General features: G+C 57.6%; 54 protein-coding genes (1 of these 54 running past the window's edge). 20 read left to right on the top strand and 34 right to left on the bottom strand.

All coding sequences use genetic code 11. From position 1 onward, the window contains the following. The 6 genes from ntrC to glnA form a co-directional block, all read right to left on the bottom strand. On the bottom strand, positions 1–586 hold the start of the coding sequence (ntrC, locus tag AUC61_RS03350; protein WP_027902131.1) for a nitrogen regulation protein NR(I). 851 nt of this gene lie to the left of the window's left edge; the window shows 586 of its 1,437 coding nt (coding positions 1–586); the start codon lies at positions 584–586; its stop codon lies beyond the left edge, outside the window. After that, positions 583–1,668: a nitrogen regulation protein NR(II) gene (gene glnL, locus AUC61_RS03345; RefSeq protein WP_027902132.1), complete on the bottom strand. Its 1,086-nt coding sequence runs from the start codon at positions 1,666–1,668 to the stop codon at positions 583–585. The genes ntrC and glnL overlap by 4 nt, the downstream gene beginning before the upstream one ends. Positions 1,669–1,992: 324 nt before the next feature. Then, positions 1,993–2,640, bottom strand: coding sequence for a DUF4124 domain-containing protein (locus AUC61_RS03340; protein WP_243244449.1), 648 nt, complete (start codon positions 2,638–2,640; stop codon positions 1,993–1,995). Then, positions 2,624–3,148, bottom strand: coding sequence for a DUF4124 domain-containing protein (locus tag AUC61_RS03335; RefSeq protein ID WP_243244448.1), 525 nt, complete (start codon positions 3,146–3,148; stop codon positions 2,624–2,626). The genes AUC61_RS03340 and AUC61_RS03335 overlap by 17 nt, the downstream gene beginning before the upstream one ends. A 77-nt stretch (positions 3,149–3,225) precedes the next feature. After that, positions 3,226–3,792, bottom strand: a complete 567-nt coding sequence (locus AUC61_RS03330; protein WP_243244447.1) for a chorismate mutase — start codon at positions 3,790–3,792, stop codon at positions 3,226–3,228. Positions 3,793–4,115: 323 nt separating this feature from the next. Continuing rightward, positions 4,116–5,522, bottom strand: a complete 1,407-nt coding sequence (gene glnA, locus AUC61_RS03325; protein ID WP_122663928.1) for a glutamate--ammonia ligase — start codon at positions 5,520–5,522, stop codon at positions 4,116–4,118. A 334-nt stretch (positions 5,523–5,856) separates the two neighbouring features. Here glnA and thiI point away from each other — a divergent pair, with 334 nt between their 5' ends. Beyond that, positions 5,857–7,311: a tRNA uracil 4-sulfurtransferase ThiI gene (gene thiI, locus AUC61_RS03320; RefSeq protein WP_243244446.1), complete on the top strand. Its 1,455-nt coding sequence runs from the start codon at positions 5,857–5,859 to the stop codon at positions 7,309–7,311. Between the two features lie 144 nt (positions 7,312–7,455). Beyond that, positions 7,456–9,276: a translational GTPase TypA gene (typA, locus tag AUC61_RS03315; protein ID WP_095100978.1), complete on the top strand. Its 1,821-nt coding sequence runs from the start codon at positions 7,456–7,458 to the stop codon at positions 9,274–9,276. 252 nt (positions 9,277–9,528) lie between these two features. Here typA and AUC61_RS03310 read toward each other — a convergent pair whose 3' ends face one another. The 3 genes from AUC61_RS03310 to AUC61_RS03300 form a co-directional block, all read right to left on the bottom strand. After that, positions 9,529–9,984 carry a YkgJ family cysteine cluster protein gene (locus AUC61_RS03310; protein ID WP_243244445.1) on the bottom strand — a complete coding sequence of 152 codons (456 nt, stop codon included), beginning with the start codon at positions 9,982–9,984 and terminating at the stop codon, positions 9,529–9,531. Positions 9,985–10,247: 263 nt separating this feature from the next. After that, positions 10,248–11,636 carry a GTPase/DUF3482 domain-containing protein gene (locus AUC61_RS03305; RefSeq protein WP_243244444.1) on the bottom strand — a complete coding sequence of 463 codons (1,389 nt, stop codon included), beginning with the start codon at positions 11,634–11,636 and terminating at the stop codon, positions 10,248–10,250. Further along, positions 11,629–13,008 carry a DUF2868 domain-containing protein gene (locus tag AUC61_RS03300; RefSeq protein WP_243244443.1) on the bottom strand — a complete coding sequence of 460 codons (1,380 nt, stop codon included), beginning with the start codon at positions 13,006–13,008 and terminating at the stop codon, positions 11,629–11,631. Before AUC61_RS03300 ends, AUC61_RS03305 begins: the two co-directional genes overlap by 8 nt. 107 nt (positions 13,009–13,115) lie before the next feature. On the opposite strand from AUC61_RS03300, the gene AUC61_RS03295 reads away from it, so the two are divergent. Then, on the top strand, positions 13,116–13,628 hold the full coding sequence (locus AUC61_RS03295) for a dihydrofolate reductase (RefSeq protein ID WP_243244442.1): 513 nt from the start codon (positions 13,116–13,118) through the stop codon (positions 13,626–13,628). Between the two features lie 230 nt (positions 13,629–13,858). Then, positions 13,859–14,917, top strand: coding sequence for an HAD family hydrolase (locus AUC61_RS03290; RefSeq protein WP_243244441.1), 1,059 nt, complete (start codon positions 13,859–13,861; stop codon positions 14,915–14,917). 196 nt (positions 14,918–15,113) lie between these two features. Here AUC61_RS03290 and ilvD read toward each other — a convergent pair whose 3' ends face one another. Then, a complete protein-coding gene (ilvD, locus tag AUC61_RS03285) occupies positions 15,114–16,961 on the bottom strand; it encodes a dihydroxy-acid dehydratase (RefSeq protein ID WP_243244440.1) in 1,848 nt (615 codons plus the stop codon). A 314-nt stretch (positions 16,962–17,275) separates the two neighbouring features. Here ilvD and AUC61_RS03280 point away from each other — a divergent pair, with 314 nt between their 5' ends. After that, positions 17,276–17,734, top strand: coding sequence for an REP-associated tyrosine transposase (locus AUC61_RS03280; protein WP_243244439.1), 459 nt, complete (start codon positions 17,276–17,278; stop codon positions 17,732–17,734). A gap of 222 nt (positions 17,735–17,956) precedes the next feature. Here the strand turns inward: AUC61_RS03280 and AUC61_RS03275 are convergent, their stop codons facing one another. Next, entirely contained in the window at positions 17,957–18,616 is a 660-nt protein-coding gene (locus AUC61_RS03275) for a TIGR04211 family SH3 domain-containing protein (protein WP_243244780.1), read from the bottom strand. Positions 18,617–19,165: 549 nt separating this feature from the next. Beyond that, a complete protein-coding gene (locus AUC61_RS03270) occupies positions 19,166–20,362 on the bottom strand; it encodes a class I SAM-dependent rRNA methyltransferase (protein ID WP_243244438.1) in 1,197 nt (398 codons plus the stop codon). Between the two features lie 376 nt (positions 20,363–20,738). Between AUC61_RS03270 and AUC61_RS03265 the strand changes: the two genes are divergently transcribed. The 3 genes from AUC61_RS03265 (at position 20,739) to AUC61_RS03255 (ending at position 23,053) form a co-directional block, all read left to right on the top strand. Next, positions 20,739–21,551 (top strand): HDOD domain-containing protein, encoded by an 813-nt coding sequence (locus AUC61_RS03265; RefSeq protein WP_243244779.1) that lies wholly within the window; start codon positions 20,739–20,741, stop codon positions 21,549–21,551. 43 nt (positions 21,552–21,594) lie between these two features. After that, positions 21,595–22,407, top strand: a complete 813-nt coding sequence (gene mutM, locus AUC61_RS03260; protein ID WP_243244437.1) for a bifunctional DNA-formamidopyrimidine glycosylase/DNA-(apurinic or apyrimidinic site) lyase — start codon at positions 21,595–21,597, stop codon at positions 22,405–22,407. Positions 22,408–22,711: 304 nt separating this feature from the next. Further along, positions 22,712–23,053, top strand: coding sequence for a multidrug transporter (locus tag AUC61_RS03255; protein WP_243244436.1), 342 nt, complete (start codon positions 22,712–22,714; stop codon positions 23,051–23,053). A 20-nt stretch (positions 23,054–23,073) separates the two neighbouring features. Here AUC61_RS03255 and ggt read toward each other — a convergent pair whose 3' ends face one another. From ggt to AUC61_RS03215, 8 genes are all read right to left on the bottom strand, one after another. After that, positions 23,074–24,804 carry a gamma-glutamyltransferase gene (gene ggt / locus AUC61_RS03250; protein ID WP_243244435.1) on the bottom strand — a complete coding sequence of 577 codons (1,731 nt, stop codon included), beginning with the start codon at positions 24,802–24,804 and terminating at the stop codon, positions 23,074–23,076. A 51-nt stretch (positions 24,805–24,855) separates the two neighbouring features. Next, positions 24,856–25,107 (bottom strand): YfhL family 4Fe-4S dicluster ferredoxin, encoded by a 252-nt coding sequence (locus tag AUC61_RS03245; RefSeq protein WP_087268466.1) that lies wholly within the window; start codon positions 25,105–25,107, stop codon positions 24,856–24,858. Between the two features lie 100 nt (positions 25,108–25,207). After that, positions 25,208–25,687, bottom strand: a complete 480-nt coding sequence (coaD, locus tag AUC61_RS03240; protein WP_087268469.1) for a pantetheine-phosphate adenylyltransferase — start codon at positions 25,685–25,687, stop codon at positions 25,208–25,210. Positions 25,688–25,915: 228 nt separating this feature from the next. Beyond that, the gene (locus tag AUC61_RS03235) at positions 25,916–27,520 is read right to left on the bottom strand and encodes a GMC family oxidoreductase (protein WP_243244434.1); all 1,605 of its coding nucleotides are present in this window, start codon (positions 27,518–27,520) and stop codon (positions 25,916–25,918) included. Between the two features lie 38 nt (positions 27,521–27,558). Next, positions 27,559–28,092, bottom strand: a complete 534-nt coding sequence (locus tag AUC61_RS03230; protein ID WP_243244433.1) for a twin-arginine translocation pathway signal protein — start codon at positions 28,090–28,092, stop codon at positions 27,559–27,561. 117 nt (positions 28,093–28,209) lie between these two features. Continuing rightward, on the bottom strand, positions 28,210–29,640 hold the full coding sequence (locus AUC61_RS03225; RefSeq protein ID WP_243244432.1) for a coniferyl aldehyde dehydrogenase: 1,431 nt from the start codon (positions 29,638–29,640) through the stop codon (positions 28,210–28,212). 114 nt (positions 29,641–29,754) lie between these two features. Next, positions 29,755–30,342: a mobile mystery protein B gene (locus AUC61_RS03220; RefSeq protein ID WP_243244431.1), complete on the bottom strand. Its 588-nt coding sequence runs from the start codon at positions 30,340–30,342 to the stop codon at positions 29,755–29,757. Continuing rightward, positions 30,333–30,797 (bottom strand): helix-turn-helix domain-containing protein, encoded by a 465-nt coding sequence (locus AUC61_RS03215; RefSeq protein WP_243244430.1) that lies wholly within the window; start codon positions 30,795–30,797, stop codon positions 30,333–30,335. Before AUC61_RS03215 ends, AUC61_RS03220 begins: the two co-directional genes overlap by 10 nt. A gap of 297 nt (positions 30,798–31,094) precedes the next feature. Between AUC61_RS03215 and AUC61_RS03210 the strand changes: the two genes are divergently transcribed. The 4 genes from AUC61_RS03210 to AUC61_RS03195 all read left to right on the top strand — a co-directional run bounded on the left by AUC61_RS03210 (position 31,095) and on the right by AUC61_RS03195 (position 35,183). Then, positions 31,095–32,147 (top strand): LacI family DNA-binding transcriptional regulator, encoded by a 1,053-nt coding sequence (locus AUC61_RS03210; RefSeq protein ID WP_243244429.1) that lies wholly within the window; start codon positions 31,095–31,097, stop codon positions 32,145–32,147. A 193-nt stretch (positions 32,148–32,340) separates the two neighbouring features. Further along, entirely contained in the window at positions 32,341–33,501 is a 1,161-nt protein-coding gene (locus tag AUC61_RS03205; RefSeq protein WP_243244428.1) for an L-talarate/galactarate dehydratase, read from the top strand. Positions 33,502–33,592: 91 nt separating this feature from the next. Continuing rightward, positions 33,593–34,264 (top strand): TetR/AcrR family transcriptional regulator, encoded by a 672-nt coding sequence (locus AUC61_RS03200; protein ID WP_243244427.1) that lies wholly within the window; start codon positions 33,593–33,595, stop codon positions 34,262–34,264. A gap of 64 nt (positions 34,265–34,328) precedes the next feature. Beyond that, positions 34,329–35,183, top strand: a complete 855-nt coding sequence (locus AUC61_RS03195) for a sulfurtransferase (RefSeq protein WP_243244426.1) — start codon at positions 34,329–34,331, stop codon at positions 35,181–35,183. A 151-nt stretch (positions 35,184–35,334) separates the two neighbouring features. Here the strand turns inward: AUC61_RS03195 and AUC61_RS03190 are convergent, their stop codons facing one another. The 4 genes from AUC61_RS03190 to AUC61_RS03175 all read right to left on the bottom strand — a co-directional run bounded on the left by AUC61_RS03190 (position 35,335) and on the right by AUC61_RS03175 (position 39,980). Continuing rightward, entirely contained in the window at positions 35,335–36,357 is a 1,023-nt protein-coding gene (locus AUC61_RS03190) for a hydrolase (protein WP_243244425.1), read from the bottom strand. Positions 36,358–36,568: 211 nt separating this feature from the next. Next, positions 36,569–37,153, bottom strand: coding sequence for a 16S rRNA (guanine(966)-N(2))-methyltransferase RsmD (gene rsmD / locus AUC61_RS03185; protein WP_243244424.1), 585 nt, complete (start codon positions 37,151–37,153; stop codon positions 36,569–36,571). Continuing rightward, positions 37,153–38,631, bottom strand: a complete 1,479-nt coding sequence (locus tag AUC61_RS03180; protein WP_243244423.1) for a M16 family metallopeptidase — start codon at positions 38,629–38,631, stop codon at positions 37,153–37,155. Before AUC61_RS03180 ends, rsmD begins: the two co-directional genes overlap by 1 nt. Then, positions 38,628–39,980: a M16 family metallopeptidase gene (locus AUC61_RS03175; RefSeq protein ID WP_122663953.1), complete on the bottom strand. Its 1,353-nt coding sequence runs from the start codon at positions 39,978–39,980 to the stop codon at positions 38,628–38,630. Before AUC61_RS03175 ends, AUC61_RS03180 begins: the two co-directional genes overlap by 4 nt. 386 nt (positions 39,981–40,366) lie before the next feature. On the opposite strand from AUC61_RS03175, the gene ftsY reads away from it, so the two are divergent. From ftsY to rpoH, 4 genes are all read left to right on the top strand, one after another. Continuing rightward, positions 40,367–41,911 (top strand): signal recognition particle-docking protein FtsY, encoded by a 1,545-nt coding sequence (ftsY, locus tag AUC61_RS03170; protein ID WP_243244422.1) that lies wholly within the window; start codon positions 40,367–40,369, stop codon positions 41,909–41,911. Next, positions 41,908–42,579: a cell division ATP-binding protein FtsE gene (ftsE, locus tag AUC61_RS03165; RefSeq protein ID WP_122663955.1), complete on the top strand. Its 672-nt coding sequence runs from the start codon at positions 41,908–41,910 to the stop codon at positions 42,577–42,579. The genes ftsY and ftsE overlap by 4 nt, the downstream gene beginning before the upstream one ends. After that, positions 42,576–43,601 carry a permease-like cell division protein FtsX gene (gene ftsX / locus AUC61_RS03160; RefSeq protein ID WP_243244421.1) on the top strand — a complete coding sequence of 342 codons (1,026 nt, stop codon included), beginning with the start codon at positions 42,576–42,578 and terminating at the stop codon, positions 43,599–43,601. The genes ftsE and ftsX overlap by 4 nt, the downstream gene beginning before the upstream one ends. Before the next feature lie 110 nt (positions 43,602–43,711). After that, positions 43,712–44,566: an RNA polymerase sigma factor RpoH gene (rpoH, locus tag AUC61_RS03155; RefSeq protein ID WP_027899700.1), complete on the top strand. Its 855-nt coding sequence runs from the start codon at positions 43,712–43,714 to the stop codon at positions 44,564–44,566. A gap of 290 nt (positions 44,567–44,856) precedes the next feature. Here the strand turns inward: rpoH and mtgA are convergent, their stop codons facing one another. Next, positions 44,857–45,567 carry a monofunctional biosynthetic peptidoglycan transglycosylase gene (gene mtgA, locus AUC61_RS03150; protein ID WP_243244420.1) on the bottom strand — a complete coding sequence of 237 codons (711 nt, stop codon included), beginning with the start codon at positions 45,565–45,567 and terminating at the stop codon, positions 44,857–44,859. 80 nt (positions 45,568–45,647) lie between these two features. Here mtgA and AUC61_RS03145 point away from each other — a divergent pair, with 80 nt between their 5' ends. The 4 genes from AUC61_RS03145 (at position 45,648) to trmB (ending at position 48,176) form a co-directional block, all read left to right on the top strand. Further along, positions 45,648–46,025, top strand: coding sequence for a DUF423 domain-containing protein (locus AUC61_RS03145; RefSeq protein WP_243244419.1), 378 nt, complete (start codon positions 45,648–45,650; stop codon positions 46,023–46,025). Positions 46,026–46,233: 208 nt separating this feature from the next. Continuing rightward, positions 46,234–46,434, top strand: coding sequence for a sulfur carrier protein ThiS (thiS, locus tag AUC61_RS03140; protein WP_087268510.1), 201 nt, complete (start codon positions 46,234–46,236; stop codon positions 46,432–46,434). 54 nt (positions 46,435–46,488) lie between these two features. Then, on the top strand, positions 46,489–47,283 hold the full coding sequence (locus tag AUC61_RS03135) for a thiazole synthase (protein WP_243244418.1): 795 nt from the start codon (positions 46,489–46,491) through the stop codon (positions 47,281–47,283). 245 nt (positions 47,284–47,528) lie between these two features. After that, positions 47,529–48,176 (top strand): tRNA (guanosine(46)-N7)-methyltransferase TrmB, encoded by a 648-nt coding sequence (trmB, locus tag AUC61_RS03130; protein WP_240350658.1) that lies wholly within the window; start codon positions 47,529–47,531, stop codon positions 48,174–48,176. 131 nt (positions 48,177–48,307) lie between these two features. Here the strand turns inward: trmB and AUC61_RS03125 are convergent, their stop codons facing one another. From AUC61_RS03125 to AUC61_RS03085, 9 genes are all read right to left on the bottom strand, one after another. Then, positions 48,308–48,631, bottom strand: a complete 324-nt coding sequence (locus tag AUC61_RS03125) for a DUF3392 family protein (protein ID WP_027899507.1) — start codon at positions 48,629–48,631, stop codon at positions 48,308–48,310. 9 nt (positions 48,632–48,640) lie between these two features. After that, positions 48,641–49,855: a radical SAM family heme chaperone HemW gene (hemW, locus tag AUC61_RS03120; RefSeq protein WP_243244417.1), complete on the bottom strand. Its 1,215-nt coding sequence runs from the start codon at positions 49,853–49,855 to the stop codon at positions 48,641–48,643. Then, positions 49,852–50,454, bottom strand: coding sequence for an RdgB/HAM1 family non-canonical purine NTP pyrophosphatase (gene rdgB, locus AUC61_RS03115; RefSeq protein ID WP_243244416.1), 603 nt, complete (start codon positions 50,452–50,454; stop codon positions 49,852–49,854). Before rdgB ends, hemW begins: the two co-directional genes overlap by 4 nt. Further along, a complete protein-coding gene (locus AUC61_RS03110; RefSeq protein WP_243244415.1) occupies positions 50,451–50,885 on the bottom strand; it encodes a DUF4426 domain-containing protein in 435 nt (144 codons plus the stop codon). Before AUC61_RS03110 ends, rdgB begins: the two co-directional genes overlap by 4 nt. Positions 50,886–51,029: 144 nt before the next feature. Next, on the bottom strand, positions 51,030–51,650 hold the full coding sequence (gene metW, locus AUC61_RS03105) for a methionine biosynthesis protein MetW (RefSeq protein WP_243244414.1): 621 nt from the start codon (positions 51,648–51,650) through the stop codon (positions 51,030–51,032). Positions 51,651–51,657: 7 nt separating this feature from the next. Next, a complete protein-coding gene (gene metX / locus AUC61_RS03100) occupies positions 51,658–52,797 on the bottom strand; it encodes a homoserine O-succinyltransferase MetX (protein ID WP_243244413.1) in 1,140 nt (379 codons plus the stop codon). 234 nt (positions 52,798–53,031) lie between these two features. Then, the gene (locus AUC61_RS03095) at positions 53,032–53,550 is read right to left on the bottom strand and encodes a Dps family protein (RefSeq protein ID WP_243244412.1); all 519 of its coding nucleotides are present in this window, start codon (positions 53,548–53,550) and stop codon (positions 53,032–53,034) included. 321 nt (positions 53,551–53,871) lie between these two features. Further along, positions 53,872–55,089 (bottom strand): methyltransferase, encoded by a 1,218-nt coding sequence (locus tag AUC61_RS03090; RefSeq protein ID WP_243244411.1) that lies wholly within the window; start codon positions 55,087–55,089, stop codon positions 53,872–53,874. Between the two features lie 145 nt (positions 55,090–55,234). Next, the gene (locus tag AUC61_RS03085) at positions 55,235–55,999 is read right to left on the bottom strand and encodes a transporter substrate-binding domain-containing protein (protein WP_243244410.1); all 765 of its coding nucleotides are present in this window, start codon (positions 55,997–55,999) and stop codon (positions 55,235–55,237) included. Positions 56,000–56,160: the final 161 nt, after the last annotated feature.

Below are 56,160 nucleotides of genomic sequence, written 5' to 3'. Positions count from 1 at the left end.
GTGCAATGAATGGCGAGGCCGAACGAGGGCTGTGACGATGCAGGGCGTGAGCAACCAGTTCTTTACCGGTGCCCGACTCGCCGTTGATCAACACGGTGATATTGGAGTGGCTGAGACGACCGATGGCACGAAACACTTCCTGCATCGCTGGCGCTTCGCCAATGATTTCAGGGGTGCGGGTCAGTGTCGGCGCAACGTCCATGCCTTGCTGTTCCTGAGCGTGCAGGTTGGCACGCTTGACCAGAGAAACGGCTTCATCGACGTCGAACGGTTTTGGCAGGTATTCGAAAGCGCCGCCCTGATAAGAGGCAACGGCGCTGTCGAGGTCTGAATGGGCGGTCATGATGATGACCGGCAGGCGCGGGTGTTGTTCGCGGATTCGCGCCAACAGGTCCAGGCCACTGGCACCCGGCATGCGGATGTCAGAGATAATCACGTCCGGTTGCTGACGAGCCAGGCGGCTCATCACGCCATCGGCGCTGTCGAAGCTTTGTGTGGTCATGCCTTCTTGCTGCAAGGCTTTTTCCAGAACCCAACGAATGGAACGATCGTCATCTACGATCCAGACAGTTTCACTACGGCTCATGTCGAAGCTGCTCCTTGTTCCAGCGGCAGGAAGATCGAGAAGGTGGTATGGCCAGGATGGCTGTCACACTCGATCAGCCCCTGGTGCTGACTAATGATGTTCTGCGTGATCGCAAGACCGAGTCCAGTGCCGTCGGGGCGGCCACTGACCATCGGGTAGAAAATGGTTTCCTGAAGCTCGGCCGGAATTCCCGGGCCGTTGTCGATGATTTCGATTTTGCTGACCAGCCGGTGACGCACATGGCCGATCGTGAACTGACGCATCGCACGAGTACGCAGGCTAATTCGGCCCAGGCGAAGCTCGTTCTGGCTGCTGATGGCTTGCATCGCATTACGCACGATATTGAGCACGGCCTGAATCATCTGTTCACGGTCGATCAATACATCGGGAATACTTGGATCATAGTCGCGCACCAGAGTGATGCACCCTTGGCTTTCCGCTTCGACCAGACTGCAGACACGCTCAAGCACTTCGTGCACGTTAGTCATGGCCAGCGATGGCAGCTTGTTTGATCCGAGCATGCGGTCCACCAGATTTCTCAGGCGGTCGGCTTCCTCAATGATGACGTTGGTGTAGTCCTTCAAACTTTCTTCGGGCAGCTCCCGCGCCAGCAGTTGCGCTGCGCCGCGAATCCCGCCAAGTGGGTTCTTTATTTCGTGAGCCAGGCCACGCACCAACATCTTGGTGGTTTCCTGCTTGGACAACTGGGCTTCTTCCTTGGTGATGCGCAGCAGGCGGTCCCGTGGATGGACCTCTAGCAGCAGCAAGGTTTCGCCCTGGCTGAGGATGGGTGTCACGGCGTAATCGACGGTCAGTGTCTGGCCAGTCAAAGCAGTGAGCATGGCTTCGCGCTTGGTGAAAGGGTGCGCTTGTTCCACGGCCTGGCGCAGAGAGCTCAAGGCTTCCGCAGACTCAGTGAAGAGCTCACTGATGAATTGCCCATGGCTGCGCTGACCGCTGATGGCCAGCAGCATTTCCGCTGCCGGGTTCATGTACTCAAGGCGCAGATCAGCGTTGAGCAGAATGGTGGCAGTGGTCAGGTTGTCGAGTAACAAACGGTGCAGCGCGTCGCTGATAGTCATTAAAGTCTTTGACCTCTTTTGGCTCATTGCGATTCCAGGTGAGCCTCGAATCACAGGCGCTGGTTGGTCTTCTCCAGCGTGGGTAACGCCACTGATACGTTTGTATCCAGTGCAGATAGGGTGCTGTTATAGCCAAGTTGCAAAAACCAAACCAAGGCTCCGAAAAGAAGCGTTTAAACTGCAAAACCGGGCTTTTTTTGGACAGTGCGTTTGAATGGTTCATCGAAGGGTAGCGTTTTCGAACCAAAATGGGGTTCTCGGCCGACGTGCTTGCAATATCTTGCACCAATATAGGGCTTTGATGTTTGGGGGAGAGGTGCTGTATCAAAAGAAAGGCAGGATGCTGCTTTTTTCTTTGGGTTTGTCTTTGAGGGGGCACTCGGGACGCACACCGTACTCGGCGTTTTCGCAGGGGTTTGCCAGACGCTTCTGTGCCAGTGAAATGCGTTGCATGTGGAACGGCTGGTTGGGCGTCTTTTCCAGCACTCGCCCATTTTCGTCGAGAATCTGCGCAGCGATCTGATGCGTGCCCCTGTCGATGTTCTTCAGCGGAACAACAGGGCTACGCCCGGCTTGGGCGACTGGCTTGCCATCAAGCAAAAGCTGATAGGTATGACCAGGCTGCAGCGCGGGATCGCTGGTGATGGTGGCAATCAGATCCCCTTCGGTGCTGCGTATGGTTGCATCAGGTTCCGGCACAAGAACCCGAAGCAGGTCGTAGCGAAACATCGGGCGGGGCTTGGCTTTGGTGGGTGTACTTTTTTGCACGATGCGCGGTGGCGGCGAGCCGCTGGTGCTGTTGCTGGGCAGAATTTCGACACGCTTGGCGTTCTTGTGAGGCTGGTCCGTGAAGACTTTATTCCCCTGCGCGTCGGTGTAGGTGTAGACGTCTGCCAGCACCGCAGCAGGCAGTGTGATCAGTAAGCCCAAAAGCGCGCAGACCCATGTCCGTGATTTAAGGTTTGCCGACATGAACGCGCTGCACCGTCAGTGTGATGGTAGGACTCTGCTGGATGATGCGGCCTTTATCCAGCACGACTACGGCAAAGCTGTGTTCGCCGCGATCAATGTTGACGACTTGCAGGCGCGGCACATTCCCTGGCTGGCCATAGAGATTTCCATCCACCAGTAATTGCAGCAAATGCCCTGGTAGCAGTCTTGGCTGGATGGCGACCCCGACGGTGAACGTACCATTGTTGGCGCGCAGTGCTTCATCGGCGGGCAAGTCGGTCAGCGCCAAAGTCGGGTAGGCCACTTGTGGCTGTGCTGAAGGCGACGATTCTTGGGCAGGTGTTACGGGAGTCGCCATTTTCTGAGTGTCGACACTGTTGAGTGGCGGCAGCTCTACGACCTGAGCCTTGACGCCATCGGGCGGTGTATTGCTGAACGCAGCATTACCGTTGGCGTCGGTGTATTTGTAAATCTGCGCCGCTGCGGGCAACGCGATCAACAGCAGCAGACAGATGAGGCTTCGGCGCATGCAGGCTCCATGGCTTGGCTGCGGTGGCGGTAGGTTGCGCGCAGCATAGAACATAAATCAGCTTGAGCGGTTGATGATCATTTGCCAGTCACGCATAACTCGCCGACTGCTCGTGTAAGCGCCAGGTCATGAGTCGGATCCTTCGTTTGTAGTCGGGACTGTTGAATCACCCAGTTTGGACATTGTGGGTCCTGACGGTACATCGCAAAGGCTGAGTATTCGCGCAGCAATCGCGTTTGCAGTTGATCCAGCTGTGGGCGAATTTGTCCGACCAGATCCGGCCTTGGCGTGTCTGGCGCCTTACCCGCTTCGTGCCATTTGGCGAGCAGTGCGTACTGCACCAGCTTGTTCGCTTCAATCTGTGCGGCGAGGAATTGGCTGACTTCCTGTGCATCCAGGCTGTAGGTCGGTGCGAGCTTTGCGGCTGCGGCGATGACCTGTGCTTCGCGAGGGCTGTCCTGTATCGGTTTTCCGCTGTCCCATTTGGTCAGTGCCACTTGATCCGCGATGGCAAGGCGTTCGCTGATCGTGGTCAGTAAAGGTGCAAGCGGTGCGGGTGCGGGCGAAGTCACGGGTGTGCCCGCGCAGGCGGTCAGGCTGATCAAAGTGGCGCCTAGGAAAAGCAGGTGCTTCGAGTGAGGCATGTTTTTATCCTGATAAATAAATGCAGTCTTCTGAGTTTGAAATGCATTCCCTGTAGGAGTGAACTTGTTCGCGATCTGGCGCGAAGCGGCAGCAAGGGCCGCGACTCGGTCTACCTGCTGGAATCGAGTCGCCAGACTTGCGACTGCTGCGCAGCCGTTCGCGAACAAGTTCGCTCCTACCGCTACGATGTCCGGAAGCGACAGCATGCACCTGCTGGCGGCGTGCGTGGCAACAAATAGATATCGCATATTAAATCCCGCCCATAAAAAAGGCCTCCCGAAGGAGGCCTCTTTAGTGCGTCAGAATGCCTGACGCGACTGGATTAGCAGCTGTAGTACAGCTCGTATTCCAGTGGGTGTACGAAGGTGCGTACTTTGATTTCTTCTTCGCTTTTCAGAGCGATGTAAGCGTCGATGAAGTCGTCGCTGAAAACGCCGCCTTTGGTCAGGAACGCACGACCTTTGTCCAGCTCTTCCAGGGCTTCTTTCAGGCTGCCGCAAACTTGTGGGATCTCTTTAGCCTCTTCAGGCGGCAGGTCATACAGGTTTTTGTCAGCTGCATCGCCAGGGTGGATCTTGTTCTGGATGCCGTCCAGGCCGGCCATCAGCAGTGCTGCGAAAGCCAGGTACGGGTTGGCAGCTGGATCCGGGAAGCGTGCTTCGATACGGCGGCCTTTAGGGCTGTTGACGTAAGGAATACGGATCGAAGCAGAACGGTTACGAGCCGAGTACGCCAGCATTACTGGAGCTTCGAAGCCTGGAACCAGACGCTTGTAGGAGTTGGTTGCAGGGTTGGTGAAGCCGTTCAGTGCTTTACCGTGCTTGATGATGCCGCCGATGAAGTACAGAGCGGTGTCGGACAGGCCGGCATAGCCTTCACCTGCGAAGGTGTTCTTGCCGTCTTTGGAGATGGACATGTGAACGTGCATACCCGAACCGTTATCGCCGTACAGAGGCTTAGGCATGAAGGTAGCGGTGCGGCCGTAAGCGTCAGCAACGTTGTGAACAACGTATTTCAGGGTCTGAACTTCGTCAGCCTTTTTAACCAGCGTGTTGAATTTCACGCCGATTTCGTTCTGACCTGCAGTAGCCACTTCGTGGTGGTGAACTTCTACGGTCTGGCCCATTTCTTCCAGAGCGTTGCACATTGCGGTGCGGATTTCGTGGTCATGGTCAAATGGCGGAACCGGGAAGTAACCACCTTTGATACCAGGACGGTGGCCTTTGTTGCCGCCTTCGATGTCCTGGTCGGACATCCACGAACCTTGTTCAGAGTATATTTTGAACATGGAGCCGGAAATGTCGGATTTGAACTTCACTTCGTCGAAGATGAAGAACTCTGGCTCAGGACCCGCGAATACGGTGTCACCGATACCGGTCGACTTCAGGTATTCCTCAGCGCGGTGGGCGATTGCACGTGGGTCGCGATCGTAGCCTTGCATGGTCGAAGGTTCGATGATGTCGCAAACCAGGATCAGCGTTGGGTCTTCGGTGAACGGATCGAGAACGGCAGTTTCGTCGTCCGGTAGCAGGATCATGTCGGAGGCTTCGATGCCTTTCCAGCCAGAGATGGAGGAGCCGTCGAACATCTTGCCGACTTCGAAGAAGTCGTCTTCCAGAGCATCGCGAGCCGGCATGGTCACGTGGTGCTGTGTACCTTTAGTGTCCGTGAAGCGCAGATCAATCCACTTAACGTCATGATCTTTGATGAGTTGAACCGACTTCGACATGGTGTCCTCCGGGTGGCTTCGGGCCTATTTAATGGTTTGGGCCCTTAGAATTTGGGTGATGCCGGCGCAGATACTCTGCCAAGGCAACCTGCCTCACAAGGGAGCAAATTGCATGCCAGTGCCCCGAGATGGGTTTTGTGCCCGAAACGCTCGCGTTTTCAGGCATAAATTCGATTATTTGAAAAAATAGCGCACCACAATGATGCTCGATATTGCGGCCGAGGTCTTTTTTGGTGCGCTGATGATTGGTTGCACGATAACTGGTTAAACCTTGAGCAATTTCCGCTATAATCCCGCCCCCTCTTTTTCGGCTGGCACCTCGCGCGCTGTTTTCATGAAACTAATCGTAAAAGTCTTCCCCGAAATCATTATCAAAAGCCCGCCGGTGCGTAAGCAATTCATCCGCCAGCTGGCCAAGAACATCCGCACCGTGCTCCGCGACCTGGACCCGGCGCTGGTGGTGGATGGGGCGTGGGACAATCTCGAGGTTCAGACCAAACTGACCGACGCCAAGGTCCTGCAGGACATGACCGATCGCCTGAGTTGCATGCCGGGCATCGCCAATTTCCTTCAGGTGGCCGAATACCCGCTGGGCGACATGGACGACATCGTCGCCAAGTGCAAGTCGCACTACGCCGACTTGCTACCGGGCAAGATGTTTTCAGTGCGCTGCAAGCGGGCGGGCAAACATGCATTCAGCTCCATGGATGTCGAGAAATACGTCGGCAGCCAGTTGCGCAAACAGTGCGGCGCGGCCGGTATCGAGCTGAAAAAGCCGGAAATCGTGGTGCGAATGGAAATTCGCGACAAACGGTTGTTTGTGATTCACAGCCAGCACAAGAGTGTCGGCGGATACCCGTTAGGCGCCCTCGAACAGACCCTGGTGTTGATGTCCGGCGGTTTCGATTCGACTGTGGCGGCCTATCAGGTCATGCGTCGCGGGCTGATGGCGCATTTCTGCTTCTTCAATCTGGGCGGGCGTGCCCATGAACTGGGCGTGATGGAAGTCGCGCATTTCATCTGGAAGAAGTACGGCAGCTCCCAGCGCGTGCTGTTTGTCAGCGTGCCTTTCGAGGAAGTTCTCGGAGAAATCCTGCAGAAAGTCGATAACAGTCATATGGGTGTAGTTTTGAAGCGTATGATGTTACGCGCTGCATCCTCTATCGCTGACCGTCTTGATATCGATGTGCTGGTTACCGGCGAAGCGATTTCACAGGTTGCCAGCCAGACGTTGCCGAACCTGTCGTTGATTGATGCCGCGACTGACAAGCTGGTCTTGCGTCCGTTGATCACCAGCCACAAGCAGGACATCGTCGATCAGGCGGTTGAGATTGGTACTGCCGATTTCGCCAGACACATGCCTGAGTATTGCGGGGTGATTTCGATCAACCCCAAGACCAACGCCAAGCGCAACCGCGTTGAGTACGAAGAGCAACAGTTCGACATGGCAGTTCTCGAGCGAGCGCTTGTGAACGCCAAACTGGTTTCGATTGATCGCGTGATTGACGATCTGAGCCGGAGCATCGAGATAGAAGAAGTCAGTCAGGCACTGGCAGGGCAGGTCATCGTCGACATCCGTCACCCGGATGCCCAGGAAGATCAGCCGTTGGTGTTGCCTGGCATTGAAGTACAGGCGTTGCCGTTCTATGCATTGAACAGCCGCTTCAAGGAACTGGATAACACGCGCCAGTACCTGTTGTATTGCGACAAAGGCGTCATGAGTCGCCTGCATGCTCACCATTTGCTCAGTGAGGGGTATGCCAATGTGCGCGTTTATAGACCGAGCTAAGTGCCCGGGGCTGTTTGCCTGTGGCTTGCGTCACCGGCCCCCCGACGCCAGTCGTCTAGCCGTAACGGCTTTGGCCGACTCTGACGTTATAAATAGCTGTCTAGCAGTATTCAGCTAACCGAATCCTCTGATCGAGATACACAAGTGATCGAAAATCTACGCAACATCGCCATCATTGCTCACGTTGACCATGGTAAAACCACCCTGGTAGACAAACTCTTGCGCCAATCCGGCACTCTGGAGCGTAACGAGCTCAACGACGAGCGCGTGATGGACTCCAACGACCAGGAGAAAGAGCGCGGTATTACCATTCTGGCGAAAAACACCGCCATCAACTGGAACGGCTACCACATCAACATCGTGGACACCCCGGGCCACGCCGACTTCGGTGGTGAAGTTGAGCGCGTAATGTCGATGGTTGACTCCGTGCTGCTGCTGGTTGACGCTCAAGACGGCCCTATGCCGCAAACCCGTTTCGTGACCAAGAAGGCTTTCGAAGCCGGCCTGCGTCCAATCGTGGTTATCAACAAGGTTGACCGTCCAGGCGCGCGTCCGGACTGGGTTCTGGACCAGATCTTCGACCTGTTCGACAACCTGGGTGCTACTGAAGAACAGCTGGACTTCAAAGTCGTCTACGCCTCGGCCCTGAACGGTATTGCCGGTCTGGACCACGCTGAAATGGCTGAAGACATGACCCCGCTGTACCAGTCGATCGTCGACAACGTACCAGCGCCGTCTGTTGACCGTGACGGTCCTTTCCAGATGCAGATCTCCGCTCTGGACTACAACAGCTTCCTGGGTGTTATCGGCGTTGGCCGTATCGCTCGTGGTCGCGTCAAGCCGAACACCCCGGTTGTAGCGATCAGCGCCGACGGCAAACGCCGTAACGGTCGTATCCTGAAGCTGATGGGTCACCACGGTCTGCACCGTATCGACGTTGAAGAAGCAGCAGCTGGCGACATCGTCTGCATCAGCGGTATGGATTCGCTGTTCATCTCCGACACCCTGTGCGACCCGCTGAACGTGGAAGCAATGGTGCCGTTGACCGTTGACGAACCTACCGTTTCGATGACCTTCCAGGTCAACGACTCGCCGTTCTGCGGTAAAGAAGGCAAGTTCGTGACGTCCCGTAACATCAAGGAACGTCTGGACAAAGAGCTGCTGTACAACGTTGCTCTGCGCGTTGAAGAAGGCGACACCGCTGACAAGTTCAAGGTCTCGGGCCGTGGTGAGCTGCACTTGTCGGTTCTGATCGAAACCATGCGTCGCGAAGGCTTCGAAATGGGTGTTGGTCGTCCGGAAGTGATCATCCGTGTTGTTGACGGCGTGAAGCAAGAACCGTTTGAAAACGTCACCATCGACCTGCCAGAAGAGTCCCAAGGTTCCATCATGGAGCAAATGGGTCTGCGCAAAGGCGATCTGACCAACATGGTTCCGGATGGCAAGGGCCGTGTGCGCCTTGAGTACAACATCCCTGCTCGTGGTCTGATCGGTTTCCGTAACGAGTTCCTGACCCTCACCTCCGGTGCAGGCATCCTGACCTCGATCTTCGACCGTTACGACACCATGAAGTCGGGCGACGTGTCGGGCCGTCAGAACGGCGTTCTGGTATCGGTTGAAACCGGTAAGGCTCTGACCTACTCGCTGGAAACCCTGCAGGCTCGTGGCAAGCTGTTCGTTGAACACGGTCAAGAGATCTACTGCGGTCAGATCGTTGGCTTGAACAGCCGCGACAACGACCTGGGTATCAACCCAACCAAAGGCAAGAAGCTCGACAACATGCGTGCTTCGGGTAAAGACGAGACCATCGCTCTGGTTCCACCGGTCAAGTTCACCCTTGAACAGGCTCTGGAATTCATTCAGGACGACGAGCTGTGCGAAGTGACTCCTAAGTCCATCCGTCTTCGTAAGAAGATCCTGGACGAAAGCGAGCGTACCCGCGCTGCCAAGAAAGCCAAGAACTGATTAGTTTTTAATCAGGCTTGAAAAAACGCCCCCGACCGCAAGGTCGGGGGCGTTTTTGTTTGTGTGGTGCTCGCTGATCGCTGACTTTGCAGGCGCTACGGTATCTGTGGGAGCTGGGCTTGGTCTGGGCGGCATTCCGACGATAAGGCCACCTCGGTCTATCCGGGAATTGCGTCGACCTTATCGTCGGAATGCCGCCCAGACCAAGCCCAGCTCCCACGGGAGACCATTTAGCCGCGCGAAAGTCCGGTGTCAGAACTTTGGAAACGGCGTGCTGGTGTTGTTCTTCAGCGTGCCGGTGTCCTGACGCACTACGGCCTTGGGCTTGTAAGCGCAGTAACCGGGACGTGGGCCAATCTTGGGATGGTTGCGGCAGGTGTCTGGGCGTTTATCGTAAATGGTGCACAAGCGGCTCTTGCGGTCCAGATACAGGCAGTCGTTATTGCTCATGCGCTGCAAAGTGAAGATTTCGGACTTCTGGTTGTAGCGCTCGACAATCCCTTCCTTCTGCAAGCGCTTGGCGATGTTCTTCGCCGGTTCACCGCGCTCGAAATCATCGACGATGCCGATGCGGATCAAGTCCTTGATCTTCACTTCAACAGGCAGCGTGCAGCAGCTGGAGATGCAGCCTCCGCACATATGGCTGGAGTATTTAGCCCAGGTATCGATACGGTCGATTTCTGCGGCGGCGATCAAGGTCGGTTTCATGAGCAATACGGTTCCGGGTGTATCGGGCGCGCGATGATACCGGTGTCCGGAGAAATCGAGTAATCAAAAATTACCAAGGCGACTGCCGGACATTTGCAAACGCCTTTGCCTGTGTGGGAGCTGGGCTTGGTCTGGGCGGCATTCCGACGATGAAGGCAACCTTTTTTATCTGATGCACCGCGGCGCCTGTATCGTCGGAATGCCGCCCAGACCAAGCCCAGCTCCCACAAAGGCAGCGGCGTGATCCCCAAGCATCCGTCCAATCAGGTTTGCGCCAACACTTTCGCCAGCGCCTCTATCTGCTCCTGCCGCTCAGCCTGATTAAGCTTCGCCCCCGGATTCAGCGACGACCATTGCGGATGAGCGCGAGCTTTATGCAGGGCTTCGGGTAGCTTGCCTTCGCGCCAGGTTTTGTCCTGCGGCGTGGTTAGCTGGATGCTGTCCATGGCAGCATGGCCCCGTGCGTCCAAGGCCAGCAGCAAATGGCGCTGACGTAGCGCGAGCAAGCGCAGCACGGCGTCGTCCACCGTCAGTTCGCGTTGGCCTTTAATCTTGCCTAGTAACCGCCCGCCGTAACTGCGGGCAGTCTGTAATGCGCCACCAGCAATCGCTCCGGCCAATGCTGCCGCGCCCATAGTGAGTCCGCCCACCAGCAAGTCGACCCCGGCACCCGCCGCTGCGCCTGCGGCAATACCGCTGCCAACCCGCACACCCAACTGCTTGAGGGTTTCTGGGTTGAACAAGTCATCGCCCCAACGCCCGTCCAGCAAAGGCAGGTCACTGGCTGAGGCGTCTTGAGCGCGAAACGCGTAAAGCTTGAGCAACTCTTCCACGCAGCGCTGTTCACGCTGACGCACCGCTTTACGCAAATCATCAATTGCCTGTTGCTCTTGCCCTTGCTCGGTAGAAACGCTGCGTCGGCAGGCTGCACAATCGATCAATAGCTGGGCAATCAAGCGACTGGCGCTCTGCTGACGCGCTTTGCGCTGAGCTTCCTGATCGAGAATCAGCCGCTCTAGTTGGCCGCGCGAGTTTTCCAGCAGCAGGGCAAGGCTTTCATAAAGGCGCCGCTCGCCATCTTCTGGTGGCGCGACGCTGTCAAAGCGCACCAGCGCATGCAGACCCAGCCGTGCGAGTGCCTCACGCCATGCAGGTTCGCGGTGCTCTGCGCTGCTGACAAAATTCAGGACTGGCAAAAGCGGCTTGCCGCAGTTGGCTAGAATCGACAGTTCGTCGCGATATTTGGCCAGCACCGGCTCGCGGGCGTCGATCACGTACAGACCTGCGTCCGAAGCCAGCAATTGGCGCATAACCTTGGCTTCCTGCTCAAAGCGCTGTCTCGCTTCACTGCCTTCCAGAAAGCGTGCCAGCCGTGCGGGGCCGTCCAGCCGCTCGCCCGGTCGATCCTGGCGTTCGAGAAAGTCCAGTAGCGCGATGGCATCTTCCAGGCCAGGCGTGTCGTATAGCTCGAGTAGCGCTTGACCATCTACCGACAACCGCGCGCCTTCCACATGGCGGGTGGTGCTCGGCCGATGGGAGACTTCCCCGAAGCCTACGTCGCGAGTGAGCGTTCTTAGCAGCGAGGTCTTGCCGACATTGGTGTGGCCAACCACCGCCAGTTTCAGCGGGCGGATCTTGTCCTTGTCAGTCATGACCAGTCTCCAGCCAGTTCAGTGGCGCACTGTCGCTCCACGCGAGATCCAGTTGCTGCAGCGCTGCATGCCAGTCACTTACTCGCTCAGCATTCAGATGTTGCCCTGCAGGGGCCGATAGCAACCAGACCCGTGTTGCGCCCGCACAGCGAGCCAGTTCGGCAATCAGCGCAAGGCTGCCTCTATCCGGTGAGCGACGTGGGTCGCAGGCAATAAGTAATCGAGCGGGTGGAAAGCGGGTCAGTTGATCGAGCAGTTTTTGTCGGGACTCACGGCTGTCGAGGATGCCTGCATCGACGACACCTTCCGGTAATAACGGTGGCCATGGCTGTTCATCGTCCAGTTCGATAGCGACCAACAATGCGCCGTCGCTGTGTTGTGCTGCGCTGTTGGGCAGTATTTGATGCAGTTGTTCTGGCGCAGCGTCGCTGACCCCCAGCCGTTCGCTGCTGGGCATCAGCCGTTCGCGTAGTTGGCTGTAGCCGGGCAGGGTAAGGTCCAGGGTCAATGTCGACCGACCACTGCGCCAGCGCCACAGACAGAGTAATGTCAGAAGCAGGCGCGGCGCGATGCCGTAAACCAGAAGTACACCCACCAGCCAGGCGGCCCAGGCTTGACGACCGGACTCCAGGACCAGTGCGCTGTCGCCGCTGGCGCGAATCATGGATTCGTCGGGCACTGTGAAACCCAGCAAGGCGGGGAGTATGCCGAGCGTCTGAGTCAGGCTGACGAAGGTGTCGCTGCCTAAAATAGTGGTTTCCCACACAAAGCCATAACGTCGCGTCGCCATCAGCATCAATAGCAGCACCAGCGCGCTGACCAGTGCCAGCAGCCATAAACCATGTATCGCCGCACCCAGCACCCATCGATTCAGGCGTTTGCGCTGCAACAGCACAATCAGCGCGGGGGCAAGCTGTGCGGCCTGGGCATCGCGAGCGAGCTTTTCGCTGAGCCATAGCCAGAGACGTCCAAGGCTGGCGGTGTTTTGCCCGGCGACACTAAAGCTCATTGCCCAGCTGAACAACATAATCAGATTCAGTCCGAGCAGGCTGCCGAGCGCCCAGAACACATTGACCGGCGTCTGGCCGTCGCCCAGCGCCGCGAATGCCAGCCCGGCACCGCTGAGCACCGAGAAAACAGCCAATGCGATCATCGCCAGGCGCGCGCCTTGTTTCCAGTGTGGCAGCGCGGCGCGCATGCCATCGCGTTCGGCCAACCACAGGGCGCGGCTTTGCACGCGGTTAGTCAGATCGCCACCGTTGGCCCGGGCGCGACGGTTGGCTTCAAGGTCTTCCAGCGGGCCGGCCTGTTCTTCGCGCAGGCGTACGGCCTCAGTCAGCCAGAGGGTATCGAGGGGAGTCAGAGCAGTCACACAGCGTCTCGTCGATTGAGTCAGAAAAAGAGCATAACCTCTGCGCCCTGCATTCGAGCAGATTGGCCGCTACGAATTCAGTGTCAGCGTCTGTTATTCTCGCCGCCATGAAAAATCAACTTCCGCTCAGCCTGATTGCCGCCCTTGGTGAGAACCGAGTGATTGGCGTCGACAATTCCATGCCCTGGCACTTGCCGGGGGATTTCAAATATTTCAAAGCCACGACCCTAGGCAAGCCGATCATCATGGGTCGCAAGACCTGGGATTCGCTCGGTCGGCCGCTTCCGGGGCGTTTGAATCTGGTTGTTACGCGTCAGGCGGATCTGCAGCTGGAGGGCGCAGAGGTGTTTACGTCGCTGGAGTCCGCTGTTGCCCGCGCTGAAGAGTGGGCGCAGGAGCAGGGCGTTGCGGAGGTGATGCTGATTGGCGGTGCGCAGCTTTACGCCCAAGGGTTGGCCCAGGCTGACCGTTTGTATCTGACCCGTGTGGCGTTGAGTCCCGAAGGCGATGCGTGGTTTCCCGAGATTGATCTTGCCGAGTGGGCGTTGGTGTCCGAGGTGTTAAACCCCGCGGTGGATGACAAGCCTGCGTATAGTTTTGAGGTCTGGGAGCGCCGTTAAATTGCTATCGCGAGCAAGCTCACTCCTACAGTTGGAGCGCGTTCTTCCGTAGGAGTGAGCTTGCTCGCGATAGCGGTACAAAATCCATCACAAAAGTGTCGTAATCGGAAATCTGCGTCGCGAATCGCTTCCAGTGTGACGCCCTCGGAACGTACACAGTCGCTGGCATCCCCAATCAGTCATCATAATTTGTTACGGTCGATCCTCTTAACTTTCAGGGGGATACCACGATGAAGTTCGCTCCACGATTGCTTGCCGCCGCTCTCTGCCTTGGTCTGGCCGGGCAGGCGTTTGCTGCCACCGAGTTGAAGCACTGGCCTGAGCCCGCCGCAAAAGCGCTCGATGCAATGATTGCCGCCAATGCCAACAAGGGTAATTACGCGGTTTTCGACATGGACAACACCAGCTATCGCTTCGACCTCGAAGAGTCGCTGCTGCCGTACATGGAAAGCAAAGGGCTGATCACCCGTGAAAAACTTGATCCGTCCCTCAAGCTGATGCCTTTCAAAGACACCGCTGATCACAAGGAAAGTCTGTTCAGCTATTACTACCGCCTGTGTGAAGTGGACGACATGGTTTGCTATCCGTGGGTTGCACAGGTGTTCTCCGGCTTTACCCTTAAAGAGCTCAAAGGTTATGTCGATGAGCTGATGGCTTCGGGCAAGCCGATCCCGGCGACTTATTACGATGGCGATGTGGTCAAGAAGCTCGACGTTGAGCCACCGCGCATCTTTACCGGCCAGAAAGAACTGTTCAACAAGCTGATGGAAAACGGCATTGAGGTCTACGTGATGACCGCCGCGTCTGAAGAGCTGGTGCGCATGGTCGCCTCTGATCCCAAGTACGGCTACAACGTCAAACCGCAAAACGTGATCGGCGTGACCATGCTGCTCAAAGACAAGAAGACCGGCGAGCTGACTACTGCGCGCAAGCAGATCACGGCGGGCAAGTATGACGAGAAGGCCAACCTCGGTCTGGAACTGACGCCTTATCTCTGGACACCAGCGACCTGGATGGCAGGTAAGCAGGCGGCGATCCTGACCTACATCGACCAGTGGAAGAAACCGGTGTTGGTAGCGGGTGATACGCCAACCAGCGATGGCTACATGCTGTTCCACGGGGTGGATGTCAGCAAAGGCGGCGTGCATTTGTGGATCAACCGCAAAGACAAGTACATGACCCAATTGAACGGCATGATCAAAAGCAACGCCGAGGCCCAGGCCAAAGAAGGTTTGCCGGTGACGGCGGACAAGAACTGGGTGATCGTCAAGCCGGATGAGATTCAGTAGGAACTACTTCCAGGTTATACGCTGGATCTGTGGGAGCGAGGCTTGCCCGCGATAAGGCTGGACGCGATGTGCCTGATACCTGCGGCGTCCTTATCGCGGGCAAGCCTCGCTCCCACAGGGGGGGGGCGTTGATCCTGGCAGCCTAACAACAAAAAACCGGCATCGCTGCCGGGTTTTTTGTGGTCACTGAAAAAGCTTACGGTACCAGCTTGTCCAGCAACGCCTTGTCGCGCACTGCGCCTTTGTCGGCGCTGGTGGCGAGCAGGGCGTAGGCTTTCAGGGCGGTGGTCACTTTACGTGGACGCACTTCCACCGGCTTCCAGCCTTTCTGATCCTGCTCCGCGCGGCGCGCGGCCATCTCTGCGTCGTCGATCAACAGATTGATCGAGCGATTCGGGATGTCGATCAGGACTTTGTCGCCGTCGCGTACCAGGCCAATCGCGCCGCCAGCGGCTGCTTCCGGGGAAGCGTGACCGATGGACAGGCCTGAAGTACCACCCGAGAAACGACCGTCGGTGAGCAAAGCGCACGCTTTGCCCAGGCCTTTGGATTTCAGGTACGACGTCGGGTACAGCATTTCCTGCATGCCCGGGCCGCCTTTCGGGCCTTCGTAGCGGATGATCACGATGTCGCCTGCCTGAACTTCGTCAGCAAGGATGCCGCGCACGGCGCTGTCCTGGCTTTCGAAGATCTTCGCGTTGCCTTCGAATACGTGGATCGATTCGTCAACGCCTGCGGTTTTCACGACGCAGCCGTCCAGCGCGATATTGCCGTACAGCACGGCGAGACCGCCTTCCTTCGAATAGGCGTGCTCGAAACTGCGGATGCAGCCGTTTTCGCGGTCGTCATCCACGGTTTCCCAACGAGTCGACTGGCTGAATGCCGTCTGGGTCGGGATGCCTGCCGGGCCAGCACGGAAGAAAGTGTGTACTGCTTCGTCGTCCGTCTGGGTGATGTCCCATTTGGCGATGGCTTCTTCCATCGACGGGCTGTGTACAGTCGGCAGGTCGGTGTGCAGCAGGCCGCCGCGAGCCAACGAGCCGAGGATGCTGAAGATGCCGCCAGCACGGTGCACATCTTCCATGTGGTACTTCTGGATGTTCGGCGCCACTTTGCACAGCTGTGGAACGGTGCGTGACAGACGATCGATGTCGCGCAGGTCGAAGGGAATCTCGGCCTCCTGAGCGGCTGCCAGCAAGTGCAGGATGGTGTTGGTCGAGCCACCCATGGCGATGTCCAGCATCATGGCGTTCTCGAAAGCCTTGAAGTTGGCGATGTTGCGCGGCAACACGGCCTCGTTGTTTTCGATGTAGTACTGACGGCACAGGTCGACGATGGTGCGGCCGGCTTGCAGGAACAGCTGCTCGCGGTCGCTGTGAGTGGCCAGTGTCGAACCGTTGCCCGGCAGTGCCAGGCCCAGTGCTTCGGTCAGGCAGTTCATCGAGTTGGCGGTGAACATGCCGGAGCATGAACCGCAGGTCGGGCAAGCGCTGCGCTCGTATTCGGCAACTTTTTCGTCGCTGGCGGTCGAGTCGGCCGCGATGACCATGGCGTCGACCAGATCCAGGCCGTGGGAGGCAAGCTTGGTCTTACCGGCTTCCATCGGGCCGCCGGAAACGAAGATCACCGGGATGTTCAGGCGCAAAGCAGCCATCAACATGCCTGGGGTGATCTTGTCGCAGTTGGAGATGCAGACAATGGCGTCGGCACAGTGGGCGTTGACCATGTATTCCACGGAGTCGGCGATGATCTCGCGGCTCGGCAGCGAATACAGCATGCCGTCGTGGCCCATGGCGATGCCGTCATCTACGGCAATGGTGTTGAACTCTTTGGCAACGCCACCGGCCCGTTCGATTTCACGTGCAACCAGTTGGCCCATGTCCTTGAGGTGCACGTGGCCCGGTACGAACTGGGTGAACGAGTTGGCAACGGCAATAATCGGTTTTTTGAAGTCCGCGTCCTTCATCCCGGTAGCGCGCCACAAGGCACGAGCGCCGGCCATGTTGCGACCGTGGGTGGACGTTTTCGAGCGGTAATCAGGCATGGAGCACTCCTGGCGGCTAATCAGGTAAATAAGAGGGAGTGAGCTTCTGATGTCTTCACGGACAAACGGCAGTAACCGCCTGCTGCAAAGGAAACCGACACACCACGGGATCACCGTGCGCTCGGCCTGAGCTCATAAACCCGCCGGGGATGACTGGCGATGAATAGCGCCGATTCTACACCTGTGAGGGGGATAAGGGATGTTAAGGGTGGGATTTATGGATGAATGTCTCCTTGAAAGATCTGGCAGCAGTTGAGCTGCAATGATGTTGAAACCCTCGACTAGCCTTTTGTTTTTTGGCGGGGGGCAATGGATTGCCGGATTTACACCGTAGTAAACAAGCTCGCACCGGAAGGTACTCGGAGCCTGGTCGCATCTATTTACTCACCTCTGTAGCTCAGGGCCGCCAGCCTGTTTTCGCGGATTGGAGGCTTGGACGCTGTGTTGTAAAAGAGTTTCGAAATGCTCAGGAACAGGGTTTGATCCATTCACTTGCGTTGGTAGTGATGCCGGATCATTTTCATTGGCTTGTCGAGCTTCAGTCTGGAACTTTGCAAGCGTTGATGCAGGGCACAAAATCCCGTAGTGCGATTGCGGTCAATCGTATGAGGGGATGTAGCGAACAGCTTTGGCAGCGAGGATTTCATGACCGCGCCCTGCGCTACGACGAGGATTTGCTGACGGCCGCCCGCTACATCATCGCGAACCCGTTAAGAGCAAGGTTGGTAAAGCGCGTTGGGGATTATCCGCTTTGGGATGCTGTCTGGCTTTGAGTACGTCATCGCGAGCAAGCTCACTCCTACAGTTGGAATACGCTCGCCTGTAGGAGTGAGCTTGCTCGCGATGACGTCATGTGCCTTTGATAATGCGCTCCCCTGTAGGAGTGAGCTTGCTCGCGATGACGTCCTGCGCCGCAACGCAAAATCAGGTTTGATAATGCGCTCCCCCGTAGGAGTGAGCTTGCTCGCGATGACGTCAGTTGTCGTTACGCAAATTCAAACCCAACCATCATTCTTCTTACGGCCGCGGGTCATGGCCGGGATGATCAGGCCAACTAACAGGCCTGCGCCAGCGATGCTGCCGCCGTAGACCATGTAGCGCATGAGCACGAGGTTGTTTTCGTCGCCTAGTTTGGCCTGGGTAGTGCGCAGCTCTGACTGGGATGCGCTGAGCTGCTCGTTGAGGTCTTTACTGCGGGCTTCCAGCTCATCGATCAGCTTTTTACGGGTATCCAGGGTTTCCTGCATGCCTTGCACGCGCACCTTCCAGCCGTCATCGATGGTCTTGAGCTGGCCGCTCAGGTCTGCGACTTGTTGAACCAGTTCCGGCAGCCGCTCGGCCTGGCCGGGTTCGCTTTGCAGGTCGGCGGTCGGAATCCATACCGAATTGCCGCCCTCGCGCACCTGGCTGTACTCGCCTTGAGTGCTGATCAGCTCAACCTTCTGGCCTGACTTGAGGGTGCCGACAATCCGGTAACCGTCGGTGGGGCCGCTGCGCACATAGGTATTGAGGCTGTCACTGACCCAGCGATCACTGGCTTTGGTGTCGGCCGCATGGGCTGTACTGCAAGCAGCAATCAGCAATCCAGCGCCTAGAGTGCGGTAGTTGAAAACACGAGGAAGACGAGAAATGAATGCTGAAAGATGACGAGACATAGACATGGTTATCTTCGATAAAAGGAAAGATAAAGGCGCCGATGGTCGGGCCGGTAAAGATGGGGCAGTGACCTGCAGGGCAAACGCGCTGCAACTGCGATGGATGATCGGCATGGGCGAGAAGGGGAATACATGAGCCTTTTGGGGCTCAACGCCAGCAACGCCATCCTTTTTTATCCCCACACACTGACCGTCAAAAACCGTTCGGGTTCATTGCCGGGGTGTGACAGTGACGGAATTCTGACTTGCGGTAGGAAGGTGCTGCCGGGTTTTGATGTGTAGGGGCTGCCGCAGGCTGGAAAAGCTGGGCTGGTCTCACAGGGCGATTTCACAGCCTGCGGCGGCTTTTATCAAACAAACAAGCAATCACCGGACTGGAATGCTTTTTGGTAGGAGCTTACGAGCACCGCGAGGCAGCGATGGCGGTCTGTATGATTCACCTCTATCGCGGCCTCGCGGTGCTCGTGCGCTCCTACAAGTACAATGTTTGCTTCGCGACAACGCTGTACCGGGGCATAGAGCCGTCGCCTAGAGGAACACTCGCCTTGCTTAACTATTCGGCAACAACCGGCACGTGATGCTCTTGATGTAACGTGTTTCTGCGATTGCCGGGTGAACCGGGTGATCCGGGCCCTGGCCGCCGCGCTCGAGCAGCTGAATGTTGCGATCCAGATGGCGGGCGCTGGTCAGTAGAATGTTTTGCAGGTCATCTTCCGGCAAGTGCATCGAGCATGAAGCGCTGATCAGAATGCCATCCTTGCTCAGCAGGCGCATGGCTTGCTCGTTCAGACGACGATACCCGGCTTCACCGTTTTTCAGGTCTTTCTTGCGTTTGATGAAGGCCGGTGGGTCGGCAACTATGACGTCGAAGCGCTCTTCGCCCGCTTTCAGCTCTTTAAGGGCTGCGAATACATCACCTTCGATGCACGTGAGCTTTTCTGCAAAACCGTTCAGGGCGGCGTTACGCTCCACGCCATCCAGTGCAAATGCAGATGCATCGACGCAGGTTACGTCAGTGGCGCCGAATGCCGCTGCCTGAATGCCCCAGCCGCCGATGTAGCTATAGAGATCCAGAACACGTTTGCCTTTGACGTAAGGAGCAATACGCGCGCGGTTCATGCGGTGGTCGTAGAACCAGCCGGTTTTCTGACCTTCCATGACCGGTGCTTCGAACTTCACGCCGTTCTCTTCCAGCGCTACCCACTCCGGTACCAGCCCGAAGACGGTTTCGACGTAGCGATTCAGGCCTTCTGCATCACGGGCAGCCGAATCATTCTTGAACAGGATGCCGCTTGGCTTGAGCACTTGAACAAGTGCTGCCACCACGTCTTCCTTGTGATTTTCCATAGTGGCAGAAGCCAGCTGGACCACCAGGATGTCGCCGAACCGATCAACAACCAAGCCAGGCAGCAAGTCAGAGTCACCATAGACAAGGCGATAGAACGGCTTATCAAACAGGCGATCACGCAGAGACAGCGCCACGTTCAGGCGATGCACCAGCAACGACTTGTCCAGCGGCAGCTTGACGTCACGTGATAGCAAGCGTGCGCAGATCAGGTTGTTCGGGCTCATCGCGACGATACCCAGTGGCTTGCCGCCTGCAGCTTCCAGTACGGCTTGATCGCCTGCGGCAAAGCCGTGCAGCGGGGTCGCGGCTACGTCGATTTCGTTGCTGTAGACCCACAGGTGACCGGCGCGCAGGCGACGGTCGGCGTTGGCTTTAAGGCGCAGGCTAGGCAGGGACATGACGTCGCTCCGGAAAAAAGAGCGGGATTATAGCGCGTCATCCCCGCTCAAGGGCGCGCTGGCGTGAATTAACCGGCTAGCGGTTGCGTGATCCAGGGCTCAGTTGCACAGGGTGCGCGATTATTGCCTTTGAAATGAATTTCTACAGAATCTTCACCGAAGAAAATCGCTGCATATATCGATATCTTTTAAAGGTTTGCGAGGTCTGCTGCCTGAGCGGTGGATTAATTGACGCTCTGAAAGCGCCTGCCGTATGCGTCGGTGACTGTAAAGCGACAGGTATGAAGGAGTAGAATCCAAGTCTGTCCTTGAGTGTTTACCTATGTCCGAAGAGCTTACGTCCGAGCAGATCCAGAAGGCCTTGCAAGGCATCAGCGTGCCGCCGCAGCCGCAAATCATGGTGGATTTGCAGATGGAGCAGTACATGCCTGACCCGGATCTGGACGTGATTGCGAAGTTGATTTCACAGGACCCGGGCCTTTCCGGTGCGCTGCTGAAAATCGTCAACTCGGCGCATTATGGCCTTGCCAACAAAATTGCTTCGATTCAGAAGGCAGTCAATCTGCTGGGTATTCGCTCGGTCATCAATCTGATCAATGCGCAGTCGATCAAAGGTGAAATGAGCGATGAAACCATCGTCACCCTGAACCGATTCTGGGATTCGACTCAGGATGTGGCGATGACGAGTTTGACGCTGGCCAAGCGTATCGGCTCGCAGACAGTCGACGAGTCCTACGCGCTGGGTCTGTTTCATGACTGCGGCATCCCGCTGATGCTCAAGCGCTTCCCTGACTATATGGACGTGTTGGAGCGGGCGTACACCAACGCCAGCCCGGAAAATCGCGTTGTCGACACCGAGAACGAGGCTTTTGATACCAATCACGCCGTTGTCGGTTACTTCACTGCCAAATCCTGGCGCTTGCCTGAACATGTGACCAACGCCATTGCTAATCACCATAACGCGCTGGCGATTTTTCAGGATGACTCCAATCGCAATGCACAGCTGAAAAATCTCCTGGCGGTGCTGAAAATGGCCGAGCATATTTGTGCGTCCCACAAAGTGCTCGGCAACGAGGATGAAGATCACGAATGGGATGCCATCGGGCACCTGATCCTCGACTATGTTGGTCTGTCGGACTACGACTTCGAAAACCTCAAAGAAAGCATTCGCGAACTCTCAGCGCGCTGATTACGCGTGCTGTTGTATCGCTTCGCGCATCACCGAGTTACCCATGCCTGAATTACCAGAAGTTGAAACCACCCGCCGGGGCATCGCGCCTCACCTCGAAGGCCAGCGGGTCAGCCGCGTCATCGTGCGTGATCGACGTCTGCGCTGGCCGATTCCCGAAGACCTCGATGTGCGCCTCTCTGGCCAGAAGATCGTTGTCGTTGAGCGACGCGCCAAGTACTTGCTGATCCAGGCTGAGGTCGGAACCTTGATCAGCCACTTGGGCATGTCAGGCAATTTGCGGCTGGTCGAGGCTGGTTTGCCCGCGCTCAAGCATGAACACGTGGATATCGAGCTAGAGTCCGGCCTGGCACTGCGTTATACCGATCCTCGCCGGTTTGGCGCGATGCTGTGGAGTCTGGATCCGCTTAACCATGAGCTGCTGGTTCGTCTTGGGCCGGAGCCACTGACTGACTTGTTCGATGGCTTGCGCCTGTTCGAGCGCTCGCGGGGTAAGTCCATCGCGGTGAAACCGTTCATCATGGACAACGCGGTCGTAGTTGGCGTCGGTAATATCTACGCCACTGAAGCGTTGTTTGCGGCCGGGATTGATCCGCGTCGTGAAGCCGGAACCGTCTCGCGTGCCCGGTACGTGAAGCTGGCGGTTGAGATCAAGCGCATTCTCGCCGCCGCCATCGAGCGTGGCGGTACGACCCTGCGTGATTTCATAGGTGGCGATGGTCAGCCCGGTTACTTCCAGCAAGAACTGTTCGCCTATGGCCGGGGTGAGCTGCCGTGCAAGGTCTGCGGTACCACCTTGCGGGAAATCAAACTGGGGCAGCGGGCGAGCGTGTATTGCCCCAAGTGTCAGAAGTGATGCGGGTAAATGCTCGGCAGGTGGGCGATTCGATGTTTGCCTGCAGGCGCTGATCCCGCCTTTTAGGACTGCCCGGGCGGTATTTCTTCCGAAGGATATTTAGCGAATGCCCCGATGTTCTCCCGGGCTAAAGCCGGTTCAGCGTGCAGGTATCAGCTGGATCGCGTCGCTCGTATCGCGGGCAAGCCCGGCTCCCACAAAGATGGGTAGCTTCAACATGCTGTTGTGTTTGCCCTACTTGCTTAACCGACATCCCTGTTTATAGTTAACCAACCCCAACCCGCTGTACGTGAAGGACCATGCCATGAAGCCGTTTCGACTGATCGCCGCCAGCCTGGCTTTGATTTTTGGTTTGCAGGTGATGCCAGCAATGGCTAATGAAACTGTGAATCAAGGCAGTGGTGATCCGGTTTACAGCATCCAGAATCCCCCGGCCTACGCCATGATTGGCGACTTGCTGGTTGCGCGGCCGTTGCTGATCGCCGCCACTATTGTGGGTGCAGGCCTGTTTGTTATTGCACTGCCGTTTACCGCAATGGGCGGTGGTATTGGTCGTACGGGCAAGGCGTTGGTGGTCGACCCCGGTAAAGCCGCTTTTGTGCGCTGCCTGGGTTGCACCGGCGATGGCTACAACAAGCAGGAATAACCTCTGCGTACTGAGCCCATTCAGGGCGCAGTTTGCATGACCTTCGGATCGAACGTTTCTGACACGCCAAGGCCTCTCGGGTCGCTGGCGGCTTCAACGTGTTTGCCTGCTTTATCCCACCGCAGCACTTGTTGATTCCCATAGCCGCGCGGGACTTCTTTGAACTGATAACCGCGAGATCGCAGCGCGTTCATTTCTTCCAGAGTGAATGCATCTGCCTCGTGCTCAACGACATCCGGCAAATACTGATGGTGATAGCGCGGCACTGCTGGCCAGTTCGCAATGGGCTGACCGTCCAGGTATTGCAGCATCGAGAGCAGCACCATGCTTGGGATGCGGCTACCGCCCGGCGTACCGAATGCGGTGAACTCATCAGGGCTTTCAAGGAAACTTGGGCTCATGCTCGACAGCGGCCGCTTGCCTGCAGCAATCGAGTTGGCCTTGCTGCCTGCCAAGCCATACGCATTGCTGCCTTGGGGATCGGCGGCGAAGTCGTCCATTTCGTCGTTCAGCACTACGCCGGTGCCCGGGACGGTGAAGGCCGCGCCGAACGGCAGGTTGACCGATAACGTCGCCGCAACCGCATTACCGTCACTGTCCAGAATGGCAAAGTGGGTTGTGTGTTCGCCTTCACGCCAGCGCGGTGCCGGCTCAAGGCTGGCGCTTGGCGTCGCGTCATTAGGCGCAATGCTCTGCGCCATTCGCACCAGATAGTGCCGGTCCAGCAGGCGGTCGAGAGGGTTGGCGACAAAGTCAGGATCGCCCAGCAAACCCCGGTCGCGATAAGCGCGCCGCAGCACCTCAAGCACGTAGTGGGCGCGTTGGACCTTGTCCGACGCCTGCCATGGGAGTTGCTGGAGCATCATCAGGCTTTGAGCCAGCGCCACGCCGCCAGCAGAAGGAGGCGGCGCGCTGATCAGTTCTCGCTGGTCATCCAGGCGAAAGCGCAACGGGGTGCGGGTCGCGATCCGATACTGGTCCAGATCCTCTGGTTTCCAGATGCCCCCGGCTGCCCTTACTCCGTGGACCATTGATTGAGCGGTGAGCCCCGCATAGAAACCGTCGCGGCCGCTGTCAGCCAGTCGATTGAGCGTCACGGCCAGCTCCGGCTGCCGGATGATCGTGCCCGCCGCTGGAACGTCACCGTCACGCAGGAAGAGACGTGCGCTTTCAGGGTCCTTTCGTAGGGCCGTCAGGCGAGCAGTGGCGCGTTGCTGATAAATCCTGTCGACCGGGAAGCCTTGATAGGCCAGGCGAATGGCTGGCGCCATGGAAATCTTCAGCGACAGCTTGCCGTAGCGCTCAGCCAGTTCGACCAGGGCAGCAGGTAAACCCGGAATGGCGGCTGCAAGCGGGCCGTTCAGAGACAGAACAGGTACTACTTTGCCGTCACGGCGATAGAGATCATAAGTTGCGTTGAGCGGGGCTTTTTCCCGGGCATCCAGAAATACATAGCCTGTCTTCGGTCCGCTTTGGCGTAACAGGAAGAAACCGCCGCCGCCCAATCCTGAGCCGTAGGGTTCCACCACAGCCAGTGCAGCGCTGACGGCCACGGCCGCATCAAAAGCGTTTCCGCCCGCCACCATGATTTCCCGACCAGCGGCAGTCGCTTGCGGGTGCGGGCTGGCAATAGCAGACCGCTCCGGACGCGAAGACAGTGTTTCAGCTGCGATGGATAGCTGCGCGGACAACGCGCAGAGCAGCAACAGAATGCTGGATAGACAGTGGTGCTGACGGTGTTCTGGGATCATGCCGGGCTCGCTTTGGTCGGCAGGCATAAGCCTGTCAGCGATGCCGAAGGATCAAGCCTTGCCGGTAATGATCAGGTATTTGCTCATCAACTCGTCTTTGCTTTCGACGCGGTTTTCATCCAGCGGGATGCAATCCACAGGGCAGACTTGCTGACATTGCGGCTCATCGTAGTGGCCAACGCATTCGGTGCACAGGCTCGGGTTGATCACGTAGATCTCCTCGCCTTGAGAAATCGCCTCGTTCGGGCACTCGGGTTCGCAGACGTCGCAATTGATGCAATCGTCAGTGATGATCAGGGACATGAAACACTCCTGCCGCGGTCGATGCCGGGGCATATGAAATCCAATGCGGCGAATTGTGCCGCATTAGTCGTTTCGATGCACCCGGGCGTTACCGAAAAGCTCAGCGTTTGAAGCGTTCGGTCAGCGCCTCAGCGACGGCTGGATGCACGAACTTGGTGATATCGCCGCCTAATGCCGCGATTTCGCGAACCAGCGTAGAGGAAATGAACGAGTACCGTTCGGATGGAGTGAGGAACAGACTTTCGACGTCCGGTGCCAGTTGGCGGTTCATGTTGGCCAGTTGGAACTCGTATTCGAAATCGGAGACGGCGCGTAGACCACGCAGAAACACATTCGCGTTCTGTTCCTTGGCAAAGTGCGCCAGCAGCGTCGAAAAACCTACCACTTCGACGTTTGGCAGGTGTTTGGTGACCTCCCGGGCCAGCTCCACACGCTGTTCCAGGGGGAAAAGCGGATTTTTCTTGGGGCTGGCGGCAACGGCAATGATCACATGATCGAACAAGCGCGATGCGCGCTCGACCAGATCGCCGTGTCCCTTGGTAATAGGGTCGAAGGTGCCTGGATACAACACTCGGTTCATCGCGTCGTCCTGGTCGGAGTCCTTTGGGGAGTCGGATGGTAGCGCAGCATTCCCGGTGGGCCAAGTCGGCGTGCCGAAGGTAAAGGTCGTATTGTCATCAAACGCCATGCAACTATCTGAATTTAAATGCGTTATCTGTAGGAGCTTACGAGCACCGCGAGGCCGCTATGGCGGTGTATCAGGCAGACCGCCATCGCTGGCCTCGTAACCTCGGTGAGCTCCTACAGTTCATTGCTTTGTTGCGTTCAGCAGGCGGTTACCCAGCGCAGTCGCCAACTTGGCTGTCAGCCCGTAAACCGACAATTGCGGATTTGCACCGATGCTGGTCGGGAACAGCGAGCCGTCATGAATCGACAGATTCTGCAGGTGATGATGACGACCCAGGCTATCGCATACCGCTTGTCGGGGATCTTCGCCCATCGCGCAACCGCCCATCACATGAGCGCTGCCAAGCCGGGTGCGAAAAATTTCCAGGCCCAGGCTGTCGATCATCATTCGCGCTTCGGCAAAGTTTTTGGCATGGCGGGCGTCCGCGTGCATCGGCATGACTGAGCGCGCGCCACCGGCAAACTGGATCTCGGCCATGCTGTGCCACGCGCGGCGGATACCGTCCCAGGTGTAGGGTGAAATCGGGTAGTCCAGCACCGGGCTTCCATCACCCCGCAACTGCACCGCGCCTCCCACGCTGTCCGGGTGAAAGCCGTCGCGCATGAGAGCCAGCATCATGTGAGTGTGAGGCAATTGCGCCATGCGCTCGGCGTTCTGTTGACCGAAGTCGCCGAGCAAAGTGCTGGCCAGCGCCGGATGCAGTGGTGACACTTCGAGCTTGTAGGACATACGGCCTGCGATGCCATCTGCCCACTGGAAGTGATCTGAATAAATGGACTGCGGTGCGCCGTAGAACGGATTGATGACTTTATCGAACAGCCCTGCGGAGAAGCTCGCCAAGTGCAGAAATGTACGTTTGCCTGCGCGCTCATGCGGATCGGGCACTTTGGAGCGCATCAGCAGCGCGGGGCTGTTGATGCCTCCGCCCGCCAGAACAAAATGTCGGGCTTTGACGTGGATCGTTCGGCCATTCGGCGAGACACAGCGTTCATCCATGCCCAGGCAAACCAGTCCGGTGATCTTGTCTCCCTGAAGCAATAACCGATCGGCACGCGCCAGATAAAGCAGCTCGCCGCCTTTATCCAGTGTTGCCGGAATGGTTGTCACCAGCATCGATTGCTTGGCGTTACTTGGGCAGCCCATGCCGCAGTAGCCCAGATTCCAGCAGCCCAGCACATTGCGCGGTATTACATGCCAGCTATAGCCCAGTTGCTCACAGCCTATACGGATGACGTCGTTGTTGGCATTGGGCGGCATGATCCAGGGCGCGACACTGAGGCGTTGTTCCATTTTTTCGAACCATGGAGCCATCTGCCCTGCATCGTGATCTTTGACTGCGTGTTCACTGGCCCAGTGCTCCAGCGTGGCCGGTGGTGTCCGGAAGCTTGAGGTCCAGTTGATCAACGTCGTGCCGCCCACTGCGCGGCCCTGCAAAATAGTGATCGCGCCATCCTTGCTCATGCGCCCGATGCCTTCCTGATACAGCGTTGAGTAAGCCTGGTCTTCGAGCATCTTGAAGTCGCTGCTGGTTTTGAGTGGGCCCTCCTCGATCAGCAACACTTTGAGGCCCATCCCGCTGAGGATTTCAGCCGTGGTCCCGCCACCCGCACCGCTGCCGATAATCGCGACGTCGGCCTCCAGCGTCAGGTCCTTGTCCAGGCGAGACCCGTCGTAGGTTTGCCAGCCACGGGCCAGGCCTTCGCGGAATGGATCAGGTACAGGCATACAACCTCGATTTTTGTTGTTGTTCGGGTGTGGTTGTTTCAGATCCTGGGTGGTCCGGCGTAACCGCAATGCGCCCAGGATTCGGGGTGGCTGTACCACGCCATCAAAGTGAGTTGCAGCAGTGCGGCATGTCCTTGGCGCAGGAGGTCCAGCGAGCTGTTTTGCCAACGATCAAGGAACTGCTGAATCTGCATGTTGCTGGCCTTTTCCCAAGCCGACCACACGCCGGTCAGCGGTCCGCGGGTGAAAGGCAGGGTCAGCACATCGAGCAGTTGCTGGGTCAACTGGAGCATCGCAGGCGACAGGTGATTCAGACCTTTGTCGATGCAGTGCAGGGTGTCATCGGTGGCCTGCGGCAGTAGAACGGGTTGCACACTGCCATTGATCAGCACCGGGATCAGTGCTCTTAGGAACGGAAGATCGCTTGTGCGCAGGACCATAAAACCGTTAGCCGGTGCTGTCGCAGAACAGCCACTCAAGCTTGCCGTCAGGCCGACAGTGGACAGAAACGCAGAGGCGCCCAGGCTGACTTGCAGGAAATTTCGACGGCTCAGGTTGGGCTGGGTGTTCATGAGTGAACCGTTATTGAATTGAAATGATCCCTGTAGGAGCTGCCGGAGGCTGCGAAAGCATTCGTTCTTACATACCGCGATCGCAGCCTTCGGCAGCTCCTACAGATAGGTTAGTCATCACCGGATAAACAGCTTGTAGACCAGCCGCTGAATCGCCTTGCCATAAGGAGGATAGATCAGCCGTGCAGCGTTGAAGCGCTGTTTGATCAGCACGGCCTTGGCCTTGCTGAACGTCATGAAACCCTCATGGCCATGGTAGTGACCCATGCCGGAAGGGCCGACACCGCCGAATGGCAAGTCATCCTGCGCTACATGCAGCAGGGTATCGTTCAGGCACACACCGCCGGAGTGTGTCTGCTCCAGCACGCGCTGCTGTTCGGCTTTGTCGTAGCCGAAGTAATACAAGGCCAGCGGGCGAGGGCGCTGGTTTATGTAGCTGAACGCCTGGTCCATTCGTGAGTAGGGCACGATGGGCAGCAGCGGGCCGAAAATCTCGTCCTGCATCACCAGCATGTCGTCACTGACGTTAAGCAACAGGCTGAACGGCATGCGTCGATCCTGACCAGCCTCGTAAAGGGGAATAACCTTCGCGCCTTTGTCAGCCGCATCGGCCAGATAGTGGTTGAGGCGCGCGAACTGGCGTTGATTGATGATTGCCGTGTAATCAGGGTTGTCCGTCAGTGTGGGATAGAACCCGAGAACCGCAGCCTTGTAAGCGTCAACGAATGCCTCGACGCGATCTTCCGGTACCAATACGTAGTCAGGCGCGACGCAGGTTTGCCCGGCATTGAGCGTCTTACCGAAGGCGATGCGCTCGGCAGCGTCCTTGAGTGGCACGTCATGGGACACGATGGCCGGGGACTTGCCACCAAGCTCCAGCGTGACCGGCGTGAGATTTTCCGCGGCAGCGCGCATCACATGCTTGCCAACGCTGGTGGCGCCGGTGAACAGCAGATGATCGAACGGCAATGTTGAGAATGCGATGCCAACGTCCGCTTCGCCCAACACCACAGCCACCAAGTCCTCCGGGAACACACGAGCGAACAGATGCTTGAGCAGTTCGCCGGTAGTGGGCGTTGATTCGCTAAGTTTGAGCATCACCCGATTGCCCGCTGCCAACGCTCCAATCATTGGGCCGATGGCCAGAAACAACGGGTAGTTCCAGGGCACGATAACGCCGACTACCCCCAGAGGTTGATACACCACCTTGGCCGATGCTGGCTGAAAGGCGATGCCTACCTTGCGTCGCGAAGGCTTCATCCACTTTTTCAGGTTTTTACGGGCGTCTTTTATGCCGAACAGGCTGGGCATCAGTTCGGCCAGCAACGTCTCATCAGCGCTGCGATGGCTGAAGTCACTGCTGATTGCTTCGATCAACGCCTGCTGCTCGGCACAGAGCAAATCATGCAGGCTGGCGAGCCATTGCAGTCTCTGGCCAGCAGATGGCATCGGATTGGCGGCGAAGGCTTTGCGTTGCTCAGCAAACACCCGCTCAAGTTCGTTGGACGGTTGTGAGCGGTCCGTTAACCAGGCGAGTTCGGCAGGCATGTGGGCAATTCCTTTTTTAGTTATTCACTGGTTTTAGAGTTGTTGCTCTAGAAAGTCAAATGCCGTGTTGGTTTCTGTGTTTTCTGAGGTTCTATGCTTTCAGTTAGCAGTGGCTCAGCTATGGACGAACTCAATAAGCAAAGCGTAATTCCCGGCATCCGCGTCGCGCAGAGACTGGATGTATCGACTTCGAACCTCGCTGGCCGAGACAAGGTTTTTGCTCCCCCAAGAGAACTCCGGACGGCCGCACTGCCTCACAAGCGCGTCAGTCATGTAGCGAGCGTGTCGGCCGTTTCCGTTAGGGAAGGGGTGTATCCAAACGAGTTCTCGATGGAAGCGGGCGGCTATCTCGTCCGGCGCAAAGCTCTCGTTCTCGATCCAATAGGTAACGTTCCCCAAAAGCTGGTTTAGCTGGATCGCTATCTGAATGGGCTCGCAGCCAATATTCTTTTCGGTTTTTCGGAACGTCCCTGCCCACATCCACGTATCGCCGAACATCTTTTTATGCAGGTTGCGGCAAAATTGTTCGTTCAGTACATCAAGCTTTTTTTGCCCGTTGAGCCATCGATTGGCTTTGAGCAGATTTTCAGCTTCCCATTCATCAAGCTCACCCTGAGTGATGATGTGTTTTGGCTTGAGTCCAGCTGCTTCGTCAGTATCCAGGGGCGTTTGCCCGGGTTTCAGGTTTGTCTCTAGCGCCACAGTCGGCTCCAGGCGCCCGCGAGCAATTCCAGGCGTCGCTCATTCACTTTGCGTTCGACGAATGCGTCAGAAGGACGTTGATCTTCAAGCGCCATGGTGTGTGAAACTCCCATGACTTCTTTACGCGCCAGCAGTTGCGCACGTTCCTCGACCATTTCGTGCAGTGGCTTTTTTGGCACGAGTGCATAGACCAACTCGCAATCCAGTCCATTTGCCAACTTTCGCAGTTGACCGAGCGTGATCCGGTCCTCGGCTTCTGATTTTTCGGATTTATGAAGCGTTGTTGGTGACACATCTACCCACGCAGCCTGACTGCGTACAGACCGGCCAAGCGATTCCCGGATTGACCGTAGCCAGCCGCCGGGCGGTACGGTTTTACCTTTTAAAGCAATGAATGGTTCCAACGCACGCTCTACCTGATTCAGACGCAGCTTGTTCAGTGACGAAGTGTCCATAGGATCTCCTTTTTGGCAGCCATCAGGCGCCTGTGTAGAAGTAACCGTAAGCCTGTAGGTGATGATTTTAGAAAAAATCGTAAGCCTGTAGGCGTACATATATATTTTTATGTTAGCCCATAGGTGTACAGGTTTGTAAATAATGTACGTCTATAGGCTTACATAATCATTTAGTTTGTATGCCTGTAGGCGTACATTGTCGTTTGCGAGTTAAAGCCAGCACTTCACAACCCGGCTACATTTGTCACCCCGGAAGCGGTATCTTTGCCGGTCTAGCGCAGCGGTCCGGAAACACTCATGTCGAAACCATCAGATGGCGTTCCTGCGGGATCTACCATCGCATCCTTGCCCAAAGGCGCGAGCCTGACTCTGATTGATGTTGCCAAGGTGGCGGGCGTTTCGCCGATGACGGTTTCCCGGGCATTGCACCGGCCTGAGCTGGTCAGCGAGAAGACTCGCGACAAGGTGCGCGAGGCTGTGCGCGCGACCGGCTATGTTTCGAACATGTTGGCCGGTGGGCTGGCCAGCAATAAAAGCCGCCTGGTGGCGATCTTCCTGCCGACAATTGCCAACTCGATCTTTGCCGACACGGTTCAGGCGCTGATGGACTCCCTGACCAAAGCGGGCTATCAGACGATGATGGGGCTGACCGGTTATTCCGCCGAGCAGGAAGAGAGGTTGCTTGAGGCGGTACTGGGTCGGCGGCCTGACGGCATTGTGTTAACCGGTACCCTGCATACTGAAGCTAGCCGGATACGGCTGGCTCAGGCTGGCATTCCTGTCGTGGAAGCATGGGATTTGAGTGAAGCGCCTATCGACATGCTGGTGGGCTTTTCCCATGAGACGGTGGGCGAGGCCGTGGCACGGCATCTGCTGGAGAAAAATTATCGGCGTTTCTCGGTAGTCACCATCAGCGACCCCCGCGGTATGCGTCGCTGCAAAAGCCTGTTGGCCGAGCTGGAACGCCATGGCGTTCGTGATGTGCCGGTGGAAGTGCTTGCGCCGCCAGCCACGCTTGAAATCGGCCGGGAAGGTTTGCGTCGCCTGATCGACCAGCAAGAGCGCCCCGAAATTGTTATCTGTAGTTCGGACACCATTGCGCAAGGTGTGCTGGCTGAAGCGGCCAGCCGGGGTTTGCGTGTACCCGAAGACCTGGCGGTGATGGGCTTCGGTGATTTGAGCAGCGCCGCACAGGTTTATCCAGCATTGTCCACGGTCAACGTCGATGGTTTGCGTATCGGCCAACTCGCCGCTCAGGCCCTGCTGGAGCGCTTCGGCTATCCCGCTGGTGCAGAAAATCCCTTGCGCATCGATACCGGTTTCACCCTCATCGACCGCGCCACCACCTGAAGTCACTGGCACCTGAAATGATGAATGGCGCTATTGAATGATTGCGCAATCATAGTAGTATCGGCTCAGTTCTCCCGCCGCATCAGGACGTGGAGATTTTTTTGAAGTCTGAATGATTGCGCAATCATCACTCTCTGCATTTGCTCGTGCCTAACCACGAAGCTCTGGTGCGAGCCGAACTCAGGAAGCCCCTATGCAAACCCAACAAGAAAACATCAAGTCCTCCGATCACGACCAGATTGCCTGGGTTAAAGTCTCATCGGTATTCCTGCCGCTGGCCAATCCGATCAGCGATGCCAAGGTACTGACCGGGCGGCAGAAGCCGATGACCGAGATCGCCATGCTGTTCGTGGAAATCGAAACCGTTGATGGCCACAGCGGGCTAGGTTTCAGTTACTCCAAGCGCGCCGGTGGGCCCGGGCAGTTTGCGCACGCTCAGGAAATTGCTCCGGCGCTCATCGGCGAGAACCCCAGCGACATCGCCAAGCTGTGGACCAAACTCTGCTGGGCGGGTGCATCGGTGGGCCGCAGCGGCATGTCGACTCAAGCCATTGGGGCCTTCGATGTGGCGCTTTGGGATTTGAAGGCCAAGCGCGCCAACTTGTCCCTGGCACGCTTGCTCGGCGCGCAACGTGATTCTGTACGTTGCTACAACACCTCCGGCGGCTTCTTGCATACGCCGCTGGATCAGTTGATGAAAAACACCGATCTGTCCCGGGAAAAGGGCATTGGCGGTATCAAGCTGAAGGTCGGTCAGCCTGACTGGGCTGTGGATATCGAGCGCGTCAGCACCATCCGCAAGCACCTTGGGGATAACTTCCCGTTGATGGTCGACGCCAACCAGCAGTGGGATCGACCGACGGCCCAGCGCATGTGCCGCAAGTTCGAAGAGTACAACCTGATCTGGATCGAAGAGCCGCTCGATTGTTACGACGCGGAAGGCCATGCCGCACTGGCTCAGCAATTCGACACCCCAATCGCCACAGGCGAAATGCTGACCAGCGTGGCCGAGCATGCCGAGTTTATAAAACTGCGCGGCGCTGACTTCCTCATGCCGGATGCGCCCCGGGTGGGCGGCATTACGCCTTATCTGAAAGTGGCGGCCATGGCGGAGCATGCAGGGTTGATGCTGGCCCCGCACTTTGCCATGGAGCTGCACGTGCATCTGGCGGCGGCTTACCCGACTGAACCCTGGGTTGAGCATTTCGAGTGGCTGGAGCCGTTGTTCAATGAGCGTCTGGAAACCCGCGATGGCCGTATGCTGGTGCCGACCCGACCAGGCTTGGGTCTGACGCTGAGCGAGCAGGTCAAGCCCTGGACCGCGCAGCAAGTGGAAATCGGCAAGCGCCCTTGAGGGAAAGTGATGTCCGGGCGGTTGATGCCCGGATATCACGCTTGCGTTAAGATCGCTCGATACCAATAACACTCGAGCGATCAAGTTGAGCATGACCCCGCGTATCAAAACCCGTGAACGGATCGTGCAGAACAGTCTGGAACTGTTCAATCAGCAGGGCGAGCGCAGTGTAAGCACCAACCACATTGCCGCTCATCTGGAGATGTCTCCCGGCAATCTCTATTACCATTTCCCCAATAAGCAGGCGATCATCGCCGAACTCTTCAGTGAATACGAAGCGCTGGTGAACACCTTCCTGCGCCCGCCCAAGGGCCGTCTGCCCAGTGTCGAAGACAAGCGGTATTACCTGCTGGAAATTCTCGATGGCATGTGGCGTTATCGTTTTCTGCATCGAGACCTGGAGCATCTACTGGATGCCGATCCTGATCTGGCCGCCCGCTACAGACGTTTTTCCCAGCATTGTCTTATTCAGGCCATGGCCATTTACGGTGGATTCGTGGAGGCTGGCATCCTGCACATGAACAAGGTGCAGATAGAGTCGCTGACGCTCAACACCTGGATCATCCTCACGTCCTGGGTGCGCTTCCTCTGTACTACACGGGAAAACAGCACCCATTTGAGTGAAGATGCGATTCGCCGTGGCGTTTATCAGGTACTGATGCTTGAGTCAGGTTATGTAACCCCGCAGGCGCAACAGGAAGTGAACGCGCTGTGCGAAGAATTTTATGTACCGTTGCATCAAGCGCTGGCGGATGGGGTCTGAACGTCGTCAGCCGGAACGAATTGCAGCAATGCTGAATATTCAAAATTGTCCACAGGAGCCTGTCATGCCCATCGCGCAACTGATCAGCCCGCAGCAACTGGCCGCTCGCCAGCAGCAGCCTGGGCTGGTGATTCTCGATTGTCGTTTTGCTCTCGAAGATACTTCCTACGGCCAGCGCAGTTATGCCGACGGGCATATCGATGGCTCGTCGTTCGCCGACCTGGAGCGGGATCTCAGCGGCCCGGTCAGCAAGGGTAAAACCGGCCGCCATCCGCTGCCTGATCCACAGAAACTGGTTGAACGCTTGCAGTATTGGGGCGTCAACGCCGACAGCGATGTTGTGCTTTATGACGATGGTTCGGGTGCCTACGCCGCCCGGGCCTGGTGGTTGCTGGCCTGGTTGGGCAAACGGGACGGCGTTTTCATTCTCGATGGAGGCCTCAAAGCCTGGCATGCTGCGGGTTTGCCGTTAAGCCTTGATCCTCCAGGCAAAGAGCCGGGAGATTTCAAGGGCCAGCCGGATGACTCGCTGGTGTTGAGCGCCGATCAATTGCAGAAGCGTCTCAAAAAACCAGAACTGACCCTGATTGATGCCCGCGCCGACGCTCGTTTTCGCGGAGAAGTGGAGCCTATCGATCCGGTCGCGGGGCATATCCCGGGTGCGCAATGTGCAGCGTTCAACGAAAACCTTGGCCCTGATGGACGCTTTTTACCACCTGAGCAACTCAAGCAGCGGTTTGCCGAAAAGCTTCAGGGGCGCCCGCCTGAGAATCTGGTTGCTTATTGCGGGTCTGGCGTGACGGCGTGTCACAACCTGTTTGCGTTGTGTCTCGCGGGGTATCCGTTGGGTGGGCTGTATGCGGGCTCGTGGAGTGAGTGGATTACCGATCCGGCCCGTGAGGTTGCTACGGGGGCGTGAACGAAATAAAGATGAGCTGCCGCGGTGTCCATGGCACCTTGCTGTATCGCGGCAAAACATTTGACCTGTAGGAGCTGCCGAAGGCTGCGATAGCGGTGCATCAGAATGAATGCCTCGCAGCCTTCGGCAGCTCCTACAGGGGATGTGTTTGCTAAACGAATGTCCCATGCGCGTTCGTCAGCCACAACGGAATCCGTCTTTCGAGGTAATAGCCGGGATTCTTCAGCGATCCGTCGACAAATCCCACATGCCCGCCTTTTTCCTGCAGCTCGAACTCGGTGCTGGCAGACAATTCTGTGGGGTCCGGCAAGCTGTGCTTGAACACGAAAGGATCATCTGCTGCCTGGATGATCAGCGTCGGGGTGCGGATTTCTCCCAGGTAATAGCGGCTGGACGCGCGACGGTAGTAGTCCTTGGCGTCGGCAAAGCCATGCAGTGGCGCGGTTACCCGGCCATCGAAATCCCAGAAGGTGCGCATGTTCTCCAGCGAGCCCAGTGCTGATAGCTCGGCAAGCCCTTCGCTGATGCCCTCGTCCTTGAAGTGGCGCTGTTTGTCCTTCACGTAGGTGACCATCTCGCGCATGAAATGCCGCTGATAGACCTTTGAAAAGCCCATGCCGATGCGGTCGGCGCATTCATCCAGCCGGAAAGGCACAGACACGGCCACTGCGCCCTGCAGGGCACTGTTCACCCCTGACTCACCCAGATATTTGAGGAGTACGTTGCCACCCAGCGAATAACCGACTGCGTAAAGCGGCGCCAGTGGGCGTTTGGCGCGTAGGTGAGCGATGACCGAGGCCAGATCTTCGCTGGCGCCAGAGTGATAGCTGCGCGACAGCAAGTTTGGCTCGCCGGAGCAGCCTCGCCAGTTGAGCGCGACGCTGGCCCATCCCTCTTGAACGATCGCCTGTTGCAGGCCAACCACATAAGGCGAGTTCGATGAGCCGGTCAGTCCATGCAGGACCAGCACCAGAGGAGTATTCAACTCGTGCGGGCCAAACCAGTCCAGATCAAGGAAGTCTCCGTCGGCCAGCCAGATGCGTTCGCGTTGGCGCTCGATTAGCGTCTTTTTCCGCCACAGCGGACCCCACAAGGTCTGCAAATGAGGATTGCCCAGGCCCGAAGCCGGAATGAAGCAGTTGGCGAAGGAGGATTTAGCAGGGCGTGTAAACACGGTTGTCCTCTCTCGGCAGATTGCGTATCGATGTACGTTGCCACAAGTGATGCGGGCCGCGAGAGCGTTTTTTGCTCAGCGGTAAAGGCGGGGGATAGGTGGCGTCCAAATGTCTCCTGTAGGAGCTGCCGAAGGCTGCGAAGGCGATCTTCAGGTCGACCGCTTCGCAGCCTTCGGCAGCTCCTACAGGAGTTCTGATGTCAGCCTTTGGTTAACCGCGCTGCCATAGAGCGTAATAAACCTGCCCGGCTTTCTTCTCCCGGTGTAGACGCCAGTTGCCTGGCAAACCGGTGGTCGATGGCGGGGTTTCGCTTTCGGTGTAGATCCACGCGTTTTCTGCCAGCCAGCCGTGTGACTCCAGTAGTGCACAGGCCGATGCCAGCAGGTTCTGGTGGAACGGCGGGTCGAGAAACACCACGTCGAAGGGCTCGGCAGCCTGGTTTTCCAGATGGCGCAACGAGTCGGTTTGCGAGACCTGACCCGTGGTGCAGTTCAACATGCTCAGGTTCTGGCGCAGGCTGGCGATCGCTGCTGAGCTGTTGTCCAGCGCCAGGCCCTTGCTCGCACCCCGCGACAGCGCTTCGAAAAACAACGCACCGCTGCCGGTGAAAACATCCAGTACCTTGGCACCGGCAATGTCCATTGCCAGCCAGTTGAACAGCGTTTCACGAACGCGATCGGGTGTCGGGCGCAGGCCCGGGGCGTCAGGGAACGTCAGTTTGCGACTGCCCCATTCGCCACCAATGATGCGCAGTTGGCCCAGGCCGTTATGGCCCTTCGGGCGTGGATTGGCCATTAATGCTCCGGGACCCCAAGAGGGCGTTCAGCAGGTTTGTCGGTGGGCGGCGGCAACGGCTTTTGCGCTACGGTCGGCCCGGCGGTGACGATGACCATCTTGTCAGCGCTCAAGTGCTTGTTCATCACCTCTTTGACTTGCTCGACGGTCACATCCTGCGACTGGGTCATGAAGTCTTCGAGGAACGTCAGCGGCAAATCATAGAAGCCGATGGCACCCAGCTGCGCGACGATGGACGAGTTGCTGGCCGCGGTCAGTGGGAAGCTGCCAGCCAGTTCACGCTTGGCGTCGTCCAGTTCCTTCTGGGTCGGGCCATTAGCGAGGAAATCGCGGACGATGTCCTGCACCAGCTTCAAGGTGTTCTCGCTCAGTTCGGCGCGGGTCTGCAGGCCAATCATGAACGGCCCTTGGGTTTGCATCGGGGTGAAGCCCGACGAAACGCCATAAGTGAGGCCGCGCTTTTCACGGACTTCAGTCATCAGTCGGCTGCCGAATCCGCCACCGCCGAGTACCGAGTTACCCAATGACAGTGCTGCGTAATCCGGGTCGTTACGCTTGATGCCCAGTTGCGCGAGCATCAGGTGCGTCTGCTTGGAGGGAAACTCAATGTGAGTTTCGCCCGCTTTGGGTTCAGCAGGCGTTGGCAGTTTGGCCAGCGCCGGGCCTTTAGGCAGCGATGAGGAAACTTGCGCTGCAATTGCCTGGGCTTCGTCCCGGGACAAATCACCCACCAGCGCAATCACCGCGTTACCGGCCGCATAAGCCTTGGCATGAAATGCCTTGAGCTGAGCCTGGGTGATTGGCTTGATGGTTTCAGCCGTACCTTCGCTCGGATGGCCGTAAGGGTGATTGCCGTACAGGCGCTTGAACAGTTCCTGGCTGGCCAGCGAACCGGGGTTCTGCTTCTTGTACTCGAAACTGGCCAGCAGCTGGTTCTTGATGCGGGTCAGCGAGTCGGCAGGGAAAGTGGGTTTGCCGACTACTTCGGAGAACAGCTTCAGCGCAGGCTCGCGTTTGTCCGTTGCGCTCAGGCTGCGGATCGAGGCCACTGCCATGTCGCGATAGGCGCCGTTGCTAAAATCCGCGCCGAGGCCTTCGAAACCCTGAGCGATAGCAGTGACGTCCTTACCTTTCACGCCTTCGTTGAGCATGGCATTGGTCAGCACGGCGACGCCCGGCAGGTTCTGATCCTGACTGCTGCCAGCGGCGAAGGTCAGACGCATGTCGAACATCGGCAGCTCGTGAGCTTCGACAAACAGTACCTTGGCGCCTTCGGCGGTTTGCCAGGTCTGAATGTTCAGCGCGCGACGCGCTGGAGCCTTGCCATCGAGTTCTTTCAAAGACTCCAGAGCAGGTCGGGCAGGCGCGGCGTTGCTGACTGCTTCTTCAGCCAGCGTCGATTGTGTAGCGAAAACACTGAGGCTGGTGGTCAACAGCAGGCCAAACAGCATCTTACGTGGGCCGTTGCGCTCACTCATTTTGCTTTCTCCTCAGGCAGAACGTGTGCAACGCTGAGGCGCTCACGGGTGAAGTAAGTGCTGGCGGCTTTCTGGATGTCTGCCGGGGTCACGCTTTGCAGCGCGGCCAGTTCTTCGTCGATCAACTTCCACGACAGGCCGACGGTTTCCAGCTCCCCGATAGTGCTGGCCTGGCTGGTAATCGAGTCACGCTCGTAAACCAGACTGGCGATCACTTGAGCACGTACTCGTTCGAGTTCTTCGTTGGTCGGCGGCTTGGTCTTCAGTTCGTTGAGCAAACGCCAGATACCGGCTTCAACGTCAGCGAGGGTTTTCTTCTTCTGGGTGTTGGGCGTGGCGCTGATCATGAACAAGCTGTCACCGCGGGCGAAAGCGTCGTAATTCGAGCCTGCTCCGGAGACCAGTTCCTCGCCGCGCTCAAGGCGCGTCGGGATACGTGCGCTATAGCCGCCATCCAGCAAGGCCGCGATCAGGCGCAGCGCGTTGACCGAGCGCGGGTCTTCGGCGGTGGCCAGACTTGGCACGTTAAAGCCGTACATCAAACTCGGCAATTGAGTCTGTACGTGCAGGGTAATGCGACGCTCACCAGGCTCTGCAAGCTCCAGCGGCTTTTTCGAAGGCGGTACATCGCGGCGCGCAATCGGACCGAAGAAGCGCTCAGCCAGCGCTTTGACTTCATCCGGTTTGACGTCCCCTACCACCACCAGTGTGGCGTTGTTCGGCACATACCAGGATTGATACCAATGACGCAGCTCTTCGACCTTCATGCGGTCCAGGTCTGCCATCCAGCCAATGGTCGGCGTGTGATAGCCGCTGGCCGGGTAAGCCATGGCCTTGAAGCGTTCGAAGGCTTTCGACGTTGGCTTGTCGTCGGTGCGCAGACGGCGTTCTTCCTTGATCACTTCGATTTCGCGGCTGAACTCGTCGGCGGGCAGTGTGAGGCTGGCCATGCGGTCAGCTTCCAGTTCGAAAGCCACCGCCAGACGATCACGGGCCAGCACCTGGTAGTAAGCGGTGTAGTCGTCGCTCGTGAACGCGTTCTCTTCGGCACCCAGATCCCGCAGGATCAGCGAGGCTTCGCCCGGCCCGGTTTTCGAGCTGCCTTTGAACATCATGTGTTCAAGCGCATGGGACAAGCCGGTCTGGCCCGGGGTCTCGTAGCTGGAACCCACTTTGTACCAGACTTGCGACACTACAACCGGCGCGCGATGGTCTTCGCGGACGATGACCTTCAGGCCATTGGCGAGTGTGAATTCATGGGTAGGTTGCGGATCGGCGGCCATTGCGCCGAATGGCAGACAAATTGTGCCGAACAGCAGGCCTGCGGCACGGCGGGCTAGAGCATTCATTCGTAATTTGAACCTGTAAGACGGCCCGTTTGAACTTAGCGTCCACGGGCGCGGGGGTGTTAGGATAGCGGCCTGTTCTGCTGCCGACCATGACAAAGATTCAGGAATGCTCGGGTCGGATATCGGCAAAGGCCTCTGTAGGAGTGACCGGGGTGGCGTTCCACTTTGCTCGCGATCCAGTGCGCAGCGCTGGCAAAAGGGTTTGAATTCAAATCAGCCAGAAGGCTATTCCAGCCTTATCGCGAGCAAGCTCACTCCTACAGGAGACTGCGGATTATGCTCGGCCAGCAGATGAACAAGCAGACTGAAATGTAGTCTGTTTCGCATACCAGAATTTTTCAGAGGCGCCGCTCTGGCGCGTCGCTACCTTGAGATAGCCGTCCTCCATGTTTGGTTCCAACGACGACAAGAAGAACCCAGCCCCGGCTGGCGAGAAGAAAGGCCTGTTCGGTTGGCTGCGCAAGAAGCCGCAGGAAACTACGGTCGAACAACCACAAGACTTGGCCCCGGCAGCCCCGGAGCCGGTTGTTGAACCGACTCCGGAGGCCGCTGAGCTGCAGCAACCTGCTGCACTGGCGCCTGCGCCGGAAACTTTCAGTGCAGAGCCGACAGTCGAGCACGTTCAGCCGGGCGAACCCACGGCAGAGCCATGGCTGACCTTGCCGGTCGCCGAAGAGCCTGTCGCGCTGGTCAATGAGTACGAGCTGCACGTTACGCCGCCGATTGCGCCTGTTGCTGCTCCGGTTGAGCCAGAGCCAGAATTGCCTCGTATTGATGTGCCGATTGCCGAACCGGAATCGACCATCATTCCAGAGCCAGAGCCAGAGCCAGAGCCAGAGCCAGAGCCAGAGCCAGAGCCAGTTGCGGTAGAACCCGAGCCACAGCCTGAGCCGGTGGTTCCGCCTGTGGTTGCCGCCATGGCTCCTGCCGCTGCGGCAGCCGTTGCGCCGATCATCGAAGCTCCGGCGGCACCGGTTGCTGCCCAGCCTGAAGCCACCAAAGCGGGCTTCTTCGCACGTCTCAAACAAGGCTTGTCCAAAACCAGCGCCAGTATTGGCGAAGGCATGGCCAGTCTGTTTCTGGGCAAGAAAGTCATCGACGATGACTTGCTGGAAGAAATCGAAACCCGATTGCTGACCGCCGACGTTGGGGTCGAGGCAACAGGCGTGATCATTCAGAGCCTGACCCAGAAGGTCGCCCGTAAGCAGCTCACCGATGCTCAGGCGCTGTACACATCGTTGCAAGGCGAGCTGGCCGCAATGCTCAAGCCGGTTGAACAGCCGCTGATCATTGATGCTTCGCGCAAGCCGTTCGTGATTCTGGTCGTCGGCGTCAACGGCGCAGGCAAGACCACCACGATTGGCAAGCTGGCGAAGAAGCTGCAACTGGAAGGCAAGAAAGTCATGCTCGCTGCCGGTGATACCTTCCGTGCCGCTGCTGTCGAGCAATTGCAGGTCTGGGGCGAGCGCAACAAGATCCCGGTTATCGCTCAGCACACCGGTGCAGACTCCGCTTCGGTGATCTTCGACGCCGTACAGGCCGCCAAGGCGCGCGGTATCGACGTGTTGATTGCCGACACGGCCGGTCGTCTGCAAACCAAAGACAACCTGATGGAAGAGTTGAAGAAGGTGCGCCGCGTGATCGGCAAGCTGGACGCGGAGGCACCTCACGAAGTCCTGTTGGTGCTGGACGCCGGTACCGGGCAGAACGCGATCAGCCAGGCCAAGCATTTCCACCAGGCCGTGTCCCTGACCGGCCTGGCACTGACCAAGCTGGACGGTACGGCTAAAGGCGGCGTGATCTTTGCGCTCGCCAAACAGTTTGACCTGCCTATCCGCTATATCGGCGTGGGTGAGGGCATTGATGACCTGCGTACTTTTGAGGCCGAGCCGTTTGTTCAGGCCCTGTTTGCGGAGCGCGAGCGCACATGATTCGTTTCGAACAGGTCGGTAAACGCTATCCGAACGGACACGTCGGCTTGCATGAGCTGAGCTTTCGAGTGCGTCGTGGTGAGTTTCTGTTTGTGACCGGTCACTCCGGCGCGGGCAAAAGTACCTTGCTGCGTCTGCTGCTGGCCATGGAGCGCCCGACTTCCGGCAAGTTGCTCCTGGCAGGTCAGGATCTGGGCCAGATCAGCAATGCACAGATTCCATTCCTGCGTCGGCAGATCGGCGTGGTGTTCCAGAATCACCAGTTGCTGTTTGATCGCACGGTATTCAATAACGTCGCCCTGCCTCTGCAGATTCTGGGATTGTCCAAGCTGGAGGTCACCAAGCGTGTGGACTCCGCTCTGGAGCGCGTAGCGTTGTCGGACAAGGCCGAGCTGTACCCCGGCGACCTGTCTACCGGCCAGCAACAACGGGTGGGCATTGCTCGCGCCATTGTGCATCGCCCTGCTTTGCTACTCGCGGACGAACCCACCGGTAACCTCGATCCACGTCTCGCAGCGGAAATCATGGGTGTGTTTGAAGACATCAATCGCCTCGGCACCAGCGTGCTGATTGCCAGTCACGATCTGGCGCTGATTGCCCGTATGCGTCACCGCATGCTCACGCTGCAACGCGGTCGTCTGATCGGTGACGGGGAGGCTGGGGTATGAGTGCTACACGTTCCCCTAAGGTTTCCGAGCGCGTATCGCCGAAAGCCGCCGATCCTGCTCCGAAAAAGCCAAAAAACAGCCATGACGATGACGGTCCGGACTTCGGTACGCTGTTCAACGCCTGGCTGGAAGCGCACCGCTCCAGTTTGATCGACAGCTTGCGTCGTCTGGGCAAACAGCCCATCGGCAGTTTCTTCACCTGTCTGGTGATGGCGATTGCTTTGAGCCTGCCCATGGGCTTGTCGCTGCTGCTCAACAATGTCGAGCGGTTGGGCGGTTCATGGCAGCGTGCTGCGCAGATATCGATTTACCTGAAGCTGGATGCTACGGCCAGCCAGGGCGAAAAATTACGGAACGAAATTCGCCTGATGCCGGGTGTTGCCGAGGCGGAGTACATCAGCCGCGAACAGGCGCTGGCTGAATTTCAGCAGCAGTCCGGGCTGGGCGAGGCCTTGAAGGAATTGCCGGAGAACCCACTGCCGGGCGTCGTGCTGGTCACGCCGGACGAGGTGGACAAGCCTGCGCTGGAGGCCTTGCGTACTCAGTTGGCAGGTATGCCTAACGTCGAGCAGGCGCAACTGGATCTGGTCTGGGTTGAGCGTCTTGCCGCAATCCTCAAACTGGGTGATCGGTTTGTTTTTGGTCTGACTGTGCTATTGGTTGCCGCGCTGTTGCTGGTAATTGGTAACACCATACGTCTGCACATCGAGAACCGTCGTACCGAAATCGAGGTCATCAAATTGGTAGGTGGCACCGACAGTTATGTACGTCGTCCCTTCCTTTATATGGGCGCATTGTATGGCCTGGGTGCGGGTTTCCTGTCGTGGGGTGTGCTGGCATACGGCCTGAACTGGCTCAATGACGCGGTTATCGGGCTGGCCGGATTGTACGGAAGTGACTTTTCTCTGGCTGGCGTACCAGCGTCCGATGGTCTATCACTCTTGCTTGGAGCGGTGTTGTTAGGGTATATCGGTGCTTGGATTGCAGTAGCACGCCATTTGAGAGAGTTGGCGCCTCGGTAAATTTTTCTTCATGTATTGACTTTTTTATACAGGGAACTTGTTTAGCGGTTCCCGGGTCAATTTCAGCAGTGCTGAACTGCACGAGTCATGTGACGGAGGTAACATTTCGTATGACCACTTCTTTGCAACCTGCGTATGCCTTAGTCCCGGGTGCGAACCTGGAAGCCTATGTGCACACGGTGAACAGCATTCCTTTGCTGACCCCTGAGCAGGAGCGTGAACTGGCTGAGAGTCTCTATTATGAGCAGGATCTGGGGGCGGCTCGGCAGATGGTCCTCGCCCACCTGCGTTTTGTTGTGCACATCGCACGCAGTTATTCCGGTTATGGCCTGGCTCAGTCAGATCTGATCCAGGAAGGTAACGTTGGCCTGATGAAGGCCGTTAAACGCTTCAACCCGGAAATGGGTGTGCGTCTGGTTTCGTTCGCTGTTCACTGGATCAAGGCGGAAATTCACGAGTTCATCCTGCGCAACTGGCGCATTGTGAAAGTCGCGACCACCAAGGCCCAGCGCAAGCTGTTCTTCAACCTGCGCGGCCAGAAGAAACGTCTGGCGTGGCTGAACAATGAAGAAGTTCATCGTGTGGCTGAAAGCCTCGGCGTTGAGCCGCGTGAAGTGCGCGAGATGGAAAGTCGCCTGACAGGGCACGATATGGCGTTCGACCCGGCTGCTGAAGCCGACGACGACAGTGCGTTCCAGTCGCCAGCGAACTACCTGGAAGACCACCGTTATGATCCGGCACGTCAGCTGGAAGATTCCGACTGGACTGACAACTCCACCGCCAATCTGCATCAGGCGCTGGAGGTGCTGGACGACCGTAGCCGTGACATCCTCTATCAGCGCTGGCTGGCTGAAGAGAAGGCCACGCTGCACGATCTGGCGCAGAAGTACAACGTCTCCGCCGAGCGTATTCGTCAGCTTGAGAAGAGCGCGATGAACAAGCTCAAGTTGTCGATAGCCGCGTAATAACGGTTCAACGACAAACAAAAACGCCCTGACCGGGAAACCGGTCAGGGCGTTTTTGTTTGTTTTGATGCTGCCCCTGATCAAAACTGGAATGTAACTCCTGTAGGAGCTGCCTCGTTTTGATCAGGATGGGGTCACCTCCTCGGTAGGAGCGAATTTATTCGCGAACTGGCGCGAAGCGGCAGCCAAACCTGTGTCCCGGTGCGTGTACTGGCACGGGGTCGCCATATTTACGACTGCTACGCAGCCGTTCGCGAATGAATTCGCTCCTACCGGTTCGAGTCCGCCTGCTATAGCTTCCTGCTGCTATTCAAGCCGAGCAGATAATCATCCCCGCCCAGCTGCTGCATCTGGCGACGAATCCAGCTGGCGCGACCTGCAACATAACTGGTTGGACGGCTGGCGCTCCATTCGCGGGGGTTGGGCAGCACCGCTGCCAGATAGCTGGCCTGCTGCATGGAAAGCGCGCTGGCATTCACGCCGAAGTGATGCTGCGCAGCCGCCTGAGCGCCGAACACACCGTCATCCCACTCGACGCTGTTCAGGTACACCTCAAGGATTCGCTGCTTGGACCAGAGGATTTCAATCAGCCCGGTAAACCAGGCCTCAAGCCCTTTGCGCAGATAGCTGCGACCCGACCACAGGAACAGGTTCTTGGAGACTTGCTGACTCAGCGTGCTGGCACCGCGAATCGAGCCGCCCATCTCGTTGTGGGCAATGGCCGCCTGAATGGCTTCGACGTCAAAGCCCCAGTGCTCGGCGAATTTCTGATCTTCGCCCGCGATGACCGCGACCTTCAGGTCATTGGAAATCTTGTCCCATGGCTGCCAGGTGCGCTGTAGATCAATAGGCTTGCCGTCAGCCCATGATTCGATCTTGCGCTCGACCATCAACGCAGTACCCGGCGGCGGCACGAAACGGAAGATCAGGACCAGCAACACGCTACCCGCAGCAAACAGGAGCAGGGCTTTGATAAGACGACGTACTAATGAACGCAGCATAGAGATGGCTTGGCCGAACCCGTTGAGCGGGCCATTATACAGACCGTGCGCCTTTGGACGATTTTTGAACGGAGTTAGTTATGGTTCGTAGCTTTTTGATGTTGGCCGCGTTTTTTGGCTTTACCGGCGTCGCGCTGGGAGCGTTTGCTGCTCATGGCCTCAAGAACCGCCTGAGTCCTGAATATCTGGCGATTTTTCATACAGGCGTGCTTTATCAACTGATCCACGCATTGGCGATTCTGGGCGTGGCGGTGCTTGCAGCTCAGCTTCCGGGCAGGCTCATGACCTGGGCAGGGTTCTCGTTTGCGCTGGGAATTGTGCTGTTTTCGGGCAGTTTGTATCTGTTGACCCTGACCGGTATCAGCAAGCTGGGGATCATCACCCCGTTTGGCGGGCTGGCGTTTCTGGTGGGCTGGGCGTTGCTGGGCTTGACTGCGTGGCGGCTGGGTGGGGTTTGATTATTAGCACGGTTCTGTAGGAGCTGCCGAAGGCTGCGAAGGCATTTTTCCTGACGTTCCGCTATTCGCAGCCTTCGGCAGCTCCTACAGGTCCGGTGGTGGCTGCTCGCACATGGGCAGCCAAAGACGAATGGCGTGGCTTTACCTTGGTCATACCGGCTGATCGGGCTAGAATGCTCGCCCCCAAAAATGATGGCTGCTCCCGCGCATGCACATTCAGTTGAACGGTGAACCCTTTGAATTGCCTGACGGCGCGACCGTGCTGGCTCTGCTGACCCGCCTTGATCTTGTCGGGCGCCGCGTTGCAGTTGAGCTGAATCTGGACATCGTGCCACGCAGCCAGCATGAGTCCACGGCCCTGAGCGAAGGCGATCAGGTCGAAGTCGTCCACGCGATTGGCGGCGGCTAGGCTTCGACATTTTCTGATCCAACTGCAAGACCTCAACTTCCAAGAGGATTTCCAATGAGCAATGTTCGCAGCGACAAGCCGTTTATCCTGGCCGGTCGGACTTTCGAGTCACGCCTGCTGGTGGGTACCGGCAAGTACGTGGATATGGAGCAGACCCGTCTGGCCATTGAAGCGTCGGGTGCCGAGATCGTCACCGTCGCAGTACGCCGTACAAATCTGGGCCAGAACCCGGGTGAGCCGAACCTGCTGGATGTCCTGCCGCCGGATCGTTACACGATCCTGCCGAATACCGCCGGTTGCTTTGACGCGATTGAGGCCGTGCGCACATGCCGCCTGGCCCGTGAACTGCTCGACGGCAAGAATCTGGTCAAGCTGGAAGTCCTCGCGGATCAGAAAACCCTGTTCCCTAACGTGATCGAAACCCTCAAGGCCGCCGAAGTACTGGTCAAGGAAGGCTTCGACGTGATGGTTTACACCAGTGATGACCCGATCATTGCGCGCCAGTTGGCGGAAATCGGCTGCATCGCCATCATGCCGCTGGCTGGCCTGATCGGCAGCGGGCTGGGCATCTGCAACCCTTACAACCTGCAGATCATCCTGGAAGAAACCAAAGTCCCGGTGTTGGTCGATGCCGGTGTCGGCACGGCTTCCGATGCGACCATTGCCATGGAATTGGGCTGTGAGGCCGTGTTGATGAACTCGGCCATCGCCCACGCTCAAGACCCGATCCTGATGGGCGCAGCCATGAAACACGCCGTTATTGCCGGTCGTATGGCTTACCTCGCAGGTCGTATGCCAAGAAAACTGTATGCCAGCGCATCTTCGCCGCTGGATGGGTTGATCCGGTAGTCGCTGAGCAAGCAGGAATTATGTAGGAGCTCACGAGCAACGCGAGGCAGCGATAGCGGTTTGCCTGACACTCCGCTATCGCTGCCTCGCGTTGCTCGTGAGCTCCTACAGGAAAGCATTAATTCAGATAGTACGCGTTGTTTGATGAGACCCTTTTGATGACTGATCCAGACGTTCCAAACCCAGAGCTGCCTGTTGCCGAAGAAGGCGAAGAGCGCCAGCACCGCCGTATCAAAAGTTTCGTGATGCGCGCCGGTCGTATGACTGAAGGCCAGCAGCGCGGCCTGGACCAAGGTCGTCCGCTGTATGTGCTGCCTTTGGCCGACGCGCCAGTGGACTACGATCAGGTGTTTGGCCGTTCGGCGCCGCGCACACTGGAAATCGGCTTCGGCATGGGCCATTCGCTGCTGGAAATGGCAGCGGCCGCTCCGGATCAGGATTTCATCGGTGTGGAGGTTCACAACCCGGGCGTTGGCGCACTGCTCAATGGTGTGCTGACCCAAGGCCTGACCAACGTGCGGGTCTACGATTGCGACGCGATCGAAGTGCTCAACCGCTGCATCGCCGATAACAGCCTTGATCGCCTGATGCTGTTTTTCCCTGATCCATGGCACAAGAGCCGTCACCACAAGCGTCGCATCGTGCAGCCTGCGTTTGCTGAACTGGTGCGCAGCAAGCTGAAGGTAGGCGGTGTTCTGCACATGGCCACTGATTGGGAACCGTATGCCGAATTCATGCTGGAAGTGATGAATGTTGCGCCGGGTTATCGCAACCTGGCTGAAGACGGGAAGTGCGTGCCGCGCCCGGCCGAGCGCCCGATCACCAAGTTCGAACGCCGCGGCGAGCGCCTGGGGCACGGGGTGTGGGATTTGAAGTTCGAGAAGGTGGATTAGGTCAAGTTTGATTTAACCTTGTGGGAGCGGTGCTTGCCCGCGATAAGGCTGGACGCGGTTCACTTTAGAATTGCGGTGTTCTTATCGCGGGCAAGCACCGCTCCCACAGGGGAATGTATTCCAGCCCCGCTTCACTTCCTGTCCGCAACAACCCCGATCAACACCAGCACCACCAACAACACGGGCGCCAGGCTGTAGTTGTTGAACTGGCTCAGTCCGCGAATCACCCACGGGGTGGCGTAAATCAGCGCTGCGCCGCTGCCGATGGTCACCAGTAACGCCATCAGCGGGATGCGCAAGGCTCCTGCAAAGCTACTGATGCGCTGTTCGACCCAGCCCTTGAAGTCCGCGCCAAACAGCACCAGCAAACAGCCCACCAAGGCGAGGGATATTTCCGATAGGTTGCTGCGGCTCCAACGGGAGATGGTGGCGAGCAGGTCGAGTATCAAATCCATGCAGGGTCCTTAGATCAGAAAGTATTGCAGCAGGTCGTTGAGGAACAACTGGCCTTGCGGCGTTGCAACCAGTCGGGCCGGATCAGCTTGTAGCAGGCCACGTTGTTCGGCTTGTCGGCGCGCGCTGGCCAGCGAATCGAGGCTTAGACCCGTACGTTCGCGAAATAATGCAGCGTCCACACCATTTGTCAGGCGCAGGGCGTTCATCAGGAACTCGAAAGGCAGCTCTTCAATGCTCAGCAGCTTCTCGCCAGCCTTGAATGGCTTGCCCGGGTTCAGGTAATCCTTGGGCAAGCGGGTTTTCCAGGTGCGCACAATGCGCCCGTCCGGATGGCTGAGCTTGCCATGGGCTCCGGCACCGATGCCGATGAAATCACCGAAGCTCCAGTAATTCAGGTTATGCCGCGCCGGTCTGCCGGGCTGTGCGTAGGCAGACACTTCGTATTGCGCGTAGCCGTTCTCTGCCAGCAACAACTGGCCTGCCTCCTGGATGTCCCAAAGGATGTCGTCTTCGGGCAGTGTCGGCGGCTGATTCCAGAACACCGTGTTGGGCTCCAGCGTCAGCTGATACCAGGACAGGTGTGTCGGTTTCAAATCAATGGCTTGTTGCAGGTCACCCAGCGCATCGTCGGGCGACTGATCCGGCAGGCCGTGCATCAAGTCCATGTTGAAGTTATCGAAGCCCGCCTGACGCGCCATGTCTGCGGCACGAATCGCTTCGTCACCATTGTGGATCCGGCCTAGCGCCTTGAGTTTGGCTTCCTGAAAACTCTGAATGCCGATGGACAGGCGATTGATGCCCAGCCCGCGATAGGCGCTGAACTTGACCTGCTCGAACGTGCCGGGATTCGCTTCAAGGGTTATTTCGATGTCGCTGGCAAAACGAATGCGTTGCTCGACACCCTTGAGCAAGCGGCCCAGCGCATCAGCACTGAACAGACTTGGGGTGCCGCCACCGAAGAAGATCGAGCTCAGCTCACGACCGTGCACATGGGGCAAATCCAGATCAAGGTCGGCCAGCAGCGCATCGATGTATTCGGCTTCTGGCAACACCGGGCTGGCGGTGTGCGAGTTGAAGTCGCAGTACGGGCATTTGCGCACGCACCACGGGATGTGGATGTACAGCGACAGCGGCGGCAGTTGCGGCAGTGCAGCCCTCGGCCCGGTCGAGCTAAAACCGGTTTCGCCGAGGTACAGCGTTGTTGCAGGCGTTTCCTGGGTCATTTCAGATCCAGGCCCAGGCGCTGGCGCAAGATCGTCATAGCGCGGGCGCGATGGCTGAGTTGATTCTTTTCTACAGGGTTCAGGTCCGCGCTGGAACAATCGCGTTCCGGCACCCAGAACAGTGGATCGTAACCGAAGCCGTGCTCACCGCTGGCAGCGTTCAGAATGCGCCCGTGCCACAAACCTTCGCAGAGGATGGGCAGTGGATCGTCCGCATGGCGAACCAGCGCCAGCACGCAAACAAACTGGGCACCGCGTTGCTCTTCAGGCACATCCTTGAGCGCATCGAGCAGTTTGGCGTTGTTGGCAGCATCGCCCTGGCCGTCGGCGTAGCGGGCGGAGTAGATCCCTGGCGCGCCGCCGAGGAAGTCCACTGCCAGGCCCGAGTCATCAGCCAGAGCAGGCAAGCCCGAAATCCGTGCTGCGTTGCGTGCCTTGAGGATCGCGTTCTCAACAAACGACAGGCCGGTTTCTTCCGGTTCCACGCTGCTGAATTCCCCGATGGAGCGCAGTTGCACGCTGTCGCCGAGCATGGCCTGGAGTTCTTTGAGCTTGCCAGCGTTGTGGCTGGCCAATACGAGCTGAGGGAAATTCATCATTCGCCTGGGTAAATGTCTTGATTGAAGCTGAAGGAATGGCTTTCTTCATTCCCGGCTTTCACATCAATGTTGAAGGTGTAGGTTTCGGCCTGTTTAACCGGAAACTGCGCGATATAGCTGATCCAGCCTTTGTCCGAGACTTGCTTGAAGGTCAGAGGCTGAGGGCGTCCGGTCAGGTCCTTGTAGGTGCCGTTTACGCTCGATGGTAATGGCTTGCCCGCCTTGAGTACGGTGATGTTGAGCACGCTCAGTTGTTTACTGCGAGTCAGGTCCGATGCCGCGGCCACTTCCTGTGACAAGGTGCTTGAAGCAAACGCGTTGTAATAGACCGTTACGTCGCCAAAGGTCTCTTGCCGGTTGGGCTTGGCATAGTCTGCGGCAAACGCCGACAGGCTAAGGGCGCACATCAACATGATTGCCAGGCGACGCATGGTTGTTCTCCTGTCTATGAATTGAAATACGGTCCTGTAGGAGTGAGCTTGCTCGCGATAGCGCCCGTTCAGACGGTAATTTAGCGCCAGTGAAACCGAATCGCGAGCAAGCTCACTCCTACAGATTCCGGTTTTAGGTTTGCTTCAAATCGCGATCTGGTGTTCTTGCAAACCTGGGCTACTGACCCGGTAGATACCGATCTCACCTAACAGGTTAGGCCATTGTTTGCTGGCCCAGCCGTGCCGGTGCTGTTGATCCACCGCGAGCCGATCAATGACCTTCGCGTGACGCCCACGGCACAGCTCTTCAAAGTCTTCGAAGGTGCAGAAGTGGATGTTCGGCGTGTTGTACCAGGTGTAAGGCAGAAAGTCAGAAACCGGCATCCGGCCCTTCGTCGCCAGATACCAGCGGCAGCGCCAGTGACCGAAGTTAGGGAAAGTGATGATGCACTGACGGCCCACGCGCAGCATTTCGTCGAGAATCTTGTCCGGGTAGTGCACGGCTTGCAGGGCCTGGGTCATGACTACGACGTCAAAGCTGTTACTGGCGAAGTTGCCAAGGCCCTTGTCCAGATCCTGTTCGATAACGTTGACGCCCTTGGTGATGCAGCGGGCGATGTTATCGGCGTCGTTTTCCAGGCCATAGCCGGTCACTTGCTTGTTGTCGCGCAACCAGGCCAGCAGTTCGCCGTCGCCGCAACCAAGGTCGAGTACGCGACTGCCCGCAGGGATCCATTCTTGGATGATTTCAAGATCGGCTCTCATGGCGTCCTCAAAGTACAATTCGGTTCATGTAACTGGAGAAAGCCTGCAGGTAACGCGGGATCGGGATCAGGAACGCATCGTGGCCCTGGGGTGCATCGATCTCCATGTAGCAGACGTTCTTTTTCGCTGCCATCAGGGCATCCACCAGTTCCCGCGATCGGGCAGGCGAGAAGCGCCAGTCAGTGGTGAACGACATGACGCAGAAGTCTGCGGTCACATTGGCGAACGTCGCGGCCAGGTTGTCGTTGAAAGCACCTGCCGGGTCGAAGTAGTCCAGCGCTTTGGTCATCAACAGGTAAGTGTTGGCATCGAAGCGCCCGGAGAACTCTTCGCCCTGATAACGCAGATAGCTTTCAACCTGAAACTCCACGCTGTGGAAATCGTAGTTGAGCTTCTCGCTCTTCAGCCCGCGGCCAAATTTTTCGCCCATGGAGTCATCGGACAGGTAAGTGATGTGCCCGACCATCCGCGCCAGCATCAGGCCACGTTTGGGGATAACGCCAAATTCCTGAAAGTCGCCGCCGTGGAATTCCGGGTCCGAAAGGATGGCCTGACGCGCAACCTCGTTGAAGGCGATGTTTTGCGCTGACAACTTGGGGGCCGAGGCAATCGCCAGACAGTGTCGCACCCGATCCGGGTAAGTCATGGTCCATTGCAGCGCCTGCATACCACCCAGGCTGCCACCGACGACTGCCGCCCACTGTTGCACGCCCAGCAAGTCGGCGAGCCGCGCCTGGCTGTGTACCCAGTCCTCAACGGTCAGGACCGGGAAGTTGGCGCCGAAAGGCTTGCCGGTTTCCGGGTCGATGCTGCTCGGGCCTGTTGAGCCATTGCAGCCGCCGAGGTTATTCAGGCTGACGACGAAGAACCGGTTGGTATCGATAGGCTTGCCGGGGCCGATACAACTGTCCCACCAACCGGGCTTGCGGTCATCGATGCTGTTGTAGCCTGCCGCGTGGTGGTGACCGGAAAGGGCATGACAAATCAACACGGCGTTGCTGCGCGCTGCGTTGAGTTCGCCATAGGTTTCGTAGATCAGATCGTAGGCAGGCAACGAGCGGCCACAGGCCAGTGCCAGAGGCTCGCTGAAATGTGCCGTTTGCGGCGTGACTAGACCGACAGAATCTTCGGGAAAGACCGTGGACATCGACCCTGCTCTCGCTTAAATGAGGCGTAAGTCTAAAGACCGCGGGGGGGAGGGGCAACAGAGGAATTCGGTGGGCACTCAGGGTTGCGCAAAACCCTGTGGGAGCTGGGCTTGCCCGCGATACGGCTGGACGCGATTTACTTGAGATCGCGGCGTCATTATCGCGAGCAAGCTCAGCTCCCACACGACTGACCGGCTTGCAGGCCAACCTAGAACTTCCCCCAGGATCAACGTTTAAGCAGTACGCCCTGACTCAAACAGGAACCAGATACGACGTTCGGCCTCGTCGATCCAGTTTTCCAGCAGGCTGGCGGTGGCGACATCGTTGTGTTCGTCGCACAGCGCGTGGGTTTCGCGCATGTAGTTGGCCAGCTGCATGTTGTCCTCGCGCAGTTCCGCGAGCATGTCGGCCGGGGTCACCAAGTCTGCGTCGTTGTCGGCAATACGTTGCAGACGCTGGATGTGGCCGGTCGAGCGCAAGGTGGTGCCGCCCAGTTTGCGGACGCGTTCAGCGATGGCGTCGGTAGTGGCGAAAATTTGATCGGCCTGGTCATCCAGCAACAAGTGATAGTCGCGAAAGTATGGGCCGGACATGTGCCAGTGGAAGTTTTTGGTTTTCAGGTACAGGCCGAAGATATCGGCCAGCAAGGTATTGAGTTCAGCGGACAGATCACGCCGTGCTTCTTCGCCCAGGCTGTTGGGCGTATGCAAATCGGCTTTGCGCAGTTCTTTTGCGGCTTCAAGATTTTTCATCAGACGTTTCCTTCCTCAGTAGTCGGTCGGCGTAACGGGCGATGCCAGTGAGCATCCTGATGACATTGCAGCACTGTGCCTGGCGGCCTTCTTTACCGCTTGTGCTCAAATCTTTATGCACAATGGGTGAGGGGAAATAGCCAAATGGAATGAAATTTATGGAAATGTTCTTGTTTGAATTTAACTATATGTTTTATAAGGATTTTTATTCTTGTTTGAGGTTAACTTCTGACCGTTCGGATAAGTAGCTTGCTAAGCAAATCATCCGTCCTTTGATATTTCATCAACAGAGTTATCCACAGGCTATCCAGTTGATCCGCGTCAATGCAGCTCTGCAATCAGCAACAGATTGCGTGGGGTGATGTTGCTTTCGCAGAAGGTGCCGACGCTCACACGGTAGTGCTGTTCTTGCAGATAAAGCGCCTGATCAAGCACTAGCCATAACTCCAGAGGCCGACGGAACAAGTTGCGAACCAATTCCAGGTTCCGCACCTGTGCCAGGCGTTCCTGGCCCGCAGCTTCAAGGGTGGACCAATGCTGGACGCCAGGGTCGGGCAAGCCTTTGAGTGCTGCCAGGTCACGACAGTAGTCTTCAAAAGACTTATCCAGCCAGGCACTGGGTAGTGAAGGGGTCGGCAGGTAGGCGTCGCTGTTCTGCAGGCGTCTTTGCAGTAAATCAAAGGCCAGTCGGCGAGCCATGGATTGATCTCGCTGGCGACGAACGCGAGCTCCGGCAGTCACGGTCTCGCTCAGAGGTAAGCCGAGATCTTCCCGGGATAGCCTCAAGGCTGATGCCTGTCCTTCGCTGGATACGGGCTGATACTGTTCGGCTTCGATGCGGTTGTAACAACATGGCGCGATAGCCAATTGGTTGCAGCCGACCTGACTGGCAAGACGCATCAACTGAATGTGTAAATCTCCACACGCATGCAGAGCGACCGGAGTGTGATGGGCTTGCAGTCGGCGCCAGGCATCGTCGGCCATGACGTCCTGTTGGACGTGCCCGACCTCAAGCTTCAGGCGCTTGCTGAGTTCACTTCCGGCCTTGATCAGGGCAGGGTCGCGCTCCAGACAGGTTAGCGCCTGGCCGGTTTCGAGCAAGCGACGGCCCAGATGACCTTTGCCCGAACACCAGTCCAGCCAGTGGGCAGGCTTGCGCTCGAAGCTCAGGCAACTGGCAAACGCTTCGATCTGCTGCCATTTGCGTCCTGGCACGTCGACACTCATGCGTGGCTCTACGGGGGCGAGTGCCGAAGCGGGCAATGCTTGTACGTGACTCAGCTCCCTTGCTTCGTGCGCCAGTTGCGGGAAGGGGAAAGGTGCTGCCAGTTGCCCGGGGTGGTTGTGAGCAACCTCGGCCTGACTGAGCGAGCGCTGACGTAGCCAGTCAGCCAGCTCTGGATACTGATGCTCCCAAGGCAACTGCAGGTGAGTGAACGGCTTGGGTCGCCATAGCGATTGCCAGGCAAACAGGAAACTGTCCAGTGCCCGGAAGCGACTGCGAAGCTGTTCATCGTGCAAATCGGGGTCGTTGGCCATGGTCAGCTATCGCGTTCAAGCGTGTAAGGGGGCTGGCGGTTTAAAAGCCAGCCCCCTTCATAGCAGCGTGCTGATCAGCCGTCTATGCGTATGAACGTCCGAGGCCTGAAAAATTTACCGCAAAGGCTTGATCCAGAGCCTTCGATCACAAAATGCTGAACGGGAAATACTTGTCGTTGATCTTCTTGTAGGTACCGTCCTCAATGATTTCCTTGATGGCCAGGTTGAGTCTGGCGCGCAATGGATCATTCAGGCGCACGGCAATGCCAATCTTGTCGTTGTCCAGAACTGCATCGCCTTTGTATTCAAAGCTTGAGCCCGGCTGGCCCTTGAGCCATTCATAGCTGACATATTTGTCGGCGAGCAGTGCATCGATATGCCCGGCAGCCAGGTCGGCAAAGGCACTTTCCTGAGTGTCATAGAGCTTCAGGGTAATATCCATGCCCAGGTTTTCCTGCAGCCAGGAGGCTGACAATGTGGACGCTTGTGCACCAATGGTCTTGCCCAGCAGCGAGTCGCGAATCGACGCCTTGTCAGTTTTGATGTCGCTGCCCTTCGGCGCGACAAACTGCAATTTGTTCGAGTAGTAAGGCTCGGTGAAGTCCACCAGTTGGCGGCGCTCCTGGGTGATGGACATTGAGGAAATCAGGAAGTCGAACTTGTTTTCATTAAGTGCGGGGATGATCTGTTCCCAGTCGGATGTCACCACTTCGCATTCGACTTTCATTTTTGCGCACAGGGCATGGCCGATTTCGACATCGAAGCCCACCGCCTGGCCGCTGGCATCCTTACCGTTGAACGGTGGGTAAGCCCCTTCGACACCGAACTTTAATGTCTCCACCGCAAAGGCACTGGTAGTGAACGCCAGTGTGGCGGCTGCGACCAGCAGGAATTTTTTGTACATCTGCATGGGTGTTGCTCCGTTGCAATTGCGGGACTTATTGGGCAGCTGGTGATGACGACGGGTGTTGGACATGAGTTACCGCAAAATGTCGCTGTCGGCTTGAAGCATTTGTTAAGCCATGTATCGGCGGGATCAGCATTGTTGACTTGAACCTGTAGGAGCTCACC

The sequence above is a fragment of the Pseudomonas maioricensis genome, assembly GCF_022790535.1.
Taxonomy (GTDB): domain Bacteria; phylum Pseudomonadota; class Gammaproteobacteria; order Pseudomonadales; family Pseudomonadaceae; genus Aquipseudomonas; species Aquipseudomonas maioricensis.
The sequence above is the reverse complement of the archived record's forward strand: the minus strand, read 5'-3'. Positions and strand labels throughout refer to the sequence as shown.

What these genes read in the sequence shown, in the direction of transcription:
- AUC61_RS03330 (WP_243244447.1), bottom strand. Translation starts at nt 3,792, where the DNA reads ATGCCTCACTCGAAGCACCTGCTTTTCCTAGGCGCCACTTTGATCAGC.
- AUC61_RS03295 (WP_243244442.1), top strand. Translation starts at nt 13,116, where the DNA reads ATGAAAAATCAACTTCCGCTCAGCCTGATTGCCGCCCTTGGTGAGAAC.
- thiS (WP_087268510.1), top strand. Translation starts at nt 46,234, where the DNA reads ATGCACATTCAGTTGAACGGTGAACCCTTTGAATTGCCTGACGGCGCG.
- AUC61_RS03200 (WP_243244427.1), top strand. Translation starts at nt 33,593, where the DNA reads ATGACCCCGCGTATCAAAACCCGTGAACGGATCGTGCAGAACAGTCTG.
- ftsE (WP_122663955.1), top strand. Translation starts at nt 41,908, where the DNA reads ATGATTCGTTTCGAACAGGTCGGTAAACGCTATCCGAACGGACACGTC.
- ftsX (WP_243244421.1), top strand. Translation starts at nt 42,576, where the DNA reads ATGAGTGCTACACGTTCCCCTAAGGTTTCCGAGCGCGTATCGCCGAAA.
- AUC61_RS03110 (WP_243244415.1), bottom strand. Translation starts at nt 50,885, where the DNA reads ATGCGTCGCCTGGCAATCATGTTGATGTGCGCCCTTAGCCTGTCGGCG.
- ilvD (WP_243244440.1), bottom strand. Translation starts at nt 16,961, where the DNA reads ATGCCTGATTACCGCTCGAAAACGTCCACCCACGGTCGCAACATGGCC.
- metW (WP_243244414.1), bottom strand. Translation starts at nt 51,650, where the DNA reads ATGAGAGCCGATCTTGAAATCATCCAAGAATGGATCCCTGCGGGCAGT.
- AUC61_RS03340 (WP_243244449.1), bottom strand. Translation starts at nt 2,640, where the DNA reads ATGTCGGCAAACCTTAAATCACGGACATGGGTCTGCGCGCTTTTGGGC.
- AUC61_RS03135 (WP_243244418.1), top strand. Translation starts at nt 46,489, where the DNA reads ATGAGCAATGTTCGCAGCGACAAGCCGTTTATCCTGGCCGGTCGGACT.
- AUC61_RS03335 (WP_243244448.1), bottom strand. Translation starts at nt 3,148, where the DNA reads ATGCGCCGAAGCCTCATCTGTCTGCTGCTGTTGATCGCGTTGCCCGCA.
- glnA (WP_122663928.1), bottom strand. Translation starts at nt 5,522, where the DNA reads ATGTCGAAGTCGGTTCAACTCATCAAAGATCATGACGTTAAGTGGATT.
- AUC61_RS03090 (WP_243244411.1), bottom strand. Translation starts at nt 55,089, where the DNA reads ATGGCCAACGACCCCGATTTGCACGATGAACAGCTTCGCAGTCGCTTC.
- AUC61_RS03255 (WP_243244436.1), top strand. Translation starts at nt 22,712, where the DNA reads ATGAAGCCGTTTCGACTGATCGCCGCCAGCCTGGCTTTGATTTTTGGT.
- AUC61_RS03235 (WP_243244434.1), bottom strand. Translation starts at nt 27,520, where the DNA reads ATGCCTGTACCTGATCCATTCCGCGAAGGCCTGGCCCGTGGCTGGCAA.
- AUC61_RS03225 (WP_243244432.1), bottom strand. Translation starts at nt 29,640, where the DNA reads ATGCCTGCCGAACTCGCCTGGTTAACGGACCGCTCACAACCGTCCAAC.
- trmB (WP_240350658.1), top strand. Translation starts at nt 47,529, where the DNA reads ATGCGCGCCGGTCGTATGACTGAAGGCCAGCAGCGCGGCCTGGACCAA.
- AUC61_RS03215 (WP_243244430.1), bottom strand. Translation starts at nt 30,797, where the DNA reads ATGGACACTTCGTCACTGAACAAGCTGCGTCTGAATCAGGTAGAGCGT.
- hemW (WP_243244417.1), bottom strand. Translation starts at nt 49,855, where the DNA reads ATGACCCAGGAAACGCCTGCAACAACGCTGTACCTCGGCGAAACCGGT.
- rsmD (WP_243244424.1), bottom strand. Translation starts at nt 37,153, where the DNA reads ATGGCCAATCCACGCCCGAAGGGCCATAACGGCCTGGGCCAACTGCGC.
- AUC61_RS03085 (WP_243244410.1), bottom strand. Translation starts at nt 55,999, where the DNA reads ATGCAGATGTACAAAAAATTCCTGCTGGTCGCAGCCGCCACACTGGCG.
- metX (WP_243244413.1), bottom strand. Translation starts at nt 52,797, where the DNA reads ATGTCCACGGTCTTTCCCGAAGATTCTGTCGGTCTAGTCACGCCGCAA.
- coaD (WP_087268469.1), bottom strand. Translation starts at nt 25,687, where the DNA reads ATGAACCGAGTGTTGTATCCAGGCACCTTCGACCCTATTACCAAGGGA.
- AUC61_RS03195 (WP_243244426.1), top strand. Translation starts at nt 34,329, where the DNA reads ATGCCCATCGCGCAACTGATCAGCCCGCAGCAACTGGCCGCTCGCCAG.
- ftsY (WP_243244422.1), top strand. Translation starts at nt 40,367, where the DNA reads ATGTTTGGTTCCAACGACGACAAGAAGAACCCAGCCCCGGCTGGCGAG.
- rpoH (WP_027899700.1), top strand. Translation starts at nt 43,712, where the DNA reads ATGACCACTTCTTTGCAACCTGCGTATGCCTTAGTCCCGGGTGCGAAC.
- AUC61_RS03290 (WP_243244441.1), top strand. Translation starts at nt 13,859, where the DNA reads ATGAAGTTCGCTCCACGATTGCTTGCCGCCGCTCTCTGCCTTGGTCTG.
- AUC61_RS03245 (WP_087268466.1), bottom strand. Translation starts at nt 25,107, where the DNA reads ATGTCCCTGATCATCACTGACGATTGCATCAATTGCGACGTCTGCGAA.
- AUC61_RS03305 (WP_243244444.1), bottom strand. Translation starts at nt 11,636, where the DNA reads ATGACTGACAAGGACAAGATCCGCCCGCTGAAACTGGCGGTGGTTGGC.
- mtgA (WP_243244420.1), bottom strand. Translation starts at nt 45,567, where the DNA reads ATGCTGCGTTCATTAGTACGTCGTCTTATCAAAGCCCTGCTCCTGTTT.
- AUC61_RS03175 (WP_122663953.1), bottom strand. Translation starts at nt 39,980, where the DNA reads ATGAATGCTCTAGCCCGCCGTGCCGCAGGCCTGCTGTTCGGCACAATT.
- AUC61_RS03095 (WP_243244412.1), bottom strand. Translation starts at nt 53,550, where the DNA reads ATGAAAAATCTTGAAGCCGCAAAAGAACTGCGCAAAGCCGATTTGCAT.
- AUC61_RS03180 (WP_243244423.1), bottom strand. Translation starts at nt 38,631, where the DNA reads ATGAGTGAGCGCAACGGCCCACGTAAGATGCTGTTTGGCCTGCTGTTG.
- AUC61_RS03275 (WP_243244780.1), bottom strand. Translation starts at nt 18,616, where the DNA reads ATGTCTCGTCATCTTTCAGCATTCATTTCTCGTCTTCCTCGTGTTTTC.
- rdgB (WP_243244416.1), bottom strand. Translation starts at nt 50,454, where the DNA reads ATGATGAATTTCCCTCAGCTCGTATTGGCCAGCCACAACGCTGGCAAG.
- AUC61_RS03230 (WP_243244433.1), bottom strand. Translation starts at nt 28,092, where the DNA reads ATGAACACCCAGCCCAACCTGAGCCGTCGAAATTTCCTGCAAGTCAGC.
- mutM (WP_243244437.1), top strand. Translation starts at nt 21,595, where the DNA reads ATGCCTGAATTACCAGAAGTTGAAACCACCCGCCGGGGCATCGCGCCT.
- thiI (WP_243244446.1), top strand. Translation starts at nt 5,857, where the DNA reads ATGAAACTAATCGTAAAAGTCTTCCCCGAAATCATTATCAAAAGCCCG.
- AUC61_RS03310 (WP_243244445.1), bottom strand. Translation starts at nt 9,984, where the DNA reads ATGAAACCGACCTTGATCGCCGCCGCAGAAATCGACCGTATCGATACC.
- glnL (WP_027902132.1), bottom strand. Translation starts at nt 1,668, where the DNA reads ATGACTATCAGCGACGCGCTGCACCGTTTGTTACTCGACAACCTGACC.
- AUC61_RS03205 (WP_243244428.1), top strand. Translation starts at nt 32,341, where the DNA reads ATGCAAACCCAACAAGAAAACATCAAGTCCTCCGATCACGACCAGATT.
- ggt (WP_243244435.1), bottom strand. Translation starts at nt 24,804, where the DNA reads ATGATCCCAGAACACCGTCAGCACCACTGTCTATCCAGCATTCTGTTG.
- AUC61_RS03210 (WP_243244429.1), top strand. Translation starts at nt 31,095, where the DNA reads ATGTCGAAACCATCAGATGGCGTTCCTGCGGGATCTACCATCGCATCC.
- AUC61_RS03145 (WP_243244419.1), top strand. Translation starts at nt 45,648, where the DNA reads ATGGTTCGTAGCTTTTTGATGTTGGCCGCGTTTTTTGGCTTTACCGGC.
- AUC61_RS03125 (WP_027899507.1), bottom strand. Translation starts at nt 48,631, where the DNA reads ATGGATTTGATACTCGACCTGCTCGCCACCATCTCCCGTTGGAGCCGC.
- AUC61_RS03270 (WP_243244438.1), bottom strand. Translation starts at nt 20,362, where the DNA reads ATGTCCCTGCCTAGCCTGCGCCTTAAAGCCAACGCCGACCGTCGCCTG.